50 protein-coding genes and 1 riboswitch (1 of these 51 cut by a window edge) are annotated in these 57,004 nt (G+C 69.6%); of the genes, 34 read left to right on the top strand and 16 right to left on the bottom strand.

What is annotated here, in order from left to right:
* Positions 1–827 carry the 3' portion of a hypothetical protein gene (locus H5T77_RS06060; protein ID WP_292646379.1) on the top strand. It extends 274 nt beyond the left edge of the window, so the window shows 827 of its 1,101 coding nt (coding positions 275–1,101); its start codon lies beyond the left edge, outside the window; it ends in the stop codon at positions 825–827.
* A 6-nt stretch (positions 828–833) separates the two neighbouring features.
* Here H5T77_RS06060 and H5T77_RS06055 read toward each other — a convergent pair whose 3' ends face one another.
* Complete coding sequence (locus H5T77_RS06055; protein ID WP_292646376.1) at positions 834–2,372, bottom strand: hypothetical protein; 1,539 nt, start codon at positions 2,370–2,372, stop codon at positions 834–836.
* Between the two features lie 259 nt (positions 2,373–2,631).
* On the opposite strand from H5T77_RS06055, the gene ligA reads away from it, so the two are divergent.
* The 8 genes from ligA to H5T77_RS06015 all read left to right on the top strand — a co-directional run bounded on the left by ligA (position 2,632) and on the right by H5T77_RS06015 (position 13,323).
* Positions 2,632–4,764, top strand: a complete 2,133-nt coding sequence (ligA, locus tag H5T77_RS06050) for an NAD-dependent DNA ligase LigA (protein WP_472850337.1) — start codon at positions 2,632–2,634, stop codon at positions 4,762–4,764.
* A gap of 91 nt (positions 4,765–4,855) precedes the next feature.
* Positions 4,856–7,138, top strand: a complete 2,283-nt coding sequence (locus H5T77_RS06045; RefSeq protein WP_292646371.1) for a glycosyltransferase family 2 protein — start codon at positions 4,856–4,858, stop codon at positions 7,136–7,138.
* Positions 7,139–7,321: 183 nt separating this feature from the next.
* Complete coding sequence (gatC, locus tag H5T77_RS06040; protein WP_179656872.1) at positions 7,322–7,621, top strand: Asp-tRNA(Asn)/Glu-tRNA(Gln) amidotransferase subunit GatC; 300 nt, start codon at positions 7,322–7,324, stop codon at positions 7,619–7,621.
* Between the two features lie 79 nt (positions 7,622–7,700).
* Entirely contained in the window at positions 7,701–9,197 is a 1,497-nt protein-coding gene (gene gatA, locus H5T77_RS06035; protein ID WP_292646368.1) for an Asp-tRNA(Asn)/Glu-tRNA(Gln) amidotransferase subunit GatA, read from the top strand.
* Positions 9,194–10,687, top strand: coding sequence for an Asp-tRNA(Asn)/Glu-tRNA(Gln) amidotransferase subunit GatB (gene gatB / locus H5T77_RS06030; protein ID WP_292646367.1), 1,494 nt, complete (start codon positions 9,194–9,196; stop codon positions 10,685–10,687). The genes gatA and gatB overlap by 4 nt, the downstream gene beginning before the upstream one ends.
* Positions 10,688–10,817: 130 nt before the next feature.
* Positions 10,818–11,570 (top strand): NYN domain-containing protein, encoded by a 753-nt coding sequence (locus H5T77_RS06025; RefSeq protein WP_292646365.1) that lies wholly within the window; start codon positions 10,818–10,820, stop codon positions 11,568–11,570.
* Positions 11,571–11,653: 83 nt separating this feature from the next.
* On the top strand, positions 11,654–12,169 hold the full coding sequence (locus tag H5T77_RS06020; protein WP_292646364.1) for a SigE family RNA polymerase sigma factor: 516 nt from the start codon (positions 11,654–11,656) through the stop codon (positions 12,167–12,169).
* Positions 12,166–13,323 carry a YncE family protein gene (locus H5T77_RS06015; RefSeq protein WP_292646361.1) on the top strand — a complete coding sequence of 386 codons (1,158 nt, stop codon included), beginning with the start codon at positions 12,166–12,168 and terminating at the stop codon, positions 13,321–13,323. Before H5T77_RS06020 ends, H5T77_RS06015 begins: the two co-directional genes overlap by 4 nt.
* Here the strand turns inward: H5T77_RS06015 and H5T77_RS06010 are convergent.
* Positions 13,311–14,024 carry a glycoside hydrolase family 19 protein gene (locus H5T77_RS06010; protein WP_292646358.1) on the bottom strand — a complete coding sequence of 238 codons (714 nt, stop codon included), beginning with the start codon at positions 14,022–14,024 and terminating at the stop codon, positions 13,311–13,313. The two genes, H5T77_RS06015 and H5T77_RS06010, sit on opposite strands and share 13 nt — an antisense overlap.
* An 80-nt stretch (positions 14,025–14,104) precedes the next feature.
* Positions 14,105–14,227: riboswitch (cobalamin riboswitch) on the top strand.
* Positions 14,228–14,291: 64 nt separating this feature from the next.
* Between H5T77_RS06010 and H5T77_RS06005 the strand changes: the two genes are divergently transcribed.
* The 5 genes from H5T77_RS06005 (at position 14,292) to H5T77_RS05985 (ending at position 19,614) form a co-directional block, all read left to right on the top strand.
* Positions 14,292–15,365 (top strand): prenyltransferase/squalene oxidase repeat-containing protein, encoded by a 1,074-nt coding sequence (locus H5T77_RS06005; RefSeq protein ID WP_292646356.1) that lies wholly within the window; start codon positions 14,292–14,294, stop codon positions 15,363–15,365.
* 107 nt (positions 15,366–15,472) lie between these two features.
* The gene (locus H5T77_RS06000) at positions 15,473–16,000 is read left to right on the top strand and encodes a hypothetical protein (protein WP_292646354.1); all 528 of its coding nucleotides are present in this window, start codon (positions 15,473–15,475) and stop codon (positions 15,998–16,000) included.
* 70 nt (positions 16,001–16,070) lie between these two features.
* On the top strand, positions 16,071–17,171 hold the full coding sequence (locus tag H5T77_RS05995; RefSeq protein ID WP_292646351.1) for a CbiQ family ECF transporter T component: 1,101 nt from the start codon (positions 16,071–16,073) through the stop codon (positions 17,169–17,171).
* Positions 17,168–18,823, top strand: coding sequence for an ABC transporter ATP-binding protein (locus H5T77_RS05990; protein WP_292646348.1), 1,656 nt, complete (start codon positions 17,168–17,170; stop codon positions 18,821–18,823). The genes H5T77_RS05995 and H5T77_RS05990 overlap by 4 nt, the downstream gene beginning before the upstream one ends.
* Positions 18,820–19,614, top strand: a complete 795-nt coding sequence (locus H5T77_RS05985; protein WP_292646346.1) for an ECF transporter S component — start codon at positions 18,820–18,822, stop codon at positions 19,612–19,614. Before H5T77_RS05990 ends, H5T77_RS05985 begins: the two co-directional genes overlap by 4 nt.
* 11 nt (positions 19,615–19,625) lie before the next feature.
* Here the strand turns inward: H5T77_RS05985 and H5T77_RS05980 are convergent, their stop codons facing one another.
* The 5 genes from H5T77_RS05980 to H5T77_RS05960 form a co-directional block, all read right to left on the bottom strand.
* Positions 19,626–20,549 carry an alpha/beta fold hydrolase gene (locus H5T77_RS05980; RefSeq protein WP_292646343.1) on the bottom strand — a complete coding sequence of 308 codons (924 nt, stop codon included), beginning with the start codon at positions 20,547–20,549 and terminating at the stop codon, positions 19,626–19,628.
* A gap of 22 nt (positions 20,550–20,571) precedes the next feature.
* On the bottom strand, positions 20,572–20,808 hold the full coding sequence (locus H5T77_RS05975; RefSeq protein ID WP_292646340.1) for a hypothetical protein: 237 nt from the start codon (positions 20,806–20,808) through the stop codon (positions 20,572–20,574).
* A gap of 159 nt (positions 20,809–20,967) precedes the next feature.
* Positions 20,968–21,867, bottom strand: a complete 900-nt coding sequence (locus H5T77_RS05970) for an EamA family transporter (RefSeq protein WP_292646336.1) — start codon at positions 21,865–21,867, stop codon at positions 20,968–20,970.
* 29 nt (positions 21,868–21,896) lie between these two features.
* The gene (locus H5T77_RS05965) at positions 21,897–24,524 is read right to left on the bottom strand and encodes a glycoside hydrolase family 65 protein (RefSeq protein WP_292646437.1); all 2,628 of its coding nucleotides are present in this window, start codon (positions 24,522–24,524) and stop codon (positions 21,897–21,899) included.
* A 23-nt stretch (positions 24,525–24,547) separates the two neighbouring features.
* Positions 24,548–25,315, bottom strand: coding sequence for an HAD family hydrolase (locus tag H5T77_RS05960; RefSeq protein WP_292646334.1), 768 nt, complete (start codon positions 25,313–25,315; stop codon positions 24,548–24,550).
* Positions 25,316–25,453: 138 nt separating this feature from the next.
* Between H5T77_RS05960 and H5T77_RS05955 the strand changes: the two genes are divergently transcribed.
* On the top strand, positions 25,454–26,521 hold the full coding sequence (locus tag H5T77_RS05955) for a WD40/YVTN/BNR-like repeat-containing protein (RefSeq protein WP_292646331.1): 1,068 nt from the start codon (positions 25,454–25,456) through the stop codon (positions 26,519–26,521).
* Between the two features lie 3 nt (positions 26,522–26,524).
* Here H5T77_RS05955 and H5T77_RS05950 read toward each other — a convergent pair whose 3' ends face one another.
* Positions 26,525–27,232: a hypothetical protein gene (locus H5T77_RS05950; protein ID WP_292646328.1), complete on the bottom strand. Its 708-nt coding sequence runs from the start codon at positions 27,230–27,232 to the stop codon at positions 26,525–26,527.
* Between the two features lie 210 nt (positions 27,233–27,442).
* Here H5T77_RS05950 and ilvD point away from each other — a divergent pair, with 210 nt between their 5' ends.
* The 4 genes from ilvD (at position 27,443) to H5T77_RS05930 (ending at position 32,005) form a co-directional block, all read left to right on the top strand.
* Positions 27,443–29,290 carry a dihydroxy-acid dehydratase gene (ilvD, locus tag H5T77_RS05945; protein WP_292646326.1) on the top strand — a complete coding sequence of 616 codons (1,848 nt, stop codon included), beginning with the start codon at positions 27,443–27,445 and terminating at the stop codon, positions 29,288–29,290.
* A gap of 79 nt (positions 29,291–29,369) precedes the next feature.
* On the top strand, positions 29,370–29,933 hold the full coding sequence (locus tag H5T77_RS05940; RefSeq protein ID WP_292646323.1) for a pyridoxamine 5'-phosphate oxidase family protein: 564 nt from the start codon (positions 29,370–29,372) through the stop codon (positions 29,931–29,933).
* A 91-nt stretch (positions 29,934–30,024) separates the two neighbouring features.
* Complete coding sequence (locus H5T77_RS05935; RefSeq protein ID WP_292646320.1) at positions 30,025–31,278, top strand: MFS transporter; 1,254 nt, start codon at positions 30,025–30,027, stop codon at positions 31,276–31,278.
* Positions 31,279–31,303: 25 nt separating this feature from the next.
* Positions 31,304–32,005, top strand: a complete 702-nt coding sequence (locus H5T77_RS05930; protein ID WP_292646318.1) for a GNAT family N-acetyltransferase — start codon at positions 31,304–31,306, stop codon at positions 32,003–32,005.
* 5 nt (positions 32,006–32,010) lie between these two features.
* Here H5T77_RS05930 and H5T77_RS05925 read toward each other — a convergent pair whose 3' ends face one another.
* Genes H5T77_RS05925 through H5T77_RS05910 form a run of 4 tightly spaced genes read right to left on the bottom strand, consistent with a single transcriptional unit; the run spans position 32,011 to position 36,050 of the window.
* Complete coding sequence (locus tag H5T77_RS05925) at positions 32,011–32,853, bottom strand: ABC transporter ATP-binding protein (RefSeq protein ID WP_292646313.1); 843 nt, start codon at positions 32,851–32,853, stop codon at positions 32,011–32,013.
* A complete protein-coding gene (locus H5T77_RS05920) occupies positions 32,850–33,935 on the bottom strand; it encodes a FecCD family ABC transporter permease (protein WP_292646311.1) in 1,086 nt (361 codons plus the stop codon). The genes H5T77_RS05925 and H5T77_RS05920 overlap by 4 nt, the downstream gene beginning before the upstream one ends.
* The gene (locus H5T77_RS05915) at positions 33,932–34,990 is read right to left on the bottom strand and encodes a FecCD family ABC transporter permease (RefSeq protein ID WP_292646309.1); all 1,059 of its coding nucleotides are present in this window, start codon (positions 34,988–34,990) and stop codon (positions 33,932–33,934) included. Before H5T77_RS05915 ends, H5T77_RS05920 begins: the two co-directional genes overlap by 4 nt.
* Before the next feature lie 28 nt (positions 34,991–35,018).
* Positions 35,019–36,050 (bottom strand): iron-siderophore ABC transporter substrate-binding protein, encoded by a 1,032-nt coding sequence (locus H5T77_RS05910; RefSeq protein WP_292646307.1) that lies wholly within the window; start codon positions 36,048–36,050, stop codon positions 35,019–35,021.
* Between the two features lie 154 nt (positions 36,051–36,204).
* Between H5T77_RS05910 and H5T77_RS05905 the strand changes: the two genes are divergently transcribed.
* Positions 36,205–36,522 (top strand): SHOCT domain-containing protein, encoded by a 318-nt coding sequence (locus H5T77_RS05905; protein WP_292646305.1) that lies wholly within the window; start codon positions 36,205–36,207, stop codon positions 36,520–36,522.
* Positions 36,523–36,553: 31 nt separating this feature from the next.
* Positions 36,554–36,973 carry a VOC family protein gene (locus tag H5T77_RS05900; RefSeq protein ID WP_292646302.1) on the top strand — a complete coding sequence of 140 codons (420 nt, stop codon included), beginning with the start codon at positions 36,554–36,556 and terminating at the stop codon, positions 36,971–36,973.
* A gap of 2 nt (positions 36,974–36,975) precedes the next feature.
* Here H5T77_RS05900 and H5T77_RS05895 read toward each other — a convergent pair whose 3' ends face one another.
* Entirely contained in the window at positions 36,976–38,313 is a 1,338-nt protein-coding gene (locus tag H5T77_RS05895; protein WP_292646299.1) for an ABC1 kinase family protein, read from the bottom strand.
* Between the two features lie 134 nt (positions 38,314–38,447).
* On the opposite strand from H5T77_RS05895, the gene H5T77_RS05890 reads away from it, so the two are divergent.
* The 4 genes from H5T77_RS05890 to ilvC all read left to right on the top strand — a co-directional run bounded on the left by H5T77_RS05890 (position 38,448) and on the right by ilvC (position 44,247).
* Positions 38,448–40,574 (top strand): prolyl oligopeptidase family serine peptidase, encoded by a 2,127-nt coding sequence (locus H5T77_RS05890; protein WP_292646296.1) that lies wholly within the window; start codon positions 38,448–38,450, stop codon positions 40,572–40,574.
* 262 nt (positions 40,575–40,836) lie between these two features.
* Positions 40,837–42,588 carry an acetolactate synthase large subunit gene (locus H5T77_RS05885; protein WP_292646294.1) on the top strand — a complete coding sequence of 584 codons (1,752 nt, stop codon included), beginning with the start codon at positions 40,837–40,839 and terminating at the stop codon, positions 42,586–42,588.
* Positions 42,588–43,151, top strand: a complete 564-nt coding sequence (gene ilvN, locus H5T77_RS05880) for an acetolactate synthase small subunit (protein WP_292646292.1) — start codon at positions 42,588–42,590, stop codon at positions 43,149–43,151. Before H5T77_RS05885 ends, ilvN begins: the two co-directional genes overlap by 1 nt.
* Before the next feature lie 70 nt (positions 43,152–43,221).
* The gene (gene ilvC / locus H5T77_RS05875; RefSeq protein ID WP_292646290.1) at positions 43,222–44,247 is read left to right on the top strand and encodes a ketol-acid reductoisomerase; all 1,026 of its coding nucleotides are present in this window, start codon (positions 43,222–43,224) and stop codon (positions 44,245–44,247) included.
* A gap of 91 nt (positions 44,248–44,338) precedes the next feature.
* On the opposite strand, the gene H5T77_RS05870 is transcribed toward ilvC, so the two are convergent.
* Both H5T77_RS05870 and H5T77_RS05865 read right to left on the bottom strand, forming a co-directional pair.
* Entirely contained in the window at positions 44,339–45,172 is an 834-nt protein-coding gene (locus H5T77_RS05870) for an ABC-2 transporter permease (RefSeq protein WP_292646287.1), read from the bottom strand.
* Positions 45,169–46,104 carry an ABC transporter ATP-binding protein gene (locus H5T77_RS05865; RefSeq protein WP_292646284.1) on the bottom strand — a complete coding sequence of 312 codons (936 nt, stop codon included), beginning with the start codon at positions 46,102–46,104 and terminating at the stop codon, positions 45,169–45,171. Before H5T77_RS05865 ends, H5T77_RS05870 begins: the two co-directional genes overlap by 4 nt.
* 163 nt (positions 46,105–46,267) lie before the next feature.
* Here H5T77_RS05865 and H5T77_RS05860 point away from each other — a divergent pair, with 163 nt between their 5' ends.
* Positions 46,268–46,963, top strand: a complete 696-nt coding sequence (locus tag H5T77_RS05860; protein WP_292646282.1) for a DsbA family oxidoreductase — start codon at positions 46,268–46,270, stop codon at positions 46,961–46,963.
* Positions 46,964–46,982: 19 nt separating this feature from the next.
* Here the strand turns inward: H5T77_RS05860 and H5T77_RS05855 are convergent, their stop codons facing one another.
* Positions 46,983–47,552 carry an O-methyltransferase gene (locus tag H5T77_RS05855; protein ID WP_292646280.1) on the bottom strand — a complete coding sequence of 190 codons (570 nt, stop codon included), beginning with the start codon at positions 47,550–47,552 and terminating at the stop codon, positions 46,983–46,985.
* A 266-nt stretch (positions 47,553–47,818) separates the two neighbouring features.
* Between H5T77_RS05855 and H5T77_RS05850 the strand changes: the two genes are divergently transcribed.
* The 8 genes from H5T77_RS05850 (at position 47,819) to H5T77_RS05815 (ending at position 56,897) form a co-directional block, all read left to right on the top strand.
* On the top strand, positions 47,819–47,989 hold the full coding sequence (locus tag H5T77_RS05850; RefSeq protein ID WP_292646278.1) for a hypothetical protein: 171 nt from the start codon (positions 47,819–47,821) through the stop codon (positions 47,987–47,989).
* Positions 47,990–47,999: 10 nt separating this feature from the next.
* The gene (locus tag H5T77_RS05845) at positions 48,000–49,085 is read left to right on the top strand and encodes a 3-isopropylmalate dehydrogenase (protein ID WP_292646276.1); all 1,086 of its coding nucleotides are present in this window, start codon (positions 48,000–48,002) and stop codon (positions 49,083–49,085) included.
* Positions 49,086–49,203: 118 nt separating this feature from the next.
* Entirely contained in the window at positions 49,204–50,283 is a 1,080-nt protein-coding gene (locus H5T77_RS05840) for a branched-chain amino acid aminotransferase (protein ID WP_472850336.1), read from the top strand.
* A gap of 190 nt (positions 50,284–50,473) precedes the next feature.
* The gene (locus H5T77_RS05835; RefSeq protein ID WP_292646273.1) at positions 50,474–51,991 is read left to right on the top strand and encodes a serine/threonine-protein kinase; all 1,518 of its coding nucleotides are present in this window, start codon (positions 50,474–50,476) and stop codon (positions 51,989–51,991) included.
* Between the two features lie 183 nt (positions 51,992–52,174).
* Positions 52,175–53,785 (top strand): citramalate synthase, encoded by a 1,611-nt coding sequence (gene cimA / locus H5T77_RS05830; protein WP_292646272.1) that lies wholly within the window; start codon positions 52,175–52,177, stop codon positions 53,783–53,785.
* 65 nt (positions 53,786–53,850) lie between these two features.
* Complete coding sequence (locus H5T77_RS05825) at positions 53,851–54,390, top strand: NADPH-dependent FMN reductase (RefSeq protein ID WP_292646271.1); 540 nt, start codon at positions 53,851–53,853, stop codon at positions 54,388–54,390.
* A 127-nt stretch (positions 54,391–54,517) separates the two neighbouring features.
* The gene (locus H5T77_RS05820) at positions 54,518–55,468 is read left to right on the top strand and encodes a GNAT family N-acetyltransferase (RefSeq protein ID WP_292646270.1); all 951 of its coding nucleotides are present in this window, start codon (positions 54,518–54,520) and stop codon (positions 55,466–55,468) included.
* A 22-nt stretch (positions 55,469–55,490) separates the two neighbouring features.
* On the top strand, positions 55,491–56,897 hold the full coding sequence (locus H5T77_RS05815; protein ID WP_292646268.1) for an amidase: 1,407 nt from the start codon (positions 55,491–55,493) through the stop codon (positions 56,895–56,897).
* Positions 56,898–57,004 lie beyond the last annotated feature (107 nt).

Here is a 57,004-nt window from a genome sequence, read left to right as displayed (position 1 = left end):
GAGGCGACCGCTCGCTGGAGGTCAAGGCCGGGCCGGTCGACGACGACCTGCTCTCGACCTGGTGCCGCGACGGGATGTCGGGCTGCGTCGAGGTGAAGACCGAGAACGGCGCCGCCACGGTCGGCTGGGATCTCGCCACCGACGACGGCACTTCCGGTCAGCTGATGGTCTCCCACCGAGCCGCAGGGGAGGAGCGCCGGGCCGCTTACCTCGGCGAGGAGATCACCGAGGATCCTCGCAAGCTCGACCTCGAGGTGGACGTGGACGACCTCGTTGCTCTGGTGACCGACCCGCGCCTCGGCACCAAGACGACCGTGAAGATGACGAAGGCGCAGGTCAGCGGCTTTCCTTCGGCCGGCGCCAACGGTGGCGGCGAGGTCGCGCTGACCGCCGGGGCGATCGCGGCCGGCCTCCTCGAGACCGAGGAGTACGCCGATCTCGACTCCTTCGAGAAGGCCGACGCCTCGGCCTACGGCAAGGGCGCCTTCGGCGTCGTCGGCACCCGCCCCGACGGCAGCACCGTCACCGCCGTCCACGCCCCGAACCTGTCGGCGGGTCAGCGGAAGTGCCCCAAGACGCTCACCTGCTCGAAGGGCGACACCGACGGCTATGACGGCTGGATCGAGGGATCAGCCGAGACCGTCCGCTGCCACGAGGCGGAGGGAGAGCGCGCCGCATTCTGCGCCGTCGTACGCGAGCAGGCGCCGGCGCCGTTCCCCGAGGACGATCTCGACCCGGTCCTCTCCGGCCTCGAGGCGGCGCTGGAGACGCTGTGGCCGACGGCTCCGGCCGAGAGCGTGCGCCGCGGTGAGTCGCTGGTCGGCTGACCGTCGTCAGCGCCTGGCGATCCGCTGGCCCTCGTAGGCCTGACGCTCGCTCGGCGGAGCGAACGACTCCGGCGGACGGGGCTGGCGATGAGCTGGCTGCTGCGCAGCCGCGGGTTGCGGGTCCAGATGCTGGGGAGTCGGCTGACGGCGGCTCGGCTGACGCGGACCCGGCTGGCGTGGCTCCGGTTGGCGAGGCTCCGGCGGGCGCGGTCGCTGCATACGCTGGGGCGGCTGCTGGTCCGCGGACAGTCGGCGCGGGAGCGGGGCCTCGTCTCGGTGCTGGGCCTGGTGCTGGGCCTGGTGCTGGGCCTGGGGTCGCGGCTGGCGGTGCGGGTGGACCGGGTAAGGCGCCGATGCCTGGCGGGGGTCCGGCGGATAGCGCGGAGGTGCCTGGGCAAAGCTCGGGTCGTCCCACTCCTGGTCGCGCTTGCGACGTCCGGCGAGCAGGGCGACCGCACTGGCCGTCAGGGCCAGGACGATCATGGTGGCGACGATGATCCAGGTGAGCATGCCGACACCGCCGTCGTCCCCGGTCGGAGTCGCCTTCGTGACGGCCGCTGTCGCCGGGGCGCAGCCGCTCTCGACGCACTCGCCGTCGCTGGGGGTGCCGGTCACGACGAACCTGATGCCGCGGTCGACCGAGCCCTGGAAGGTGAGGGTGTGCTCGCCGAGGCCGATGTCCTTGGGCAGCCGGCCCGACCACTTCGCGACGCCGCGGCCGTTGGCCTTGACATCGGTCGAGAGGACCAGTGGGGTCGAGTAGACGACGACCTTGATGCCGGTCTCGTTGGGTTTGAAGCCTGAGGCCTCCGCATGGATCACGTCGTCGGCGTCGACGGAGGCTTCGCCCAGGCCGGTGAGGTCCAGGCCCCTCGTCGTCGGCGGCTCCTCCGGCGCGGACCACGGCTTCTCCGACGCCTTCTTCTTCGGCTTCCGGTCCGCGTCGGCCCCGTCGGCAGGGTCGCCATCGGTAACACGCCCCGAGGACGTGCCACCGCCGGTGCCCGACCCCGAGTCGGAACCTGAGCCCGACTCCGACCCCGAGCCCGAACCGGAGCTTGACCCCGGACCTCCGGTGCTGGCCGAGGGTTCCTCGGGGGTCGGTGAGCTCTCGGGCTCGGCGAGCGCGTCGAAGTCGAACGGGACGCTCGCGTGCGCCGAGTCGGAGTTGTCGTAGCGGTCGCGACCCTCGCCGCGCATCGTCATGATCTGGTAGTTCGTGCCGGGGTCGAGCATGGCGACCTGAGCGGCGTCGAGGGTGAACCGGTAGGTCCAGTCGTCGGGGTCCTCCGGGTTGATCAGCACCGACTTGACGAACGTGTTCCGGGTGCCCGAGCCGGAGTAGCCCACCGGGTTGAGCGCGATCTCGATGCCCGGACTCCTGCCGCCGTAGTCAGTGCCGTGGACGTCGAGCACGACGCCGCTACGGGACTGCGAGACGATCGAGACCTCGACCTCGGGGTCGGAGAAGAGGCCGCCCAGGCCGAGCGCAGGGGCGGCGCCGAGAGGCGTCAGCAGGAGGGCGAGCGCTGCCAACAGCGTCACCGCGAGCCGAGAAAACACTGCAGACCTCACAAGGCGGTCTCTTGGGGGCAAGTTGTCGGCCCGCCTCAGCCGATGCGGCAGGAAGATAGCTCGCTTTACTCCGCATCGTGACCCGCGTCACCCAGGTGTTGACGGCTTGCGTCGATATTGAGGGGGTTGAGTGTCGTTTGGGCTGATGAAACGCCGAAAACGCCCCGACGGGTATGCCGTGCACATTCCGGCTCGGCAAGGTCGGAAGTTGTCGGTGGGACGAGGCAAGATGGTGCCCGTGAACGATGACGTGACCGCCGAGGCCGGGGCCGAGCAGAAGACAGAGCACCAGGAGCTCGCCGAGCAGATCGAGGACGCTCGCTACCGCTACTACGTGCTCGACGACCCGACGCTCTCCGATGCCGAGTTCGACCAGCTGTGGCGTCGGATCAACGAGCTCGAGGAGCAGTTCCCCGAGCTGCGTACGCCCGACTCGCCGACTCAGAAGGTCGGCGGCACGTTCTCGACGGAGTTCACCGCGGTCGACCACCTGCAGCGGATGGAGTCGCTCGACAACGCTTTTTCGTTCGAGGAGCTCGCCGGCTGGCACGCCCGGATCGCCAAGGACGGCGCCGCTCAGGCCGAGCTGCTGTGCGAGCTCAAGGTCGACGGGCTGGCCATCAACCTGCTCTACGAGAAGGGCCGCCTGGTCCGGGCGCTGACCCGCGGCGACGGCCGCACGGGTGAGGACGTCACCCCGAACGTACGCACCATCAGGTCGATCCCGCACCGGCTGACCGGCACCGAGGAGTTCCCGGTGCCCGATCTGGTCGAGGTGCGTGGTGAGGTCTTCCTCTCCAACGAGGCCTTCGACAAGCTCAACGCCTCCCTGGTCGACGCGGGCAAGCCGATGTTCGCCAACCCACGCAACTCCGCGGCCGGATCGCTGCGGCAGAAGGACCCGCGGGTGACCGCGACCCGCGAGCTCGGCATGGTCTGTCACGGCATCGGCGCCCGGGAGGGTTTCCAGCCGGTCGCCCAGTCGCATGCGTACGACGCGCTGAAGGCCTGGGGGCTGCCCACCTCGGATCGGGTCAAGGTGCTCAAGACCCTTGCCGAGGTCGAGGAGTTCATCAGCTACTTCGGTGAGCACCGCCACGACGTCACCGAGCACGAGATCGACGGCGTCGTGATCAAGGTCGACGCCATCTCGCTGCAGCGCCGGCTGGGCTCCACCTCCCGCGCGCCGCGCTGGGCGATCGCCTTCAAGTATCCGCCCGAGGAGGTCAACGCCAAGCTGCTCGCCATCGACGTCGGCGTCGGCCGCACCGGCCGGGTCACGCCCTTCGGCGTCATGGAGCCCACCAAGGTCGCGGGGTCGACCGTCGAGCGAGCGACGCTGCACAACGCCCACGAGGTCAAGCGTAAGGACGTACGCCCCGGCGACACGATCATCCTCCGCAAGGCCGGCGACGTCATCCCCGAGATCCTCGGACCGGTGCTGCCGCTGCGGCCCGAAGGGCTGCCCGAGTGGGTGATGCCCACCGAGTGCCCCGCGTGCGGCACCACGCTCGCCGAGCAGAAGGAGGGTGACAAGGACCTGCGCTGCCCCAACCACCGCGGCTGCCCGGCACAGGTGCGGGAGCGGGTCTTCTTCGCCTCCGGGCGAGGCGCCTTCGACATCGAGGGGATGGGCTACGAGGCGGCCGACGCGCTGCTGGCCTCCGAGGTGATCACCAACGAGGGCGACATCTTCGCGCTCGACGAGGCCAAGCTGGCGACCACCGCCTTCTTCACCCGCACGGCGAAGAAGGCCGAGAAGGAGGCCGGCGCCGGCGACCGGGTCCTCAACGCCAACGCCGTGGGCCTGCTGCGCAACCTCGAGGAGCGCAAGCAGGTCCCGCTGTGGCGGGTGCTGGTCGCGCTGTCGATCCGTCACGTCGGCCCGTCCGCGGCCCGGGCGCTGGCCACCGAGTTCGGCTCGCTCGACGCCATCTGGGCCGCCTCCCAGGAGGAGCTCGCCGCCACCGAGGGCGTCGGCGGGATCATCGCCGAGGCCATCGTCGAGTGGCGCCAGGTCGACTGGCACCAGGAGATCGTCGAGAAGTGGCGTACGGCCGGGGTCTCCCTCGCCGACGAGCGCGACGAGTCCGTCGCCCGCACCCTCGAGGGCCTGACCATCGTGGTCACCGGGTCCCTGGAGGACTTCTCGCGTGACGGCGCCAAGGAGGCGATCATCGCGCGCGGCGGCAAGGCGGCCGGCTCGGTCTCCAAGAAGACCGACTACGTCGTGGTGGGTGAGAGCGCCGGCTCCAAGGCGGCCAAGGCCGAGGAGCTGGGCCTCCCAATCCTGACAGAGGAGGCGTTCAAAGAACTCCTGGAAAACGGCCCCGCCGAGACGTCAGTTTCTGACGCCGAGTAGTCAGTTCTGGAGATCGAGACGTCAGTTGCTGACGTCGAGAGGTCGGGGTCGTCTGGACTTGGTGAGGCGATACCCCCCATAGTGTCGAGCCGTGCTCGATGCTCTTCCCCCACTTCTCACGGTCGCCGCGGTCCTGCTGGTCCCGGCGACCGTGCTGCTGTTCACGATCCGTACGCCTCGAGCGGGGTCGCTCTCCTCGGCCACGGCGATGCTCGCAGCGGCCCTCACCGCGATGGCCGCCCTCGGGGTCAGCCTGCTGCTCGGCCACAATGCCCTCTGGGCCGCGATCGGGGGCGCTGTCCTCGGCGCTTCGCTCCTGGCCTGGCTGCCCGCGGCGCGGGACTGGGACGTACGCGGCCTGGTCACCTGGGCGCTGACCATCGACGTCGGGCTTCTCTACCTCGCCTACATCGGGCTGTGGACCGTCACCGTCCACCCTGGCGTCTGGACGACGACGCTGTCGAGCATCCTGTGGCTGCTGGAGCTCTTCGTCTTCGTGATCGGTGTGGGCTACCTGTGGGAGATGGTCGACGTGCTCGCCCGGCGCCGCTGGCGCGGGTGGCCGGTGCGTGGCGAGCACCACCCGGGCTGGGGCCGGCCGTTCGTGAGCCTGCACGTTCCGACCCACAACGAGCCGCCTGAGATGGTCATCGAGACGCTTCAGCGGATGCTCGAGCTGGACTACGACGCGTACGAGATCCTGGTCATCGACAACAACACCGACGACCCCGCGATGTGGCGCCCGGTGCAGGACTTCTGCGAGCAGTACGACGGGGTCACCTTCATCCACCTGGCGAACTGGCCCGGGTTCAAGTCCGGGGCGCTCAACTACGCACTGACCCGGATGAGCCCGCGCACCGAGGTCATCGGGATCGTCGACGCCGACTACCACGTCGCCCCCGATTTCCTGTCCCACAACGCCCCGCTCTTCAGCGACGAGTCGGTGGCCTTCGTGCAGACGCCGCAGGACTACCGGGACTGGGACGTCTCGCCCTACTTCCGCCGTCTCTACCACTCCTACGGCTACTTCTTCGACGTCAGCCAGGTCTCCCGCAACGAGCGCAACGGAGCCATCTTCGGCGGCACCATGGGACTGATCCGGGCCTCCGCCCTGGTCCGTTCCGGCGGCTGGGACGAGTGGTGCATCACCGAGGACGCCGAGCTGTCGTTGCGGCTGCTGAAGATGGGCTACAACGGGATGCACGTCGACCGCTCCTACGGTCACGGGGTGATGCCGCTGACCTTCGAGACGCTCAAGAAGCAGCGGTTCAGGTGGTGCTTCGGTGGCATCCAGATCCTGCGGATGCACTGGCGTTCGCTCCTGCCGGGACGTCGCACCGAGGAGAACCAGATGACCCTGGCGCAGCGCTGGGCCTATCTCGTCGGTGGGCTGCAGTGGTTCGGTGACCTCGCCGGAGCCCTGTTCACCTTCTTTCTGGTCTCGGGCGCTCTCGATCTGATGCTGGGTGGGGGACTGGTCGTGCGCCGCCTATCGGGACTCCTCCTGTTCGCCACCGTCACGCTGGTGTTCTTCGGGGTGGCCCGCTCGATCGCGATGGTCCGCCTGCGAAGCGACGCCTCCTGGCGCGACGCGCTCGGTGCCGTCGGACTGTGGCTGGCGCTGGGAGCGACCGTCGCGCGGGCGTCCTGGCTCGGACTGGTCTCGCGGGAGGGAACGTTCCTGCGTACGCCGAAGATCAAGGGGAAGCCGCGGCTGCGTGACGTGTTGCGGGGCAACCTGGTGGAGACGGTCGCCGCGGCGGTCTGCCTGGCCATGGCGGTCCTGGTCGGGGTAGGCGGCGGCGCGACCGGCATGGCGATAGCGGCCCTGCTCGGCTTCCAGGGAGTCGGCTATGCACTGGCTCCGATCAACAGCTGGGCAGCGATACGCAGCGATCTGCCGGCCGACCTCCGCCGGCGCCGCGAGCGGATCTGGGCATGGAGCGCGGCGGCGCCCGCTGCCCGGCGTGGTGGATTGGTGCTGGCCTTCAGCTCGGTGATGCTTGCCGGGATGGTCGCCCTCGCGGCACCGGTCGGCAGCCCGGACGTACCCGAGGTCGGTGACGTGCATGGTGCGCTGGAGGAGAAGCCCCGCGTCGCGAAGGACGAACCGGATCCTCTGCCGAGCCAGGCGCCGGCGGCCACCGTAGAGCCGGCGCCGACACCTCGAAGCGTGCCGAGCCCGGCCGCCAGCACGCCCAGCGGTCGGCCGACCCGGACCGCCGATCCCACCACGTCCACCGAGCCGTCGCCGTCGACCCGTCCCACTCAGGCTGCCGACCCGACACCAGCCACGTCCGCCCGGCCCGGTGCTGGCGGCAGGCCGACGGACAAGCCGAAGGGCAAGCCGTCCAACGGCGGTGGCCAGAACTAGTGGCGCCTCCTAGAAGTTCCTGGATGCTTGGCGTCGTCAGGGTGCGTGCCATGGCGGCGTGAAGCGCCGAGGAACTTCCGGGACGCGCCAATCTCGAACAATGTCAGTCACCGACAATCCTGCTTGGCGACACCGTCGGCCACCGAGGTGAGAGTTGCGCCCGCGGACACCTAGGATGTGCGCATGCCAGAAATCACCCGCGACGAGGTCGCGCACCTGGCCGACCTCGCCCGCATCGACCTGAGCGACGCCGAGCTCGATCACCTTGCCCCGCAGCTTCAGGTGATCCTCGAGTCCGTCGCCTCGATCCAGGGGCTTGCCGGCGATGACGTGCCTGCCACCTCCCACCCGCTTCCGATGACCAACGTCTTCCGTGAGGACGTCGTGACCCCGAGCCTGACGCCGGAGCAGGCGCTCTCCGGCGCGCCGAGTGTCGAGGAGCAGCGCTTCGCGGTGCCGCGGATCCTGGGGGACGAGCAGTGAGCGAGCGTCAGCGAGCGAACCATGAGGCCGTCATCGCGCTGCCTCCGTACGCTTCACCTGTTCTCACGGAGGTAGCGCGATGAGTGACCTCATTCTGAAGTCGGCCGCAGAGCTGGCCGACTCTCTCGCTGCCGGCGAGACCACCTCGGTCGAGCTGACCCAGGTCCACCTCGACCGGATCGCCGCGGTCGACGGCGACGTCCACGCCTTCCTCCACATCGACGCCGAGGGCGCGCTGTCGCAGGCCGCCGCCTCCGACGCGCGCCGGGCCAACGGTGACGCGCTGCACGCTCTCGACGGCGTGCCGATCGCGGTCAAGGACGTGCTGACCACCATTGGCCTGCCGACGACCTGCGGCTCCAAGATGCTCGAAGGCTGGGTCCCGCCCTACGACGCGACCGTGGTCAAGAAGATCAAGGACGCCGGCCTGCCGATCCTCGGCAAGACCAACATGGACGAGTTCGCGATGGGCTCCTCCACTGAGCACTCCGCCTACGGCCCGACCAGGAACCCGTGGAAGCTCGACCGGATCCCCGGCGGCTCGGGCGGTGGCTCGGCGGCCGCCGTCGCTGCGTACGAGGCACCGCTGGCGCTCGGCACCGACACCGGTGGCTCGATCCGCCAGCCGGGCGCGGTCACCGGCACCGTCGGCGTGAAGCCGACCTACGGCTCCGTGTCGCGCTACGGCCTCGTTGCGCTGGCCAACTCGCTGGACCAGGTCGGCCCCGTGACCCGCACCGTCCTCGACAGCGCCCTGCTGCACGAGCTGATCGGCGGCCACGACCCGCTCGACTCCACGTCCACGACCACCCCGGTGACCGGGCTCGTCGACGCCGCCCGTGCCGGCGCGACCGGTGACCTCAAGGGTCTCAAGGTCGGCGTCATCAAGGAGTTGGCGGGCGAGGGCTGGGCCCCCGACGTCATGCGCAAGTTCAACGAGTCGGTCGACCTGCTCACCAAGCTGGGCGCCGACGTCGTGGAGGTCTCCACGCCGAGCTTCGAGCACGCGATGGCCGCCTACTACCTGATCCTGCCGGCGGAGTGCTCCTCCAACCTGGCGAAGTTCGACGCGATGCGCTACGGCCTGCGGGTCACCCCCGACGGGTCGCCGTCCGCCGAGGACGTGATGAAGGCGTCCCGCGACGCCGGCTTCGGCGACGAGGTCAAGCGCCGCATCATCCTCGGCACCTACGCGCTCTCGAGCGGCTACTACGACGCCTACTACGGCCAGGCGCAGAAGATCCGCACGCTGATCATCGAGGACTTCAAGGAGGCCTTCGAGCAGGTCGACGTGCTGGTCTCGCCGACGTCCCCGTCGACCGCGTTCCCCCTGGGCGCGAAGCTCGACGACCCGCTCGCGATGTACATGCAGGACCTGGCCACCATCCCGGCCAACCTCGCCGGCACACCTGGCATCTCCATCCCGGCCGGGGTCTCCGACGTGGACGGGCTGCCCGTCGGCGTACAGCTCCTCGCGCCGGTCCTGGAGGACGCCCGTCTCTACCGCGTCGGTGCTGCCCTCGAGGGCGCCATCGGTCCGGTGCTCTCGATCGACAAGCTGGAGGTGGCCCGATGACCGAGACTCTTGTCCCGTTCGACGAGGTGCTGGAGAAGTACGACCCGGCGATGGGCCTGGAGGTCCACGTCGAGCTCAACACCAACACCAAGATGTTCTGCGGCTGCCCGGCGACGTTCGGCGGCGAGCCCAACTCCCAGGTCTGCCCGACCTGCCTCGGCCTGCCCGGCTCGATGCCGGTCGTGAACGCCAAGGCAGTGGAGAGCGCGATCCGGATCGGGCTCGCGCTCAACGGCAAGATCGCGGAGTGGTGCCGGTTCGCCCGGAAGAACTACTTCTACCCGGACATGCCGAAGAACTTCCAGACCTCGCAGTACGACGAGCCGATCGTCTACGACGGCTACCTCGACGTCGAGGTGGAGGGGGAGACCTACCGGGTCGAGATCGAGCGCGCCCACATGGAGGAGGACACCGGCAAGACCACCCACATCGGTGGTGCGACCGGCCGCATCCACGGCGCCGACTACTCGCTGGTCGACTACAACCGCGCGGGCATCCCCCTGATCGAGATCGTCACGCGTCCGATCCTTGGCGCCGGCGCCAAGGCGCCGCAGGTGGCGAAGGCCTACGTCGCCGCGCTGCGAGAGATCCTGCTGGGCCTGGGCGTCTCCGACGTACGCATGGACCAGGGCTCGATGCGCTGCGACGTCAACCTGTCGCTGGCCCCGAAGGGGTCCGGGACGTTGGGAACGCGCACCGAGACGAAGAACGTCAACTCGCTGCGCTCGGTCGAGCGGGCCGTACGTTTCGAGATGTCGCGCCACGCCGGGATCCTCGACGCGGGGGAGGCGATCTTCCAGGAGACCCGCCACTTCCACGAGGACACCGGCACCACCTCGGCAGGCCGCGCGAAGTCGGACGCCGACGACTACCGCTACTTCCCCGAGCCCGACCTGGTCCCGGTCGCGCCGTCGCGTGAGTGGGTCGAGGAGCTGCGCGCGAGCCTGCCGGAGCGCACCGCCGACAAGCGGGCCCGCCTGCAGGTCGAGTGGGGATACTCCGAGCTGGAGATGCGGGACGTCTGGGCCGCCGGCGCGCTGTCGCTGATCGAGGCGACGGTCGCCGAAGGAGCCTCCGCACAGACCGCCCGTAAGTGGTGGATGGCCGAGCTCTCCCGCAGCGCCAACGACCGGGGCGTCGAGCTCGCCGAGCTCGGTGTCACCCCGGTGCAGGTCGCCGAGGTGCAGAAGCTGGTCGACGCCAAGACCTTGACCGACAAGCTTGCTCGCCAGGTCTTCGAGGGTCTTCTCGCAGGTGAGGGCACGGTCTCCGAGATCATCGACGCCCGCGGTCTCGCCGTGGTCTCCGACGACGGTGCGCTCGGTGCCGCGGTCGACGAGGCCATCGCCTCCCAGCCGGCGGTCGCCGAGAAGATCCGCGGCGGCAACCAGGCCGCGGCCGGTGCGCTCATCGGCGCGGTCATGAAGGCGACCGGTGGCAAGGCCGACGCCAAGCGTGTCCGCGAGCTGATCCTGGAGAAGCTCGCCTGATCTCAGGCCGAGTCGGCTCGTCCTGACGACAATTCCCGCCGAGTCGGCGCGTCATGACGCGCCGACTCGGCGTCGGTTTTGGTCAGGATGAGCCGACTCGGCGATGGGTGGCACTGGCAGACTGTCCTGAATGACCGAGCCCTTCCGTATTGCCCTGCTCATCGACGCGGACAATGCTCCCGCGTCCAAGATCGACGCGATCCTCAACGACCTGGCCGAGTACGGCGAGGTGACGATCCGCCGGGCCTACGGCAACTGGACCAAGTCCGAGCTCAAGAGCTGGATCGGGGAGCTGCACGACGCCGCGATCCGGCCGATGCAGCAGTTCGACCTGACCGCCCACAAGAACGCCTCCGACATGGCGCTCGCGATCGACGCGGTCGAGCTGCTCCATGCGGCGATCCCCGACGCGTTCGCCCTGGTCTCCTCCGACTCCGACTTCACCCCGCTGGTCCACTACCTGCGGGAGAAGGGCCGCGCGGTCTACGGCTACGGCCGGGAGAAGACACCGGCGCCGTTCAAGAGCGCCTGCACCCGGTTCACCGTCGTGGAGAAGCTCGGCGACACCGAGGAGGTGGCCGAGACCGAGGCCGGCGTAGCCCCTGCCCGCAAGCAGGCAGCCGCCGCGACCACGGGCCAGGTGCTGAAGCGCAACGCCAGGCTGATCCAGCTGCTGCGCAACTCCATCGCCGCGGCCGCCGACGACGACGGCTGGGCCCTGGTCGGCACCGTCGTCTCCCGCATCCGCAACCAGTCCTCCGAGGACCCGCGCAACTACGGCTACGCCACCTGGACCAAGCTGATCAAGGCGATCGACCTGTTCGAGCTCAAGGACGAGGGCACCTCGGCGATCGCGGTCAGCGACAGGCGCACCAAGCGCTGATCGGCGCCTGGCGCCGGCCGGACGAAACCTTCCGGCGCCCCAGGGCATCTGACAGGGTGACCCCACCGAAAGGGACACCGACGATGACCCGATCATCACCCACCGACGAGGACTTCGCCGCCCTCGTACATGCCTGCTGGCCCAGGCTCTACCGGACCGCCTACCTCATCCTCGGCAACGCGGCGGAGGCCGAGGACCTCGTGCAGACCGCGTTGGCGCGCACCTTCGCGAACTGGCACCGGGTGCGCAGCCTGGACGCCGCGCCCGCCTATGCCCGAACGACGATGATGAACGTCGCCGCCTCCTGGTTCCGCAAGAAGGGCTGGCGCAACGAGCGGCCGACGGCGACGCTTCCGGAGACCGTGGTCGAGGGCGAGGACCTGACCGACCGGCATCTGCTGCGCGAGGCGCTGGCCGTTCTGCCGCCCAGGCAGCGCGCGATGGTCGTGCTGCGCTACTACGAAGACCTCTCCGTCGCCGAGGTCGCGAACACGCTCGGCATCACCACCGGTGGTGTCAAGAGCCAGACCTCCGCCGCGCTGCGCCGGCTCCGCGCCGTGCTGGGCGACGACCTACTCCCGGAAAAGAGCCAGTCATGAACGACCGGATCCACGATCTCCTCGTCCGTGAGGCCGACGGCCTCGACATCCCCGCTCCGCCCACCTCGGCGATCCTCGGCGCGTACAAGACCGCCCGCCGTCGTCGGCGGATAGCCACCGGTCTCGGAGCGGTGGCGGCGGCGACGGTGCTCGGGTTCGTCGCCAACTTCGCAGCCGGTGCCGTGATGAGCGACAGCGCATCCGACCAGTTCGCGGGGACCGGCGGCGCGCGTGGCGAGGAGGTGGCGTACGCCCAGATCGCCGGCTACCTCGACACCGAAGGCAGGTTCCACGAGATCGACGTGCCGGCAGCGGGCCCCACCGGGGTCTCGTCGCTCAGCTACAGCTCCGAAGGTGTGGTGGCGACCCACGAGAACGAGGACGCGTTCGCGGCCTACTCGCTGGTCGCGCCGGACGGTTCGGTCGGCGAAGCGGCGATCGACCCGGTGACGGACGGTGCCGGCTCGGCGAGTGCCCCGGATGAGCCTTATCTGGTCGTTGTCCGGTTGATCCAAGGCAAGGTGACGGTCGTGGTGCACGATCTGGCCGCCGACAGGGAGGTGGCGCGCGTCGCGGTGGCCGACTCCGCCTATCCCGGTGAGAAGTACCACCAGTTCCAGGTCTCCTACGCCGCCGGCCGGGCCTACGTCCGCGAGCTCGGCGGCGACACCGGCACCAACGGTCCTTGGTACGTGGTCGACTGGCGTTCTGGAGAGGTACGGCAGGCTCCGGAGCTCGCCGATGCGATCTCTGTCGAGGGCGGCCGCGCCGTTCTCGCACCCGGTGGGGATGAGACCGCGCCGCGAGAGATCGTGGACCTCGCCAGCGGCGAGTCCGTCCTCGACATCCCCCGACAGTCCGCGCCGGTCGAGGTGAGGCTTGCGCCTGATGGCCGCCACGCTCTGGTCATGACCTGGCTGGACGGGGGCACCGAGGTCGAGATGCACGAACTGGCCACCGGCGAGCGTCACCGGCTCCCGGAGCTGAGCTCGCCCGCGTGGAGCGAGGGGAGCGACATCGCCTTCCAGATCGACCGCGACGGCACGCTGGTCGCCTGCGACCTGTCCGGGCAATGTGACAGGACGAAGATCGATCTGCCCAACGCGAGCTCGATCGCCGTCGAGCTTCCGGGCACGATGGGCTACGAGTTCTGAGTCGGAGCTGATGCCGGGATGCCTCGTCCGGAGCGCATCCCGGCATCAGCTGCGTCTACTCCGTTCTCGTCGCCGACCCTCTTCTTCGGGCGGGCGCAGTTGATCCCTCTGGGCACCGACCCATTCAGGTGCTTCAGCGCGGCCTTGAAGTCGCGACAGCGCTCGGCGTCCTCGGCCTTGTTGCGGGGATAGCCGATCGCCTCGTTGACCTTGCCCATGTCGAGGGCGTCGGCGAGCGGGTTGATGTCGCGGGCGACGGTCCAGTACCACCGCGAGATCGGCGCGCTGTGGTCCAGCGACCTGGCCAGCTCGGGTCGGCGGCGCAGGTCGATCCCGAAGTAGGTGCCGGCGTCGGCGTAGTTCGCCTCGCCGGTCAGCTGGATGTAGCCGCGGCCGGTGAACTTCCGCTTGTCGCCTGCCTTGGCGTCGTGGTGGAAGGAGCTCTCGTTGGCGAGCGTTGTCAGGTAGGCCGCCTGCCGATAGGCCGTGGTGATCTGGGCATCGGCCATCGCGCGGTTGAGGCTCGGTAGCCCGGTCTCCACGGTCCGCCGGTCGCCGACCTTCTCGCCGAACATGGCGACGAGATCGACGTACGTGACCGATGGCTGGGCCGGTTCGGCCCCGGCTGGGGTGGTCGGGACGAGGGCGAGAAGGGTGGCCGAGATCGATGCTGCGACAAGGCCGAGAATCCTGTGGCGCATGGGGACAGAGTGACTGCTGGACCGGCGATCCCGCAAGCAGCGCCCGCCGGGCATAGGATTGCCCCCGAATCAGCAGAGCCTCAATCAACACACGCCGTGGTGGGGGAAGCCGGTCGAACTCCGGCGCTGACCCGCAACCGTAGGCCCAGGACTCCGAGGTGTCTTGAGCGAGCCGGAGCACCCGCCGACGGACGTACTGACCTGACGCTGTCGTGGAACGCAGCGGGTCGGCCTCGTGCCTTCCCGACGAACAGCGCGGAAGGAACCATGAAGAAGACCGTCATCGGCGGGATCGCCGCCGCCCTCGCTCTCACCTCGCTCGCCGGCTGCGGCGAGAAGACCATCGAGGAGGGGGAGAAGAGCACCTACGACGCCAAGGTGTCCACCTCGGTGGCCGACTGGCTCGTCGCCCAGGCGCCGGAGGGTGTGGCACGCAACGCTCAGTACGGCACCGACGACTTCGGGCTCAGCGCCGACATCGGGATCGCGCTGGCGGAGATCGGCGGCTACGACGAGGAGATCGCGACGATCACCGACGCCGTGATGAAGAGCAAGGCTGCCTACACCTCGCCCGGCTTCGGCACCGTCACCTCGGCCGGCGCCACCGCGAAGGCGCTCGTCCTCCAGCAGAACGTCGACGTCTCCGATCCCGGCCTGCTCACGCAGCTCGAGGGCACGGTCGCCGAGAACGGCCGCATCGCCGACAAGCTCGACCCCAAGAACAAGAAGGCGGCCGACTACTCCAACACCATCGGCCAGTCGTACGCCGTGTGGGCATTGACCAACGCCGAGAGCAAGAAGGCCGCGGCCGCGGCGGAGTTCCTGGCCGGGCAGCAGTGCGAGGAGGGCTGGTTCCGGGTCACGTTCACAGCCGACCCCGCTGCCGCCGACCAGACCTGCGACGGTGACCCGAAGGCCGTCCCGGACGCTGACGCGACCGCGTTCGCGCTGATCGCCCTGTCGTCGGTGGCCAGCCCGGAGGCGGAGAAGGCCGTCCAGTCGGGCGCGGGCTGGCTGAAGGAGACGCAGGCCGAGGACGGCTCACTGAAGGCAGCCACCGGGAACGTCGCCAACTCCAACACCACCGGCCTGGCCGGGTGGGCCTTCGGGCGTGCCGGCGAGACCGCTGCCGCCGAGAAGGCGGCGGCCTGGGTCGCGGACCACGTCGTGACCTGCGGTGACGACGCCGGGGCGGTGGCCTACGACGACGCCGCGCTGACCGAGGGCAACACCAATGGGCTGACGAAGGAGTCCGAGGGGATGTACCGCCTCGCGGCCGCACAGGCGCTGCCGTCGCTGGTCTTCCTGCCCAAGGACGCGACCGCGAAGAGCTCGTGCTGATTCTGCGTTCTACAGCGGTGGCCTTGGCGATCCTCGCCGGGGCCACCGCACCCATCTCATCCCCAGCCGCGTCCTCAGCCGCGACCCCCGCGGAGCCGTGCGCGGGCGTGACCGTCGTCGTCGAGCCCAATGCCTTGGGCGGCGGCCCAGAAGTCGCCTGCGTGCAGCCGGAGGAGGGCGACACCGGTGCCGATCTCTTCGAGAAGGCGGGACATCCGCTCACGTTCGTGACCTCGATGCCGAGCGTCGTCTGCCGCGTCGCGGGCCGGCCGGAGGAGGCGGGCTGCGCCCAGATGCCGCCCGCTGACGCCTACTGGTCGCTGTGGATCACCGACGACTCGGGAGCCTGGAGCTACGCCACCAGAAATGTTACCGAAATAGGCGTGACCTCCGGGCAGGGTGTTGCGTTCACGTGGATAGACGACAATGTCGTTACCGCTCCGGCGACGGTGCTTGGGGATGCTGTGGGGGCGCCCTCAAGCCCGTCGCCGGAGTCATCTCCGGAGGACTCGACAGGCGCGACCACCGAGCCGAGCCCGAGCGCCGACCCCGAGCCGCTGCCCATCTGGGTCGCCCCGATCGGAATCCTCGGCCTCTTCGCTCTCGCCGGTGCTGTGTGGTGGCGCCGGAGATGAGTGACCTCGACGCGGTGTGCTGCCAGAGGTGCGCCATGGTGCACCTCTGGCAGCACGGGGAGGGGGTTCGATGAGCGCGCTGCTGGTCGCGCGTCTGCCGCGTGATCTGCACCCGGTCGCCTGGTGGGTGTGGGCGATCGGCTTGGCTGCGTACGCCTCCTTCACCACCAACCCGCTGTTGCTCCTGCTCCTGGTCGGGGTGGTCTCGGTCGTTGTCGCCGCGCGGCGCGGGGACCAGCCGTGGGCGCGGTCCTTCCGGCTCTACGTCGGCCTCGCGCTGTTCATCGTCGCGACCCGGGTGCTCTTCCGGGTGCTCCTGGGCGCCGTGCCGGGTCACGTGCTCATCGATCTGCCCGAGATCCCGCTGCCGGACTGGGTGCTGGGGATCAGGCTGCTCGGCCCGCTCACCCGCGAGGCGCTGCTGGCAGGCCTCTACGACGGGATGCGGCTGGGAGCGATCGTGATCTGCGTCGGCGCGGCCAACGCGCTGGCGAACCCGAAGCGACTGCTCCGTTCGCTGCCGCCGGCTCTCTACGAGGTCGGCACCGCGGTCGTGGTCGCGGTGACCGTTCTGCCGCAGCTGGCTGAGTCGGTCCAACGGGTGCGCGCCGCGCAACGGCTGCGCTCCGGCGCGACAGGCAAGGTCAGGCGGCTGCGCCGTTTCCTCGTCCCGGTGCTCGAGGACGCCCTGGAGCGGTCGATGGCGCTGGCGGCCGGGATGGACACGCGCGGTTACGGACGCACGGCCGGGATCCCGGTCGTCACCAGGCGGATCACCTCGACGCTGATGCTGGTCTCCCTCGTCGGCCTCTGCGTCGGCGTCTACGCGGTGCTGGACGGCACCACACCCGGCTGGCTGGCCGCCACCATGCTGGTGCTCGGCGCGGGAGCCGCGGCCGGAGGGCTGAGGCTCGCCGGCCGCCGGGTGACGCGGACCGTCTACCGGCCCGACCGGTGGCGCTGGCCGGAGGTGGTGGTGGCGCTGAGCGGGGTCGCGGTCGGAGCGGCGGGCTGGTGGATCGCCCGCGACCAGGTCCCGATCGCCTATCCGGGGGTGAGCACCGTCCCGGGGGTCACGCTGACCGCGTTGGCAGGCGTGCTCATCGGACTGGTCCCGGTTGTCGCCGCACCGGTTCCGGCATCAATCGTCCAGGAGGAGGCACCCGCATGATCGAGCTGCGAAGGGTCACGTTCACCCCGCCGGACTCCTCCGAGCACGTGCTCAAGGATGTCGACCTCACCATCGAGGAGGGCGAGCTGCTGCTCGTCTCCGGCCCGACCGGGTCCGGGAAGTCGACGCTGCTCGGCGTCCTCGCCGGCCTGGTCCCGCGCTTCTCCGGCGGTGCGCTGGAGGGGGATCTCCTGCTCGACGGCACCTCGATCATCCGTACGCCGCCGCGCGAGCGCGCCGGGATCATCGGCTACGTCGGCCAGGACCCGGTGGCCGGCTTCGTCACGGACACGGTCGAGGAGGAGCTCGCCTACGGGATGGAACAGCTCGGGCTCGCGCCGGCGACCATGCGGCGCCGGGTCGAGGAGACCCTCGATCTGCTCGGGATCGCGGACCTGCGGCAGCGGTCGCTGCGTACGCTCTCGGGCGGGCAGCAGCAACGCGTCGCGATCGGGTCGGTGCTGACCACCCACCCGCGGTTCGTCGTGCTCGACGAGCCGACCTCCGCCCTCGACCCGACCGCCGCCGAGGACGTGCTCGCCACCATCACCCGGCTCGTCCACGACCTCGGCACCTCCGTCGTCGTCGCCGAGCACCGCCTCGAGCGGGTCGTGCCGTTCGCCGACCGGATCGCGCTCCTCGTCGGCGACGGTTCCGTCGCTGTCGGCGACCCCGCCGACATCCTGGAGACCTCACCCATCGTGCCGCCGCTCGTCGAGCTCGGACGCGAGCTCGGCTGGTCGCCGCTGCCGCTTACCGTGCGGGACGCGAGGCGGCGGGCGCGGGGCGTGGCGCTTGCTGACCGTGTTGGTCTCACTGAACCTGATCAGGCGGGGCCTCCGCCGAGCAGCTCCGGCGGCTCGACCAGCGCTTTCGTCGGTCGAGCCGCGAGCGCTAGCGAGCGTGTCGAGACCAACACAGTCACCCTGAGCGCCCGCTCGCTCACCGTCACCCGAGGCCGTACGCCGATCCTGCACGACGTCTCGATCGAGCTGCCCGCGGGACGGGTGACGGCGCTGATGGGACGCAACGGCTCGGGCAAGTCGACGCTGCTGTGGACGCTCCAGGGCACCCAGAAGCGGCTTGCCGGATCGGTGGACGTGGCCGGCAAGGATCCGGCGACCCTGGACCCCGACACCCGACGCACCCTTGTCGGGCTGCTTCCGCAGACCGCGGCCGACCTGCTCTACCTGGAGACGGTGGCCGAGGAGTGCGACGCGGGCGGCCCACGGACCCGGGAGATCCTGGACAGCCTGGTCCCCGGCATCCCCGACGACCAGCACCCACGCGACCTCTCCGAGGGCCAGCGCCTCGCGCTCGCACTGTCGCTGATCCTGAGCGCCGACCCGCCGGTCGTGCTCCTCGACGAGCCCACCCGTGGCCTCGACTACGCCGCCAAGCACGCGCTGGCCGAGATCCTTCGCGAGCTCACCGCTGCGGGCAAGGCGGTGCTGGTGGCGACTCACGACGTGGAGTTCGTCGCCGAGGCCGCCGATGATGTGGTGGTGCTCGCCGACGGCGAGGTGGTCTCCGCCGGCGACGTACGCAGCGTGACCGCCGAGTCGCCCGCGTTCGCGCCCCAGGTGAGCAAGGTCTTCGGCCCGGGCTGGCTGCACGTGCGCGAGATCGTCGAGGCAGTGGGCGAGGGATGATCCGGTTCTCGCCCCGCACTGCCGTGCTGCTCGCGATCATCTCCGTGGCGGGCCTGATGATGTTCGCCTGGCCGCTGCTGCTCCACGGCTACGAGCGCGTCCAGCCGCCGTTCATCTTCCTCGCGCTGCTGCCGCTGATGCTGGTGGTGCTGCTGAGCGAGCTCTCCGCGGGCGGGATCGACACCCGGATGATCGCGGTCCTGGGTGTGCTCAGCGCGATCGAGGCCGTCCTGCGCGCCGTCTCCGCCGGCACCGGCGGGGTGGAGCTGGTCTTCTTCATGCTGATCCTCGGCGGCCGCGTCTTCGGCCCTGCCTTCGGGTTCGTGCTGGGCTGCACGAGCCTGTTCGTCGCCGCGCTCGTCACCGCCGGCGTCGGGCCCTGGCTGCCCTACCAGATGCTCGGCGCCGCCTGGGTGGCGATGGGGGCCGGGCTCCTGCCGCGCGCGAGCGGCCGCACCGAGATCGGGCTGCTCGCGGCGTACGGGATCTTCGCCTCGTACGCCTATGGGCTCCTCCTCAACCTGCAGGGCTGGCCGCTGCTCACCGGAGTCACGGTGCCCGGGGGAAGCGGCAACCTGTCCTACGATCCCGGCGCCGCGCTCGGCGAGAACCTGGCGACGTTCCTGCGCTACACGCTGATCACGTCGACCAGCAGCTGGGACACGATGCGGGCGATCACCACCGCCATCGCGATCGCTCTCCTCGGGCCGGCAGTACTCGCCACCTTGCGACGGGTCGCCCGCCGGGCCACGGTCACCGGGGTGGTCTCGACGACCCCGACGAAGGGGTGAGGTCGGCCAGGTCAGGCGCGCTGGTGCTCGGCGACCCGGGCGAGGAAGGCCAGCAGCAGCTGGTGGACGCGGTCGGGCTGCTCCATCTGCACGAAGTGGGTGCCGTCGAGCTCGACGAAGGTGCCGTTCTTGACGCAGGCGGCGACCCGGGACATGTGGCGTGCGCCGGCGATGAGGTCTCGGGTGCCTGCGACCAGCACGACCGGCACCTTGATCCGGCGCGGTGAGACCGAACGGCGCTGAGAGGTGCTCAGCGCGAGGTGGAAGTACCACTCGACCGGGGTGGTCAGGAACTCCGCTAGCGCCGCCGCGGCGAGCTCTGGATCGGGGACCTTGCCGATCAGTCCGGCCTTCGAGAACACCTCGATCGCCCGAGGCCCGAGGTCGAGCCGGGTCGCCACTGGGGTGATGAGGGAGCCGGTGCGGCGCAGCACCTTCGAGGCGGTGCGGGTGAGGATCGCGGCGGCCGGGGCAGGCAGTCGCAGCGGCCCCAGCATCGACTTGAAGGTGTCGCCGGGCACGCCGGCGACACCGAAGACGCCGGAGACCCGTTCGGGATGGTCCGCGGCCAGCTCGAAGGCGGTGTTGACCCCGATCGACCAGCCCATCACGACCGGCCGGGAGAGAGCGAAGGCGTCCATCACCGACAACGCGTCCTCGGCGAAGTGTCTCGACGTGGTCTGCTCCGGGTCGGTGGGGCGCGCCGAGCCGGAGGTGCCGCGGTGCTGCCAGGAGACGACGCGTACGCCGCAGGAGGTGTGCAGCAGCGCCGGCCAGTTCCACGGGCTGGTGCCGAGCCCGTTGCACAGCAGCACCGTCGGCCCGTCGATGACTCCCTCGGGGTCGTTGGTCCAGGCGCGGATCAGCGTGCCGTCGTCGGAGAGCACGTCGCGGAACGCCACCGTGGACTCGGCGATCGCCTTCGGCATGGTCATGCCGTCGTTCGCTGACACTCGCTCATGCAGACATCTTCTCCGAAGCGAGCAGCCGGAGGAAGTGCTCGACCTCCTCGCGCTCGGCACGCCGGAGCAAAAGCTCCTCCTCGGCGGCCTTGGCGTTGTGCCGGGCGGCGAGCTGGGAAGCGACCGGCCAGGCGATCAGCAGCTGGATCGGGCGAAGGAAGGGGCCCGCCATCCGGCCGGCGGTGCGGGCAGCGAAGAGCACCGCGACCTGGGCAGCGGCGGCAGTGGACACAGGGGTGGTGGTGATGGACGACAACGGGGCAACTCCAGGACAGAGAGGACCGAGCAGAGAGAGGGAGAGTTGTCACCGAATTGTAGTGACTTGAACATTCAGAGTCAGTGACGTTCCGATGTCGCTTGTGTGAAACGCGGCACCTTGCGCTCTACGAGGTCACACCGGGGTCGACTCCGCCGGCACGTGGTGCTCGGGCTTCCCGGTCGTGGTCGCTCCCGCGGAGGCGACCACGACACAGGCGATGGCCAGCCACTGCAGGACCGAGAGCCCCTCGTGCAGGATCAGGATCGCTGCAAGCGCGCCGGCGGCCGGCTCCAGCGACATCAGGATCGCGTAGAGCCCCGACTTGATCGAACGTAGGGCAACGAGATCGAGGGAGTAGGGCACAACCGAGGACATCAGGCCCACCATCAGCCCCACCAGCCACACATGCGGAGACCCGAGCCCGTCGGCGTACGCCATCGCCGCAGGCGTCAGCGCGAGCGCCGCAACGGTGGATGCCAGGGCGAGCCCGTCGAGCCCTTCCCAGCGCGCTCCGGTCGCCTTCGACAGCACGATGTACGCAGCCCAGCAGGCCCCCGCGAGCAGGGCGAACAGCACGCCCGGGATCGAGATCCGGCCGGGCTCGACACCGAGCAGCACCACCCCTGCGGCCGCCAGCGCGACCCAGATCAGGTCCCGGGCCCGCCGGGAGGTGACCAGCGCGATCGTGAGCGGGCCGATGAACTCGATGGTGACCGCGATCCCGATCGGGAGTCGCGCGAAGGCCTGGTAGATCGCCCAGTTCATCAGCCCCAACGAGGCGCCGAACGCGAGCACGACCAGCCAGTCGCGGCGCGCGAGACCGCGGACCCGGGGCCGGGTGATCGCCAGCAGGATCAGCGCGGACAGCGACAGCCGCAGCCACACCATCGCCGTCGGGGTGACCTCGTCGAAGAGCGACTTGGCGAACGTCGCGCCGACCTGAACCGACGCGATCCCGATCAGGACCAGGACGACCGGGTGGGCCAGCCTCGTGCGGAGAGAGGATCTACCGTTCGAGAAGCGCTGAACCACCCGGTCAGTCTAGGGCCCGCAAAGGCCGCCTACTGCGCCGAGTCCGCCTGCGAGATGTTGGAGAGATTGACGGCCGCGTTGGCCTCCTCCGAGAGCCGGTCGGACCCGTGCGACCCGTCGTGCGGGATCGTCGCGTGCTCGAGGCGCTCGATGTGATCCTGCTCGTAGACCTCCGGCGGGATCGGCGTCGGTACGGTGGCGGTGATCTTCGACCCGTCGGACCGGACGCCGCCGTGCGGCTCCTCGTCGAGGTGGGTGCTGATCCGCAGCCCCTGGTCTGCGAGCGGCACGATGACCGGGGAGCCCTTGGAGACCACGAACTCCTCCCCGCGGACGCTGATCGGGATGTCGAACTCCTCGCCGGGGGTGTCCATGACGGTGAAGACGATCTGGTCGGCGGTCAGCGCGACCTGCATCCGGGTCGAGTGCCACTGGACCCGGAAGACCAGCGAGCCCCACTCCGCCGGCAGCCGAGGGTCGAAGGAGAGCTTGCCGTCGTAGTCGCGCATCCCGCCGAAGCCGAACGCGAGCCCGCCCCACACGCCGCCGGTGGAGGCGATGTGCATCCCGTCGACGGTGTTGCCGTGCATGTTGTGCAGGTCGACGTACAACGCGTCGTAGAAGTAGCGCAGCGCGTCGTCCTGGTAGCCCACCTCCGCCGCCATGATCGACTGCACGACCGCCGACAGCGTCGAGTCACCGGTGGTGATCGGGTCGTAGTACTCGAAGTCGGCCCGCTTCTCCGCAGGCGTGAACCGGTTGCCCTGCTGGAAGAGGGCGAGCACCACGTCGGTCTGCTTGAGCACCTGGAACCGGTAGATGACCAGCGGGTGGTAGTGCAGCAGCAGGGGGCGTACATCGTCGGGGGTGTTGGGCAGGTCCCACACCTCGCGGTCGAGGAAGTTGTCGTCCTGGGGGTGGATCCCCAGCCCCTCGTCGTAGGGGATGTGCATCGCGGCAGCGCAGCGACCCCACTCCTCGACCTCGTCCGGGGAGATGTCGAGCCGGCCCATGACCTGCGCGTGCTCACGCGGATGCTCCTTGCGGAGCATCTCCATGGTCTCGACGGCCTTCTCCAGGTTGTAGCGGGCCATCACGTTGGTGAACAGGTTGTTGTTGACCACCGTGGTGTACTCGTCCGGCCCGGTCACGCCGTGGATGTGGAAGGACGGCTCGCCGTTGTGGCGCCAGAAGCCGAGGTCTGCCCACATCCGAGAGGTCTCGACCAGGATGTCGACGCCCTCGCGGATGAGGTAGCCGGTGTCGCCGGTCGCGTAGACGTACTTCATCAGCGCGAAGGCGATGTCGGCGTCGATGTGCACCTGCGCGGTGCCGGCGGCGTAGTAGGCCGAGGCCTCCTGCCCGTTGATGGTGCGCCACGCGAACAGCGCGCCCTTCGCCGCCATCTCCAGCGCCCGCTGCCGGGCCGCCGGAAGCATGACCGAGCGGGCGTGCATCACGTTGCGGGCGACCTCGGGCTGGGTGTAGCAGAGGAACGGGATGACGTAGCACTCCGTGTCCCAGAAGTAGTGCCCTTCGTAGCCGGAGCCGGTGACCCCCTTGGCGGGCACGCCGAGCCCGTCGGTGCGGGCGGTCGCCTGGGCGAGCGAGAAGAGGTTGAACCGGATCGCCTGCTGGGCCGCTGCGATGTCCTCGGCGTCATCCTCGTCGGCGGCGGTGATCTCGACGTCGGCGGCCGACCAGAACTCGTCGTACCAGTTCCGCTGGTCGCGCTCCAGGTGGCTCGCACCCTGGCGGGTGGCCCGGTCGAGCGTACGTTCGCAGCGATCGGCGAGCTCGCGCACCGGCACCCCGCGGGAGGTGTGGTACGCCACCGTCTTCTGCACCCGCAGCGTGCTGCCCTCGGTCGCGTCGACCCGGAAGACGGTCTTGGCCAGATCGTCCTCGGCGCGAACGACGGTCTCGACCGGGTCCGGGGTGTCGAGCTGGTGGGCTGCGCTGACCGCGATCGTCATCCCGGAGTTGGCGCACCGGTAGCCGAGGGTCATCCGCTCCTCGTCGGCTTCCGACATCTGGGGGATCAGCACACGGGTGTCGAAGGAGGTCGACTTGCGCGGGTCCATGCCCTCGCCGAGCGCGGCTGACGGGACGTGATACTCGTCCTTCCCGTCCTGGCGGTTGAGCAGCTGGGAGGAGACCACGATCGGCGCCGAGCCGCTCAGCATGGTGATCTCCAGGGTCTGGATCGTGAGGTGACGCTGGGTCATCGACACCATCCGGGTCGAGTTGATCGCGACCCGCTTGCCCGAGGGCGTACGCCACACCAGGTGTCGCCGCAGCACGCCTGCGCGGAAGTCGAGCACCCGCTCGTACTCCTCCAGGTCGGAGGTGCCGAAGGTCAGCGGCTCGTCGTCGACATAGATCTTCATGATCTTGGCGTCGGGGGCGTTGACGATGGTCTGGCCGGTCTTGGCGAAGCCGTAGGCGTTCTCGGCGTGGAGGATCGGCCAGGTCTCGTGGAAGCCGTTGATGAAGGTGCCGTGTGCGTAGGTCGGGCGCCCCTCCTCCGGGGTGCCGCGCATGCCGAGATAGCCGTTGGCGACGCTGAAGATCGTCTCGGTCAGGCCGAGATCTTCGGGGGAGTAGCTGGTCTCCACCAGTCGCCACGGGTCGATGGGATAACGGGCCCGGTCCATCGGGTTCGGGCCGGCGTTGGTCTTCACTGCTGTGCTCCTCGAGCAGGATCAGGACTGTGTCCACTGGGTACAAGTTCAGCAAGGTCGGATACGACGAGATCGGCGCCGGCGGCCGTGAGGGTGTCGTGGCCTGCGCCGCGATCCACCCCGACGACGAGCGCGAAATCGCCTGCCCTGCCGGCGCGTACCCCGGAGACGGCGTCCTCCAGGACGACGGCCTCACCCGGGGTGGCTCCCAGGACCTTACCGGCGTAGACAAAGGTGTCCGGTGCAGGCTTGCCGGGCAGCCCCTGCTCATCTGCGACGGCTCCCGACACGACCGTCTCGAACCGGTCCAGGAGGCCGGCCGCCTTCAGCACGGTCGGCGCGTTGACCGACGAGGAGACGACGCCGAGCCGGACGTCGAGCGTGGCGAGGTGGTCCAGGAGCCGTACCGACCCGGGGTAGGCCTCCACGCCGTCGCGCTCGAGGACCAGGTTGAAGGCGTTGTTCTTCCGGTTGCCGAGACCACAGACGGTCTCCAGCTCCGGCGGGTCCGCCGGGGTGCCCTCGGGAAGCCGGATGTCACGGGAGGCGAGGAAGTCACGCACCCCGTCGTAGCGCGGTTTGCCGTCGACGTAGGCGAAGTAGTCCTGGTCGGTGTAGGCGGGCGCGCCGGGGGTCTTCTCCTGCAGGTAGGCGTTGAACATCTCCTCCCATGCACGCATGTGCACGACCGCGGTCGGCGTGATCACGCCGTCGAGGTCGAAGAGGATCGCGGTGAACGTCTCCCAGGCAACAGGTCTGGTCATGACTTCAGGCTAGGGGCTGGGTGGCCCCAGGCCGAAGAGCCGGGCCGCGGCCGGCGTCGACGAGACAAGATGTTTTCCTTCCGCGTTCTTCGCTGAAATCGCCTGGTCACAGACGGCGAGCGGGTGGATGCTGGAAGCATGGGTACGCAGCTGCTGGTCGGGACCCGCAAGGGTCTGTGGATAGGGCGCTCTGACGACGCTCGGCAGGACTGGGACTTCACCGGTCCGCACCATGACATGGAGGAGATCTACTCCGCCATGATCGAGCCCGGGACCGGGCGAGTCCTTGCCGGATGCTCCTCGCTGTGGCTGGGTGCGCTGGTGCGTGCCTCGGCCGACGGCGGTGAGACCTGGACCGAGACCTCGATGTCGTTCCCCGAGGACGTCGACACGAGCCTGGCTCGGGTCTGGCAGCTCCAGCCCGGCCTCCCGGAGGGCACGATCTGGGCCGGGGTCGAGCCGGGCGCGATCTTCCGGTCGCAGGATGGCGGCGCGTCCTTCGAACTCGTCCGCGGGCTGTGGGACCACCCCCACCGCACCGAGTGGAGCGAGGGGTTCGGCGGGCAGGCTTTCCACACGATCCTGCCGCACCCCACCGATCCGGACTCGGTGACCGCGGCGATCTCGACCGGCGGCGTCTACCAGACCCGTGACGGCGGGAAGTCCTGGGAGGCGCGCAACAACGGCATCATCGCGGTCTTCCTGCCCGAGGGGCAGCAGTACCCCGAGTTCGGCCAGTGCGTCCACAAGATCGCTCGCCACCCCTCTCGCCCCGAGCGGCTCTATTTGCAGAACCACGGCGGTGTCTACCGCTCCGACGACGAGGGTGTCTCCTGGAAGTCCATCGCTGACGGCCTGCCGACCGACTTCGGCTTCGCGATGGTCGTCCATCCCAAGGAGCCCGATACGATCTTCACCTTCCCGATCGGCGCCGGCGAGTCCCGCTACCCACCGGAGGCCAAGCCGATCGTTTGGCGCTCGCGGGACGCCGGCGACCACTGGGAGGCGCTCGACTCGGGCCTGCCCGACCACTTCTACGTCGGCGTCATGCGCGACGCGATGTGCGCCGACGACCACGAGTCGGCCGGGGTCTACTTCGGCGCCCGCAACGGCTCCGTCTGGGCATCCGCCGACGCAGGCGAGACCTGGCGCGAGATCCTCCGCGACATCCCCGACGTGATGGTGGTCCGGGCCGCGAAGGTGTGAACCTCAGGGGCGATTCCCGAGTACGGCGTTGACCCGCTGCCGGGACACGAACCAGGTGGCGGCGTTCGGGTCGATGGTCTCGAGAACCTCGCGAACGCGCCGTACGTGAGCTGTCAGTGCGGTGTTCGTGGCAAGGACCGGCTCGAGATGGGCGAGGCGATTGCGGAGCGCGTAGATGGCGTGGACGTCCTCGACCAACGTCTGCACCTGGCCGTCGTGGTGTGGGAAGGCGTTGCTGATCGCGTGGATCCAGAGGTGCTGCCTGCCGGGATCGCGGTCGGGCAGGAGGAACCGCCACGTTCCGAACGACAGCTGGGCGAGGATGTCGTCGTGAGTGACCTTCCTGCCTGGTTTCGCGGAGAGCTCACGGGTCGCACGGTTGGCCGCCTTCCGGATGTCACGACCGACGAGCCGGTTGAGGAGCCGTGCCGGATCGAGCAGCCAGTCGCTGTCGTGGGTGCGCCCCGTGGCGCGATCCCGCTGGTTGCTGTTCCAGGAGCGAAGCTGTTCGTCCACGGCGTTGCGGATCATCACCTCGACCACGTGAACGGCTTCGTAGAGCGCACCCGAGAGCTCGATGTTCCAGCGATAGAGCTGGAGGGCTTCCTTCAGGTTGCCGTTGGTCAGGGTGAGATAAGGCGTCAACCGCGGTGTGCTCAGCAACGAGGCGATGCGGGCCTGCGTATCGCTCGGTTGAGGAGTCGCTGTCATGGGCCTAGACTGTAGGTGAAGGCGGAGGCAGGTCTCTCCGTTACAGATCGTGTTGTGGGCTCATGGCTTCCGCCATGGGCCCTCAGCCATTTGAAGGCTCCGCCCGGCATTTCAGGGCCCCGCTGGCTGGCTCCGGTCTGAAGCGATCGATCGCCGTCCACCGCATGGCGCGTGTTCGGAGAGCCATACCAACGGGTCTAGCCTTGCGATATGCCCACTCTTCGCTCCGCAACCTCGACCTCGGGCCGCAACATGGCGGGTGCCCGCGCGCTGTGGCGCGCGACCGGCATGACCGATGACGACTTCGGCAAGCCGATCATCGCGATCGCCAACTCGTTCACCGAGTTCGTACCCGGCCATGTCCACCTCCGTGACCTCGGCAAGATCGTCGCCGAGACGATCCAGGAGGCTGGGGGAGTAGCGAAGGAGTTCAACACGATCGCCGTCGACGACGGCATCGCGATGGGCCACGCCGGGATGCTCTACTCGCTGCCGAGCCGCGAGCTGATCGCGGACGCGGTGGAGTACATGGTCGAGGCGCACCGCGCCGACGCGATCGTGTGCATCTCCAACTGCGACAAGATCACCCCGGGCATGCTGCTGGCCAGCCTGCGCCTCAACATCCCGGTCGTCTTCGTCTCCGGCGGCCCGATGGAGGCCGGCAAGACGGTCGCCGTCGAGGGCCTCGTCCACGACAAGCTCGACCTGGTCGACGCGATGGTGCTCTCCGTCAACGAGGACGTCAGCGACGAGCTCCTCGACACGGTCGAGCGCGCCGCCTGTCCGACCTGCGGCTCGTGCTCGGGCATGTTCACCGCCAACTCGATGAACTGCCTCACCGAGGCCATCGGCCTGAGCCTGCCCGGCAACGGCTCGACCCTGGCCACCCACGCCAAGCGCCGTGCGCTGTTCGAGGAGGCGGGGCGTACGGTCGTCGAGCTCTGCCGCCGCTACTACCAGGAGGACGACGAGTCCGTCCTGCCGCGGAGCATCGCCAGCCGCAGCGCCTTCGAGAACGCCGTCGCCCTCGACGTCGCCATGGGCGGCTCGACCAACACCGTGCTGCACCTGCTCGCGGCCGCCCGCGAGGCCGAGCTCGACTTCAACGTGCACGACATCGACCAGATCTCGCGCCGGGTCCCGTGCCTGAGCAAGGTCGCCCCCAACAGCCCGAAGTACCACATGGAAGACGTCCACCGCGCCGGCGGCATCCCCGCCCTGCTCGGCGAGCTGCGCCGCGGCGGCGCGCTCAACGAGGACGTCCACACCATCCACTCCGACACCATCGACGAGTGGCTCGGCGCCTGGGACATCCGCGCCGAGAACCCCAGCCAGGAGGCGCTCGACCTCTTCCTCGCCGCGCCCGGCGGGGTGCGTACGACCGAGGCGTTCTCCACCGAGAACCTCTGGGCGAGCCTCGACACCGACGCCGCCGAGGGCTGCATCCGCGACTTCGAGCACGCCTACTCCGCCGACGGCGGTCTGGCGATCCTGTCAGGCAACATCGCTCCCGACGGCTGTGTCGTGAAGACCGCCGGCGTCCCCGACGACTGCCTCACCTTCACCGGGACGGCCATCGTCTTCGAGTCCCAGGACGCTGCGGTCGAGGGCATCCTCGGCAAGTTGGTGGAGGCCGGCCACGTGGTGGTGATCCGCTACGAGGGGCCCAAGGGTGGGCCGGGCATGCAGGAGATGCTCTACCCGACCTCCTTCCTCAAGGGCCGCGGTCTGGGCCAGAAGTGCGCGCTGATCACCGACGGCCGCTTCTCCGGCGGCACCAGCGGTCTCTCGATCGGCCACGTCTCCCCGGAGGCGGCCGGCGGCGGCCTGATCGCGCTCATCGAGGACGGCGACCAGATCTCCATCGACATCCCGAACCGCTCGATCTCCCTCGATGTCGACGACATCGTCCTCGGCCAGCGGCGCGCGGCTCAGGAGAAGCGCGAGAAGCCCTACACCCCGGCCAACCGCGACCGTAAGGTCTCCGCGGCCCTGCGGGCCTACGCCTCGATGGCCACCTCGGCCTCCGACGGCGCCTACCGCCTCGTCCCGGAGTAGTCCGCTCAGGGTTGTGAAGCTGAGAGTGACCTATAGGCCGCTCTCAGCTTCACAACCTTCGGCTGACACCATCTGCCGCATGGGAAAGGTTCATGCGCGCGTCGAGGGTCGCCTGCGGGAGTTCGTCGATCGTCAGGTCGTCTTCTTCGTAGCCACCGCGCCGCTCGCCGATGATGGCCACGTCAATGTGTCGCCGCGGGGCATGCCGGGCACCTTCGGGATGCTGGACGAGCTCACCTTCGCGTGGCTCGACGGCACCGGGAGCGGCAGCGAGACCATCGCCCACCTGCGCGAGAACGGCCGGATCACAGTGATGTTCTGCGCCTTCGACGGGGCGCCGGACATCGTCCGCTTCCACGGCAGTGGCCGGGTCGTCACCCGCTACGACGAGGAGTACGCCGCCCTGGCCGGCCGCTTCACCGACCTCCCCGGCGCCCGCGCGGTCGTCGTCGTGGACATCGAGCGGGTCTCCGACTCCTGTGGCTTCGCCGTCCCGCTGATGTCGTACGTCGGTGAGCGCGAGCTGCTCCCGGCCTACTTCGAGCGCAAGGGGGTCGACGGCTCCGCCGAGTACCGGCGCCGGAAGAACCCGGTCAGTCTCGACGGTCTCCCCGCCTTCGACTTCGACCCGGCGCCGGAGTAGTCGCCGCTCGTCGTGTCGAAGTCGATGCTCCCCGTTCGTGGGATGGGTGAGGGGCCGACACGGCGGCCCACCTGAGGCGGGAGTGGTTGCGATGTCGGATCAGAGGTCGGATCAGGGGTCGGATCGTTGGAAGCGGGACGTGCTGGTCTTCCTCGGCGGCCAGACAGTGTCGTCGTTGGGGTCGATGATCGTCGCGTACGCGGTGATGTGGCACCTCACGGTCGAGACCGGGTCGGCCGCGGTGCTGACCCTGAGCGTCGCGGCCGGGATGCTGCCGCAGGCGGTGGTGTCGGTCTTCGGCGGAGTGTGGGCCGACAGGCACTCACGCAAGCTACTGATCATCGGGGCCGACTCGACGATCGCGGCAGCCACCTTGGTGCTTGCGCTGCTGATGCTGACCGGGGCCGGTGACCTGTGGATGATCTTCGTCGCCATGGCGGTCCGCTCCGCGCTGGCCGGGATCCAGGGCCCCGCGGTCAACGCCATGCTCCCGCAGATCGTCCCGGCCGAGCACCTGATGCGCGTCAACGGCGTCCAGCAGACGATCCAGTCCGGGATGATGCTGTTCGCGCCGGCGGTGGCCGCCGGGATCTACGCGAGCACCGACATCGTCGCGGTCTTCTTCATCGACGTGGTGACGGCCGTGGCCGGCGTACTCCTGCTTCTTCTGGTTCCGGTGGCCCGGGTGGCTCGGGCGGCGGGCTCGTCAGAGCCGGTGAGCTACTTCGGCGACCTGGCCGCGGGCGTTCGCTACGTCAGGGGGAACGCGTCGGTGCGCTGGGTGATGGTGCTCGTGGCGGTCGTCATGTTCATGGCCGGCGCCCCGGCGCACCTCACGCCGTTGATGATCACGCGCAGCTTCGGCGAGGAGGTCTGGATGCTGGGCGTCAATGAGCTGTTCTGGAGCGTCGGGATGCTCGTCGGTGGTGCGATGATGGCTGCGTTCGGACCGAAGGTGAAGCGCCGGATGCGGCTGATGGTCGCCGCCTCGATCGGCGTCGGTGTGCTCGTCGTCGGGCTGGGAGTATCGACCGACTTCTGGATGTTCTCGGTCGCCGGGCTGGTGATCTGCATCCTGTTCCAGACCCTGCTGGTGCCTGCGATGACGGTCCTGCAGGAGCAGGTCGACGACTCGATGCGCGGCCGGGTGTTCGGCTTCTACGGAATCGTCATGTCCGTCGCGATGCCGGTCTCGATGATCGTGTTCGGGCCGCTCGCGGACCGGTTCGCCGTGGAGTCGGTGATGGTCCTCGCCGGTGTGCTGCTCCTGGTCTGCGTGCTCGGAATGCTCGCCGTCGGTGCGGCTCGACGTTCGCTCGCGACGGTGGATGCGGCGGCCTGCTGAGCAGCGGTCACGGAGGTCGGCGAGAATGACCACCGTGACCGACTTCTCCTATCCCGTGGGTGACCTCGTCGAGGGCTGGCAGGCGCGGCCGTGGCCGGAGCCGGTGGCTCTGGAGGGGCGCTACGTCCGGGTCGTGCCGCTCTCGTCGACGCTGTACTCGGACCTCTACACCGGGGTCTGCGGACCCGGGGACGCCGACCTGTGGACCTACCGGCCGATCCCGATGCCCACCTCGCTGCAGGAGCTGTGGATGCACCTGGCGGGTCTCGTCGATGCCGACGATGTCGTGCCGTTCGCGTTCGTCCCGAAGGAAGGGGAACGCGACGGCCGGGCGAGCGGCGTCGCGGGCTACCACGCCATCAATCCAGGGAACGGGAGCATCGAGGTCGGCGGTGTGCTCTTCGGCCCGTCGCTGGCCCGGACCCGGATGGCGACCGAGGCGATCCACCTGCTCATGCGGCATGCGTTCGACAAGCTGGGCTACCGCCGGTTCGAGTGGAAGCTCGACTCGTTCAACGAGCCGTCACGACGGGCCGCGGAGCGACTGGGGTTCACCTACGAGGGCCGGTTCCGCAACCACATGGTCGTCAAGGGCCGCAACCGGGACACCGACTGGTTCTCCGTCACCGCCGAGGAGTGGCCCGCCGTCCGGGAGCAGCACGAGCGCTGGCTCTCGCCGGAGAACTTCGACGAGCACGGACGCCAGCGCAGTCGGCTCGGGGCGTAGCCAAGCTAGAGCGCGTCCAGCGCCACGACGTGGTGACGCCCCATCGGCAGCATGAGCGGCTTGGCCGAGACCGGGTCCTGGATGACCGTGCTTCGCATCCCGAAGACGTCCTGGACGAGCTCCGGCACCAAGACCTCATGGGGTCGGCCGGCCGAATGCAGGCGGCCGTCGTGCAGGGCGATGAGGTTGTCCGCGTAACGGGCGGCGAGGTTGAGGTCGTGCAGCACCATCACGATCGTGGTGCCGGCGCTGCGGTTGAGGTCGGTCAGCAGGTCGAGCACCTCGACCTGATGGCTGATGTCGAGGAAGGTGGTGGGCTCGTCGAGGAGCAGCACCTCGGTCTCCTGCGCGAGTGCCATCGCGATCCAGACCCGTTGACGCTGGCCACCGGAGAGCTCGTCGACGGAGCGACCGATCAGCTCGACGGTGTCGGTGGCGCGAAGCGCAGCGGTCACCGCGCGGTCGTCGGCCTCCGACCAACGAGTCATGACTCGCTGGTGCGGATGCCGGCCACGGCCCACCAGTTCGCCGACGGTGATCCCCTCCGGCGCGATCGGCGACTGCGGCAGCAGACCCATCCGCCGGGCGAGCTGCTTGGCCGGCGTCGCGTGGACCTCCTTGCCGTCCAGGAGCACGCGGCCGGTCCGGGGCGGCAGCAGCCGTGTCATCGACCGAAGCAGCGTCGACTTGCCGCACGCGTTCGGACCGACGATGGCGGTGACCTCGCCCGGAGCGATGACGAGATCCAGATCGTGCACGACCTCCCGGTCGCCGTAGCCGAGAGTCAGCCTCTCGATCTCCAAGCGCGGCCGGCCGTTGGGCTGGTCAGCGGGCTGGTTGAGGGTCACAGGGTGCCTCCGACTCTGTTGACGCGGACGATGAGGTAGAGCAGGTAGGGAGCGCCGAGGATGCCGGTGACCACGCCGACCGGCATCCGGGTGCCGAAGGCGTACTGGCCCGCGAAGTCGGCGACGAGGGTGAGCAGCGCGCCGACCAGGGCCGCCGGAACCAGGAGGGAGCCCCGGGAGCCGACGATCCGGGCTGCGATGGGACCGGACAGCAGAGCGAGGAACGCGATCGGTCCGGATGCCGCCGTCGCCACGCACACCAGCCCGACCGCGGCGACGATCGTGAGCAGCCGCGTCCGTTCGATGCGTACGCCGAGGGCGGAGGCCGCATCGTCACCGAGCTGTGCGGCAGCGAGGGCACGTGTCTGGAGCAGCACGGCGCCGCCCAGCACGACGACCGCCGTGAGGACCACGAGGACGTCGCGCCACAGCGCTCCGTTCAGGCTGCCGGTGAGCCAGCGCAGAGCCTCGGCGAGCTGGAAGTTGGTGGCGCGCTCGAGCTGCCAGGAGATGACGCTCTGCATCATCGCGGCCATGCCGATGCCGATGAGGATCAGACGCGTACCGGCCGCGGTGCCGCGCCGATAGGCCAGCAGGTAGATGGTGAGCGCGACGCCCACCCCTGCCGTGACCGCGACCCAGGAGACGAGGAGGCCGCCGAGCGAGAAGCTGACGATGGCGACGGCCGCGGCAGCGCTCGCGCCCTCGGTCACGCCGATGACGTCGGGGCTCGCGAGCGGGTTGCGCAGCAGGGTCTGGAAGGTGACGCCCGCCAACCCGAAGGCGATCCCCACCACCAGCGCGAGGGTGGCTCGGGGCAACCGCAGCCGTCCGACGATGAACTCGGCACCGCCGGCACCGTCGCCCAACACGACCGAGGCCACCTCGCCGAGTCCGTAGGTGGTCGAGCCAAGCATCAGGCTGCCGAGGTAGGCGGCCGCCACGAGTGCGGTCAGGAGGGCGATCAGCTGACGACGCCTGCGCTCGCGGCCCCGGCGGGCCGCGACGACCAGGCGCAGGTCCGCGGCAGCGTCGGCAGCGTCGGCCGCCTCGGCCCCGATGGCGTAGGGGGAGACGGTCACAGCTCACGCACCTTGGCCTGGCGCACGACCGCGATGAGGACCGGCGCTCCGACGATGGCGGTGATGATCCCGACGTCCACCTCGGTCGGCGGGGCGACGACGCGTCCGAGGACGTCCGCGACCAACAGCAGCACCGCGCCGCCCATCACGCTGAAGGGAAGCAGCCAGCGGTGGTCGGTCCCGATCAGGAGGCGACCGATGTGCGGCACGACCAGCCCGACGAACGCGATCGGTCCCGTGATCGCGGTGGTCGCCCCGGCGAGGGTGACGGCACCGACGGCGGCCAGCAGCCTGGTCCGGGTCACGTGCTCGCCCAGGCCGGAGGCGAGGTCGTCGCCGAGGCCGAGCATGTTGAGTCCGCGGGCGCACCAGACGCACAGCAGAGCGCCGACGAAGAGGAACGGTGCCACCAGCCACAGCTTGTCGTCGGTGGCTCCGCCGACGCCGCCGACCTGCCAGGAGACGACGTTCTCGGAGATGTCGGGTCGGGGCAGGACGACCGCGGTGACGAAGGACGACAGCGCGGCAGCGGTGGCGGCGCCGGCGAGGGTGAGCTTGAGCGGGGTGGCGCCGCCTCGGCCCAGCGACCCGACCGTCCACACGAACGCCGATGCGAGCGCCGCGCCGAGGATGGCGACCCAGATGTAGCTGATCGGGGAGACCAGGCCGAACCAGGCGATACCGGCGACGACGGCCAGGGAGGAGCCCGTGTTGATCCCCAGGATGCCGGGGTCGGCCAGCGGGTTACGGGTGATGCCCTGCAGCACCAGTCCCGACACCGCCAGCGCGGCTCCCGCGGCGGCAGCCAGCACCGTACGTGGCACCCGCTTGGCGACCGCGGCCTGGGCGAACCCCTCCGCCTGGCCGGAGACGCCGGCCCAGATGTCGGCCCAGGACGCCTCGCGCGAGCCCAGGACGATGGAGGTGGCCGCGGCCGCCAGGACGGCGGCTGCGAGCACGAGCAGCGCCAGGCTCCGCGTCCGCCGGGTGCCGCGCAGCTGGGCTGCGGGGTCGGCGGGCGCGGATCCTGGAGGGCTGGTCAGAGACGTCGTCATCTCACGTCGATCCGTCGTCGCGCGACGGTCACTCGGTGGTGTACGCGGCTGCGTCGGCCAGCAGGCCGACATAGTCCTCCGCGAGGGCCGGCACCGACAGCGCGGTCGGGTTGGCCGCGGTGCCCATCGCCTCGGCGCCGTCGAGGGTGACGATCGCCTTGTTCTTCACTGCCGGCAGCTGGGAGAGCACCGGGTCCCCCTCGAGGGCGTCGATGAGCTCCTGGCCGCCGTAGGTGATGATGACGTCGACGTCAGCGAGCTCGTCGGCCCGCTCGGTGCTGATCGAGCCGGAGTAGTCGCCGCTGTCGCCGGTGGCCTTGATGATGCTCGGAGCGACCTCCATGCCGAGGTCGGCGAGGTACTTCGACCGCGTGTCAGCGGCGCTGTAGAAGTTGATCTCGCTCAGGTCTGCCGGGTCGACATGGGTCATGAACATGCCGGTCGTGCCCTCGAGCTCGGGTCGCGACGCCGCGGCGTCGGCGATGGTCTGCTCCAGGTCCTCGACCAGGTCCTTGCCCTCGGACTCCATGCCGAGGCCCTTGGCGTTCTGGAGGACGGAGTCGCGCCACTCGGTCGCCCACGGGTCGTCCGGGAAGGCGACCACCGGGGCGATCTCGCTGAGAGTGTTGTAGTCGTCCTCGGTCAGGCCCGAGTAGCCGGCGAGAATGACGTCGGGGTTCGTGCCGGCGACGGCCTCGAAGTCGTAGCCGTCGGTCTCGTCGAACAGCACAGGCGTCTTGGCGTCGAGCTCCTTCAGCTTGTCCTCGGTCCACTGCTGGACGCCGTCGCCGTCGTCGTCGCCCCAGGTCATCTTCGACATGCCCACAGGGACGATCCCGAGCGCTAGCGGGACCTCCTGGTTGGCGAAGTCGACGGTGGCCACCCGCTCGGGCTTCTTCTCGATGACCGTCTCGCCGTAAGCGTGCTGCACGGTGACGGGCTTCCAGCTCCCGCCCGCAGCGTTCTTCGAGGAGCCTTCGGTGTCAGAGCCACACGCCGCCAGGCCTGCCGCGGCCACGACGAGTGCGACGGGCACCGCCGCCTTCCGTGCGATGAACATCTCGTCCCGCTTTCTGTTTAGGTTAGGCGTACCTTACTCGAGGTCTTAACCTACGCGGGATTGCGTACCCCGTCCCCGCTTTTGAACCGATGTGCCGGCGGCTCGGGCGCAGCAGTCTGGAGGGCACAGAGAGCCCAGCAGATTGGACAGAACGATGAGCATCAACGAGACGATGGCAACCCTGGCCGTGACCGGCGACAGCTGGGGTCCGTGGCGCGAGAGCGGCCCGTGGCACGACGGGGGAGGGCCGCCGGCGTTCTGGCCGATCTTCCCCATCCTGTGGTTCCTCGTGATCGCGGCGATCATCACCGCGATCGTCGTCCTCGCCCGCAAGCGGGTGGCCGAGGGGCCGCGGCGCGCGGGTGAGGCGAGGCTGGCCGAGAGGTACGCCGCGGGCGAGATCGACGAGAACGAGTACCGCGCTCGCCGCGACGTCCTGCGAGAGAAGCCGGGCAGCACGAAGGACGCCTGAGCCCCGCTGGTCTGTGGCAGCCTTGGCTGCCATGGACCAGCGCATCAGCTTCATCACGCTCGCCGTCGCCGACGTCGCGGTGAGTCGGGCGTTCTACGTCGACGGACTCGGCTGGACCCCGGAGCTCGAGGCCGACGGGGTGCTCATGATCCGTGTCGGTGAGCACGTGATCCTCTCGCTGTGGGACCGGGCCGAGTTCGAGGAGGAGGTCGGTCCGATCGCCGCCGCCGACGGCGTGGCCCCGTTCACCCTCGCCCACAACGTCGCCACCCGCGAGGAGGTCGACGGCATCCTGTGGCTCGCCCGGTCGCTCGGGCGCGTGGCCTCCGCCGCCGAGGAGAGGGCGTGGGGCGGCTACACCGGCTACTTCGCCGACCCTGACGGCGTCCGCTGGGAGATCGCCTACAACCCTGGCCCGGTGGGACAGACCGTGCTGCCGGACCAGGCCTGACCTCAGCCCGCGAAACCCGGCAGGTGCTCCTCGAGGATCTCCCGGAACGGCGCCTCGGCGTTGAGCTGTGCGAGCACCCCGAGCCCACCGAGCCAGACCCGGTGGATGAGCAGGTAGGACGGCGGCAGGTTGAGCTTGAGGCCGACGGTGTAGGCAGGGTCCTTGGGATCGTTGATCCGCTTGAACTCCTCCCGCATCCACTCCCGGGTGAACCGGAAGCGCTCCTCCAGCGCTGGGGTCACGAACGGGGCCAGGTAGTCGAGCACGTGCTGCGGCTCGACCTTGATCCCGTCACGGATGAAGCCGACGTCGCGCAGACCCTCGACCAGCGCCTCGGCGTCGCCGGTCGAGGCGATCCGGATGAGTCGACCCATCGGCTCGGGGAAGCCTCGCTCCGGGAGCCGGGCGGCGAGCCCGAAGTCGAGCACCGCCATCCGGCCGTCGGGGAGGATCCGGAAGTTGCCGGGGTGCGGGTCGGCGTGCAGCATCCCGGTCAGCTCGGGCGCGGAGAACCAGAACCGGGCGAGCAACTCGCCGTAGTGGTCGCGCTCCTCGGTGGTGCCCTCGGCGATCACCTTCGCGATCGAGCCCTGCGACTCCACCCACTCGGTCACGAGCACCGACGGGCCCACTGTGACGACATCGGGGACGTCGATCAGGGGATGGTCGGCGTACGCCTCGGCGAAGACGTGCTGGGCCTCGGCCTCCTTCGGGTAGTCGAGCTCCTCGATGACCCGCTCCTGCATCTCGGCGACGAGAGCTTTGACGTCCATGCCGGGCACGACCGCGTTGCCGATCGCTCCCAGCCGGCCGATCTGGCGCAGGTCGGCGCGCAGCGCCTCCTCGGAGCCGGGATACTGCACCTTCACCGCCACCTCGCGGCCGTCGACCCACCGGCCCCGGTGGACCTGTCCGATCGAGGCCGAGGCGGCCGGCTCCTCGGAGAGCTCGACCAGCCGCTCGGACCAGTCCTTGCCGAGGTCTCGGGCCAGCAGGCCGCGTACGATCCCGGTCGGCATCGGGGGAGCGGAGTCCTGGAGCCGGGTGAGCTGGTCTCGGTAGTGGGCCGCCTGCGACTCGGGCAGGGCCGCCTCCATCACCGAGAGCATCTGGCCGAACTTCATCGCGCCGCCCTTGAGCTCACCCAGGGTGCGGAACAGCTGGTCGGCCGTACGCTGGTGGACATCGGCCAGCACGGCCTCGGCGGGCTTGCCCCCGATCCGCTTCCCGAGCCCGAGCGCCTTGCGCCCGGCGTAACCCATCGGCAGCGCGGCCAGCTTGGCCGTCCGTGTCGCCGCTCGCCGCGGTAGACCTTTCGACGACCCCTCCGCCTCATTCATGAGGCCAGTGTGCCTGTCGGCTGCAACTCGGGCCCTGCGAAGTAGCCTTCCCGCATGAGTGAGCGCCAGCGAACGACGACAAGCGTCAGGCCACCGCATCCGTACTCTTTGCCCTGCCCTACGGAGGCGGTGGCATGACCTCTGAGCTGACGATCGTGACCCCGCTCGACCCTGCCGGGGAGGATCCGTTCGGCTGGCTGGAGGAGGTCGAGGGCGCAGACGCGCTGGCCTGGGTCCGGGCCCGCAACGAGGAGGCCCATGCGAGCGTCGGGGCCGATCCCGTGTTCGCCGAGATCGAGGCGCGCATCCTCGAGGTGCTCGACTCCGACGACCGGGTGCCCGAGGTCTCGCTCCTCGGTGAGCATCTCTACAACTTCTGGCGCGACGCCGACCACGAGCGCGGCATCTGGCGGCGCACCACGCCGGAGTCCTACCGCACCGACGACCCCGAGTGGGAGCTCCTGCTCGATCTCGACGCGCTCGCCGCCGAGGAGGGCGAGAGCTGGGTGTGGCACGGCGCCTCGGTGCTCCGGCCCGAGCCCGGCGAGCCGTGGCGCAAGGTGCTCGTCGACCTCTCGCCGGGTGGCTCGGACGCCGACGTGACCAGGGAGTTCGACCTGGTCGAGAAGGCGTTCGTAGCGCCCGCGGACGGTGGGTTCACCCGTGCCGTGGGGCAGGGCGGCGCCAAGGGTGGGCTCTCCTGGTGCGGCCCCGACGCGGTCTACGTCTTCACCGACTTCGGACCGGGCTCGCTGACCCCGAGCGGCTACCCGCGCATCGTGAAGCTGTGGCGCCGCGGCACCCCGTTCGAGGACGCGGCGGTGGTCTACGAGGGCACCGACGAGGACATGTACATCTCCGCCCGCCACATCCACACCCCCGGCTTCGAACGCGACCTGGTCAGCCGCTCGATCGCGTTCTACCGGTCCGAGACGTACGTCGTCACCGACCCCGGCACCCCCGAGCAGACCCTCACCAAGCTCGACATCCCCGACTCGGCCGAGGCCGGGTTCCACCGCGAGTGGCTGGTCGTCGAGCTCCGCGACGAGTGGGCGCCGAAGGAGAGGACGTACGCCGCCGGCTCGCTGCTCGCGATCGAGGCTGACCGGTTCCTGGCTGGCGAGCGCGACCTCACCGTGCTCTTCGAGCCCACCCCGAGCACCTCGCTCGCCGGTGCGACCTGGACCCGCAACCACCTGGTCCTCAACGTCTTCGAGGACGTCAAGAACCGCCTGCACACATTGACGCCGCCGGCGTCGGGCAACGCGGAATGGACGCGCTCCGACTTCCCGGCGACCGACCCCGTGGCCGCGGTCGGCACGCGCGCGGTCGACGCGGTCGAGTCCGACGAGGTCTGGGTCGTCACCAGCGGCTACCTGACCCCGGCGACGTACGGACTGACCGAGATTGGCGCGGAGACGATCGAGCCGCTGAAGTCGGCGCCGGCCTGGTTCGACACCGAGGGGCTGCGCGCCGAGCAGCGCTTCGCCACGTCGAAGGACGGCACCCGCGTGCCGTACTTCATCGTCGGCCCCGAGGCGGCGCTCGACGGCGCAGGCCCGGCCCCGACGCTGCTCTACGGCTACGGCGGCTTCGAGATCCCGATGACGCCGGGTTACTCCGCGGGGGTCGGCCGGAGCTGGCTCAGCGAGGGTGGGGTCTACGCCGTCGCCAACATCCGTGGAGGAGGGGAGTACGGCCCGGCCTGGCACCAGGCAGCGCTGAAGGAGAACCGGCACAAGGCCTACGAGGACTTCGCCGCCGTCGCCCGCCACCTCGCCGAGACCGGGGTGAGCGACGCGAGCCACCTCGGGATCCAGGGCGGATCCAACGGCGGCCTGCTGACCGGAAACATGCTGACGCTCTACCCGGAGCTGTTTGGCGCAGTCGTGATCCAGGTGCCGCTGCTGGACATGAGGCGCTACTCCCATCTCCTCGCCGGGGCGTCGTGGATGGCCGAGTACGGCGACCCCGACGTGCCGGAGGAGTGGGAGTACATCAAGACCTTCTCGCCCTATCACCTGCTCGACGGGGCGAGGACCTACCCGCCCGTCCTGCTCACCACCTCCACCAAGGACGACCGCGTCCACCCCGGCCACGCCCGCAAGATGGCCGCGCTGCTGGCCGCCACCGGCAAGGACGTCACCTACTACGAGAACATCGAGGGAGGTCACGGCGGGGCGGCCAACAACGCCCAGTCCGCCCACCTGTCCGCCTTCGCCTGGACCTTCCTGCGTGAGCGGCTCGGACTGATCGAGTGACAGATACTGGGACGGTGATCTCAGATCATGGGACGACCGATAGGGTGTGGTGACACGGCGCGACACCTGGGGTTAACGTGTGAGCATGCTGAACAGCATCATCGTACTTATCAGGCGCGTCGCCTAGGAGCCATTGGCCCCAGACGACGCGTCTCCCTCCGTTGCCCGCCGGGCCGGAGGGTTTTTTGTTGCACGAGCAGCCCAAGCCAGACAACCGAGCACAGCCCATGAGTAGAAGCTCCGAATGAGTAGGACGGCGGACATGAGCGAGCAGATGACAGGCGCACAGAGCCTGATCAAATCGCTGGAAGCAGCGGGGGCCGAGAACATCTTCGGCATTCCGGGAGGCGCGATCCTTCCGGCGTACGACCCGCTGATGGACTCGAAGATCCGCCACATTCTTGTACGCCACGAGCAGGGCGCCGGCCACGCAGCCCAGGGCTACGCCGCCGCGACCGGCAAGGTCGGCGTCTGCATGGCCACCTCCGGTCCGGGCGCGACCAACCTGGTCACCCCGCTCGCCGACGCCAACATGGACTCCGTGCCGATGGTGGCCATCACCGGCCAGGTCGGCGCGGCGATGATCGGCACCGACGCCTTCCAGGAGGCCGACATCCGCGGCATCACGATGCCGGTCACCAAGCACAGCTTCCTCATCACCGACCCGGCGGAGATCCCGCTTCGGGTCGCTGAGGCCTTCCACCTCGCCTCCTCCGGGAGGCCGGGTCCGGTCCTCGTCGACGTCACCAAGTCGGCGTTGCAGGCCACCACCACCTACCGGTGGCCGACCGAGCTCCACCTGCCGGGCTACCGCCCGGTGACCAGGCCGCACGCCAAGCAGATCCGCGAGGCGGCGCGCCTGATGCTGGAGGCCAAGAAGCCGGTCCTGTACGTCGGCGGCGGCACGATCCGCTCCCGCGCTCACCGCGAGCTCTTCCAGCTGGCCACGCTCACCGGGATCCCGGTGGTGACCACGCTGATGGCCCGCGGCGCCTTCCCCGACTCCCACCCGCAGCACCTCGGTATGCCGGGCATGCACGGCACCGTCCCCGCGGTCGCCGGCCTGCAGAAGTCCGACCTGATCATCAGCCTCGGCGCCCGGTTCGACGACCGCGTCACCGGCAACCTGGACTCCTTCGCCCCCAACGCCAAGGTGATCCACGCCGACATCGACCCGGCCGAGATCGGCAAGAACCGCTACGCCGACGTTCCGATCGTGGGCGACGTGCGCGAGGTCCTCACCGACCTGATCACGGTGCTCACCGCGGAGAAGGAAGCCGGCAAGGAGGGCGACTACGAGGGCTGGATCTCGTTCATGGCCGGGATCAAGAAGGCGTACCCGCTCGGCTATGACCTCCCGGCCGACGGCCTCTCCCCGCAGTACGTCATCGAGCGGCTCGGCGCGATCTCCGGCGACGAGACGATCTTCACCGCCGGCGTCGGCCAGCACCAGATGTGGGCGGCGCAGTTCATCGGCTACGAGCACCCGAACACCTGGATCAACTCCGGAGGCCTCGGCACGATGGGTTACTCCGTCCCGGCCGCGATGGGCGCGAAGGTCGGCTGCCCGGACGCCACGGTCTGGTCGATCGACGGCGACGGCTGCTTCCAGATGACCAACCAGGAGCTCGCCACCTGCGCGATCGAGAACATCCCGATCAAGGTCGCGATCATCAACAACGACAACCTCGGCATGGTGCGCCAGTGGCAGACGCTCTTCTACGGCGAGCGCTACTCCAACACCAACCTGCAGTCCCACGGCCAGACCAAGCGCATCCCTGACTTCCCCAAGCTGGCCGAGGCCATGGGCTGCGTCGGCCTGGCCTGCGACTCCGCCGACGACGTCGACGCCACCATCGCGAAGGCCATGGAGATCAACGACGCCCCTGTCGTCGTCGACTTCCGGGTCAACAAGGACGCCATGGTGTGGCCGATGGTCGCCGCCGGCTCCTCCAACGACGAGATCCAGTACGCGCGCGACCTCGCGCCCGAGTTCGACGAGGACGACCTCTGATGAGCATCCAGCCCGCGAAGACCGGCGGCAAGCACACGCTGAGCGTCCTGGTCGAGAACAAGCCCGGTGTCCTGGCCCGCGTGGCCGCGCTCTTCTCGCGCCGTGGCTTCAACATCGAGTCCCTCGCGGTCGGGCCGACCGAGCACGACGAGGTCTCCCGCATGACGGTCGTGGTCAATCTCGAGAACACCCCTCTCGAGCAGGTCACCAAGCAGCTCAACAAGCTGGTCGAGGTGATCAAGATCGTCGAGCTCGAGCCCGAGTCGCGCGTCCAGCGCGCCCTCATGCTGGTCAAGATCACCGCCACCACGGAGACCCGCAGCCAGGTGCTCGACACCATCCAGCTCTTCCGGGCCAAGGTCGTCGACGTGTCCACCGACACCGTCGTCGTCCAGCTCGCCGGCAACACCGGCAAGCTCAACGACTTCCTGCGAGTCATCGAGCCCTTCGGCATCCGTGAGCTCTCCCAGTCCGGAATGGTCGGCATGGGCCGCGGCTCCCGGTCGATCTCCGAGCGCAGCCTGCGATCCGTGGCTGTGCCCGCTCCGCCTCCCGCGGTCTGAACCAAACCACATCAATCACTACAGGTGGGTCTCGACAAGCTCGACCACCGAACGAAAAGGAGAAGCCCTCGTGGCTGAGATTTTCTACGACGACGACGCCGACCTCTCGCTGATCCAGGCGAAGAAGGTCGCGGTCATCGGCTACGGCAGCCAGGGCCATGCCCATGCGCTCAACCTGCGTGACTCCGGTGTGGACGTCCGCGTCGGCCTTCAGCCCGGCTCGAAGTCGACCGCCAAGGCCGAGGAGGAGGGCCTCAAGGTCCTCACGCCGGCCGAGGCCGCCGCTGAGGCGGACGTGATCGTCATCCTCGCCCCGGACCAGCACCAGCGCGGTCTCTACAACGACGAGCTCGCGCCCCACGTGACCGCCGGCAAGACCCTCGTCTTCGGCCACGGCTTCAACGTGCGCTTCGGCTACATCAAGGCTCCCGAGGGTGTCGACGTGATCCTGGTGGCCCCGAAGGCCCCGGGCCACACCGTCCGTCGTGAGTACGTCGCCGGCCGCGGCATCCCGGACATCATCGCCGTCGAGCAGGACGCCTCCGGCTCCGCCTGGGACATCGCCAAGGCGTACGCCAAGGGCATCGGCGGCACCCGCGCCGGGGTCATCAAGACGACCTTCACCGAGGAGACCGAGACCGACCTCTTCGGCGAGCAGGCCGTGCTCTGCGGTGGTGTGTCGCACCTGGTCCAGGCCGGTTTCGAGACGCTGACCGAAGCCGGTTACCAGCCCGAGATCGCCTACTTCGAGGTGCTCCACGAGCTGAAGCTCATCGTGGACCTGATGTGGGAGGGCGGCATCGCCAAGCAGCGCTGGTCGATCTCCGACACCGCTGAGTACGGCGACTACGTCTCCGGCCCGCGCGTCGTCGGCCCGCAGGTCAAGGAGACCATGCAGCAGGTGCTCGCCGAGATCCAGGACGGCTCCTTCGCCGCCCGGTTCATCGCCGACCAGGACAACGGTGCGGCCGAGTTCCAGAAGCTGCGCGAGGAGGAGGCCGGTCACCCGATCGAGGCCACCGGCAAGGCCCTGCGCGCCCACTTCTCGTGGAGCCAGGCCGACGACGACTACACCGAGGGTTCAGCCGCCCGCTGATCCCGCTGTTCGTCAAACCCCAAGCCGAGTCGGCGCGTTCTAACGCGCCGACTCGGCTGGATTTGTGGTCAGCTTGCGCCGACTCGGCGGGTTACTTGACCTCGGACTTGAGGACCAGCCGGAGGCCTACCAACATCGGGACCACGAGCCAGATCAGGCTCGCCACGCCAAGCTGAGCCCACGCCTTGTCGGTCATCTCGGAGTAGAGGTTCATGGTCGCCCAGTTGAGGTCGAACCAGGTGGCGTTCTCGGCCCACCAGGTGTTGGTGGAGGCGAGCGCCGAGGAGACGGTCGGCAGCACGAGGGCGTAGACGAAGTAGGCCACGATGGCCGCGGGAGAGCTGCGGAAGAGCATCCCCAGCATGAAGCCCATGAACATCCCGATCTCACTGGCCAGGGTGACCCGGGCGAGCTCGGCGAAGGAGAGGTTCCAGACCGGGTCGAGGTCCATGACCGTCGCCACGCCGAGGTAGCCCAGGGCTCCGACGAGCGCCGCGACGACGATGGCGGCTACCCCCACCAAGGCGGTGACGACGGCTTTCGCGGCGATCACGCTACCGCGTCCGGGCACCAGGGTGAAGGTGGTCAGGGCGCTGCGCGCGCTCCACTCGCTCGTGACCGCGAGCACGGCGATCATCGGCAGGATCACCGACATCGGGATGCCCCAGGCGCTGGCGAACCCCTCGTAGTCGAGGTTGTCGGCGTCGACGAAGATGATCGTCGCCGCTGAGGCCGCGAGAGAGAGCACGACCAGGCTGGCCATCAGCCAGAACCCGGAGCGGGTGTCGAACATCTTGCGCAGCTCGATGCCGGCGATGCGGCCGAAGGGGATAGGGGAGGGGACGGCCCGCGTGCGGCGGTGAGCCGCCTCCTGCTGGTGCCCGGCCGGGCTGGCCGGCTCAGGGGCGATGGTCGTGGTGGTCATGCTGCCTTCCCTTTCGATGAATCCAGCCCTTCCGGGGACTCGAGGTGGTCGCGCTGGGTGGAGGCGGTGAGCTGGAGGAACATCTCCTCCAGGCCGGCGCCGTCGGCGGCGCGGAGCTCGGTGAGCGCCAGCCCGGCGTCGAAGGCGATCTGGCCGACGGCGGCGAGTTCGGCGTTGCTGAGGACGGCGCCCTCGGAGGTGATCTCGGCGGTGTGGCCCGCCCGCTGGAGCGCCCGCCCCAGGGCGGTGAGATCGCTGGTACGGGCGTACGTCCCGCCGCCGGCGAGCAGCTCCTGCTTGGTGCCCTGCGCGACGATCCGGCCGTTGCCGATCACCACGATGTCGTCGGCGATGACCTCGATCTCGTGCAGCAGGTGGGAGGAGAGGAGCACGGTGCCGCCGTCGTCGGCGAAGCCGCGCAGCAGGTCCCGCATCCAGCGGATGCCTGCGGGGTCGAGCCCGTTGGCCGGCTCGTCGAGGATCAGCACCTCCGGGTCCCCGATCAGGGCCGTCGCGATCCCGAGCCGCTGCCGCATCCCGAGGGAGTAGTTGCGTACGCGCCGCCCGGCCTCCTCCTCGGTCAGGCTGACCCGCTCGAGCGTCTCGGCCACGCGGGTCTTCGGCAGACCCATCGTGCGGGCGGCCAGGGTGAGGATCTCGCGGCCGGTGCGGCCGCCGTGCTGTGCGGAGGCGTCGAGGAGGACACCGACCTCGAGGCCGGGGTTGGGCAGCTGGGAGAAGTGCCGGCCGAGGAGATGCGCGCTGCCGGAGGACGGATCGGTGAGGCCGACCAGGATGCGCATGGTCGTGGACTTGCCGGCGCCGTTGGGGCCGAGGAAGCCGGTCACCCGGCCGGGCTCGGCATTGAAGGTCACGTTGTCGACGGCCGTGAACCCGCCGTACCTCTTGGAGAGGGCATCGATCTGGATCATGCATCGAGCCTCGCGCCAAGCGACCCTCGGCCGCGTCCGGCAGATCCCTGGCGGGCTCCCGGACCTTCCCCTGGTCACCCCTGAGACCGGCTCAGGGGCCCTGCCCATCAGGCGCAGCAGTCTGCCGCGGAATGTTTCGTACCGGACGAAACGTTCCCGTCACATGCGTATTGATGTCTGGTCTGACGTCGTCTGTCCTTGGTGCTACATCGGCAAGCGCCATCTCGAGGAGGCCCTGGAAGGCTTCGAGCACAGCGACGACGTCGAGATCGTCTACCACTCCTTCGAGCTCGACCCGACCGCGCCGCAGGTGCCGGTCGAGACCACGGTCGAGGCGCTGTCGAAGAAGTTCGGTGCCTCCGTCGAGCAGACCCGCGAGATGATGAAGCAGGTCAGCGTCCCGGCCGCCGCTGCCGGTCTCGAGTTCGACTACGAGGACACCCCGCACGCGCGCACCATCGACGCCCACCGGCTGATCCACCTGGCCAAGGCCGAGGGCAGGCAGGCCGAGCTCAAGGAGGAGCTGCTCGCTGCGTACTTCACCCGGGGCGAGTCGATGGGCGACCACGCCGTCCTGCGGCAGGCCGCCGTCAGCGTCGGTCTCGACGCTGCCCGCGTCGACGAGGTGCTCGCGAGCGACGAGTTCGCGACCGACGTACAGGCCGATGTCGACCAGGCCCGCGCCTACGGCGCGACCGGGGTGCCGTTCTATGTCGTCGAGGAGAAGTACGGCGTCTCCGGCGCGCAGCCCACGAAGGTGTTCAGCCAGCTGTTGGAGCGGGTGCACGCCGAGACCAAGCCGGCGCTGACGATCGTCGGCGACGGCGATGCCTGCGGTCCCGACGGCTGCGCGATCTGACCGTCGGGCCGGAGTCCAGCTAGCGTTTGGTGGCGATCAGGACGCTGGTGTCGGGGGCGACCATGACCTCGACGGTGGTGAAGCGCTCGTCGGTGAGCCAGGACTCGCGCAGGCTGTCGACCCGGCCGTAGACGATCGGCGGCCACAGGTCGGTGGGGATGAGGTCGTCGATGACGACGATGCCGCCCTCCTCGACCAGCTCGGCGAGCTGGTCGGGGGAGACCCCGCCGGGGGTCTCGGCGTCCAGGAAGAGCAGCGCGAACGGGCCGCGGTCGCGCAGGATGCCCCAGTCGGCGGCGATCACCTCGACCTGCCGGTCGTCGGCGAAGATCTCGGCGGCCTCCTTGGCGAGGTGCTCGTCGAGTTCGGCGGAGACGATGTGGGCCGCGTCGCCGCGTACGCCGCTTCGCAGCCAGGCGGTGCCGATACCGCATCCGGTCCCGAACTCCGCCATGGTGCCGCTCCGGGTGGCCGCGAGGGTCGCCAGAAGTCGTCCGGTCTCGTTGCGGCAGAACGAGACGTACCCCGCCCGACGGGAGACGTCGAAGGCGCGGGTCACGATGTCCGGAAGCTCTGGGGGTGCACTCACATGGCCAGTCTTCCGGATGAGGGGTGTGATCGTGCGCACGGGCGTCTCGGATGGCGGACCATTCGTCCAGATCCGTTCTTTCAAGGCGTCTGCCGGGTTAACGTCAGAACACCATGCGGAGCATTTTTCTCGTACTCGAGTGCCGCGACGGGGCCCGGCGGTAACGACCGCAGGAGAAGCCACCTCGTCGCGGTGGCTTCCGTCTTCCAAAGACCCCGGCTTCTCTCCCACACCCTCTGATTCCCTGACGTGTGAAGGAAGAAGCCATGTACGCGATGTACCCCGAGAGCCCCGCCGATTACGACAAGTGGGGCCGCGAGTGGGGCCCGGCGAGCCACGACCCGGACAACCCGCACAGCGTCGAGAACACCATCGCCGCGGTCCAGCAGGCGCTCGACCTGCGGGACAACGGCGGCCAGCTGCCCGACGACAACTAGTCTCGCCGTCATGTCTACGACCAACCTCGCAGTGATCCCCGGCGACGGCATCGGACCGGAGGTGACCGCCGAGGCGCTGAAGGTGCTCGAGGTCGCTGCAAACATCGCCTCGGGATCCGGCTCGGCCGGACCGGTGAAGTTCGAGCAGACCCGCTACGACCTCGGCGCCGAGCGCTATCTCGCCACCGGCGAGGTCCTGCCCGAGTCTGTCCTCGCCGAGATCAAGGAGCAGGACGCCATCCTGCTCGGAGCGGTCGGCGGCAAGCCCAACGACCCGAACCTGCCCCCGGGCATCCTGGAGCGCGGGCTGCTGCTCAAGCTCCGCTTCGAGCTCGACCACTACGTCAACCTGCGCCCGTCGCGACTCTTCCCGGGGGCGACCTCCCCGCTGTCGCCGGCAGTGCTGGACAAGGGCGAGATCGACTTCGTCGTGGTCCGTGAGGGCACCGAGGGCCTCTACACCGGCAACGGTGGCGCGATGCGGGTCGGAACCCCACACGAGGTCGCCACCGAGACCTCGGTCAACACCGCCTACGGCGTGGAGCGGGTCGTCCGCGACGCCTTCGCCCGTGCCCAGGCACGCCCGCGCAAGCAGCTGACCCTGGTCCACAAGACCAACGTGCTCGTCAACGCCGGCTCGCTGTGGTGGCGGATCACCCAGCAGGTCGCCGAGGAGTTCCCCGACGTCACCGTGGACTATCTCCACATCGACGCGGTGATGATCTTCCTCGCGACCGACCCGGCGCGCTTCGACGTGATCGTCACCGACAACATCTTCGGCGACATCATCACCGACCTCGCCGCTGCCATCACCGGCGGCATCGGCCTGGCCGCCTCCGGCAACATCAACTCCTCCCGCGAGTTCCCCTCGATGTTCGAGCCTGTCCACGGCTCCGCCCCCGACATCGCCGGCCAGCAGAAGGCGGACCCCACTGCGGCGATCCTGTCCGGGGCCCTTCTGCTCGAGCACCTCGGTCGCCCCGAGGCTGCCGCTGCCATCGACGCCGCCGTGCTCGCCGACCTCTCCGAGCGCGGTTCGCAGCCTCGTACGACCTCCGAGGTCGGCGACGCGATCGCCGCGCGAGTAGTCGGCTAGCCGCTCACCCTCGAAGGGCCGGGCGCAGATTCTCCTGCGCCCGGCCCTTGCTCTGTCCTCATCACTTACCCCGCCCGCGATAGCACAGCCCTCGCAGAACAGGACTAATCTCATGGTCATGGAGATCAGCACCACATTGTCGACCCAACCGGCCACCGACAAGCAGCGCGCGGAGGTCCTGGCGAACCCAGGCTTCGGCAACCATTTCACCGACCACATGCTCACCGTCGAGTGGACGCCCGAACAGGGCTGGCACAACGGTCGCATCGAGGCGTACGCGCCGATCAGCCTGGACCCGTCAGCAGCCGTGCTGCACTACGCCCAGGAGATCTTCGAGGGCATGAAGGCCTACCGGCACGAGGACGGCTCGATCTGGTCGTTCCGGCCCGAGGCCAACGCCGCTCGGATGGCTCGCTCCAGCGAGCGCCTGGCTCTGCCCGTCCTCGAGATCGAGGACTTCGTGCAGACCGTCTTCGACCTGGTCAAGGTCGACCACCGCTGGGTCCCCGAGGCATCCGAGAGCGACGAGAAGAGCCTCTACCTGCGGCCCTTCATGTTCGCCTCGGAGTCGTTCCTCGGTGTTCGCCCGGCCCAGCACGTGACCTACATGGTCATCGCCTCGCCCGCCGGCTCCTACTTCAAGGGCGGCGTGAAGCCGGTCCGGATCTGGCTCAGCGAGAACTACACCCGCGCCGGCCGCGGCGGCATGGGCGCGGCCAAGACCGGCGGCAACTACGCCTCCTCCCTGGTCGCCCAGGCCGAGGCCACGGCCAACGGCTGCGACCAGGTGGTCTTCCTGGACGCGCAGGAGGGGAAGTACGTCGAGGAGCTCGGCGGCATGAACCTCTACTTCGTCCACGCCGACGGCCGGATCGTCACCCCCGAGACCGGCACCATCCTCGAGGGGATCACCCGGGCCTCGATCATCGAGCTCGCGGGCAAGCTCGGCTACACCGTCGAGGAGCGCAAGTTCACCATCGACGAGTGGAAGGCCGGCGTGGAGTCCGGCGAGATCACCGAGGTCTTCGCCTGCGGCACCGCAGCTGTGGTCACCCCGGTCGGCGAGCTCGTCCACGAGGGCGGCTCCATCGCCTCGGCCGGTGACGGTGAGGTCTGGCGGACCATCCGCAAGCAGCTCGTCGACATCCAGTTCGGCCGCGCCGAGGACACCTTCGGCTGGATGCGCCAGATCGTCTGACGCCGAGCGAGGGAGTAACCGCGCGAAGCGCGGAGACGTCACTCGCGCCGGCCGAGACGTCACGTACGCAGGCCGAAGCGTCACTCCCGCGAACCGAGACGGCAGAGGATGCCCACTCGGCCGACCGGGGTGACGCTTCGGCGTTTCGTGGTCTCCGCCGGTGTCGGTTGCGGCGGTTAAGGTTTGTCCCGTGACGACAGCCCCACGCCTACCCCAGGCGAACCGACGAGAGAGCGTCGGTGACTACGACCTGCTCTCCCTGCTGGGGCAGGGCGGGATGGGCCGGGTCCACCTGGCCAGCCACCGCGTGAGCGGTGAGCGGGTGGCGCTGAAGGTGCTGCGCACCCAGTTCGTCGGGGACGAGGAGGGGCGCCAGCGGCTGGCGCGCGAGGTCTCCTCGCTGCAGCGGGTGCGGAGCAGGTGGGTCGCAGGTGTCGTCGCGGCCGACCCGTGGGGCGAGGTGCCGTGGCTGGCGACCCGCTACGTCCCGGGTCCGACGCTGCACGACAAGATCGTCAACGAGGGCGTGCTCTCGAGCGACGAGGTCGAGCAGCTGGCCAGCGACCTGGCCGAGGGCATCGCCGACTGCCACGCCGTCGGCGTCCTCCACCGCGACGTCAAGCCCGCCAACATCATCGTCGAAGGGCGGACCCCGATCCTGATCGACTTCGGGCTCGCCCGCGTGGCCGACGATCCGAAGATCACCGTGACCGGCCTGCTGATCGGCACACCCGGTTACCTGCCGCCCGAGATCGCCGTCGGCGACCCGGCCACCCCGGCCTCGGACGTGCACTCGTGGGCCGCCGTCGTGGCGTACGCGGCGACCGGCCGCCCGCCCTTCGGCGAAGGCAACTCGATGAAGCTGATGGACCGGGCCCGGCGCGGTGAGCACGACCTGGAGGGCGTGCCGCAGCCGCTGCGTGGGTTGCTCGGGCAGGCGCTCTCGCCCGATCCCGCCGACCGCCCGACGCTGGACGAGGTGCGCGAGTGGCTGCGTACGCCGCGTCGGCCGTTCGTGCACAAGCCGGTCGAGCAGCTCTCGCTCAGCGACCGGACCGAGCGGGAGAAGGCCACCACCCCGGCCGCGCCGTTCCCGCCGCTCGGCAAGCTCGGCCGGCGCCCGGACAGTCGCCGTGATGCCCGTCTGGAGAAGCTGCGCCGCGGGGCGATCTGGCTCGGTCTGCTCGCCTTCACCGTCGGTGTGATGGCCGCGTTCCCGAGCGTGGGCTTCCTGGCTGTGCTCGGCGCGGCCTGGCTGATCCGCTCCGCGACGCTGGCCGCCGGTGACCTGCGCAGGTGGCGTTGGTATCGCGGTCGCAAGTGGCACGATGCGCCCCGCCTCCTGATCGGCGCCCCCTGGCGGCTGGTCCGCTCGCTCCCGAAGACGTTCGTGGTGGGGATGTGGGGATACGGGTTCGTGGTGGCGGCGGTGCTGATCGGCTTCGCCCTGCAGCTCTCCCTGCCGGCCGCTCTGGGCCTCGCAGGCCTGGCGTTCGTGGTCGCGCTGTGGACCGGCTCCGGACGCGACCGGCTGCGCGACCCGGTGACCAAGGTGGTCCGGCGGGTCTCGGAGCGATGGGTGCCCTGGATCCTCGGTTTCGCGGTGGTCCTCACCCTGGCTCTCTTCCCGATCCAGACCCTTGCCGAGGAGGGCCCACAGTTCTCCGGCGGCGACGAGTCGTGGTGGGTCGAGCTCCTCGGCTGGTGAGACGCCCGTCCCACTGAGGGAGATTTCGTGGCAGGATCAGGGCCATGACGACGTCTGTCATCATCATTCGCTAGCGCGCCGAGCTCCGCTCGACGCGCCACCCTCTCGTACCCGAGAGGGTTTTTTCTTGCCCAGCCACAGCCCCTGACCGCAGATCCAGCCCAGCCCGAGGACAGAAGAGCCATGGAATTCCACGTCTACGACACCACTCTGCGCGACGGTGCGCAGCAGGAGGGCCTCAACCTCAGCGTCGCCGACAAGCTCGCGATCGCTCGGCATCTCGACGGCTTGGGCGTCGGGTTCATCGAGGGCGGCTGGCCCGGGGCGAACCCGAAGGACACCGAGTTCTTCAAACGAGCCGTCTCCGAGCTCGACCTCGAGCACGCGCGCCTGGCTGCCTTCGGGTCGACCCGCAGGGCCGGGGTGAGGGCGGCCGACGACCCCCAGGTCGCCGCGCTCCGTGACTCCGGGGCCTCGGTCGTCACCCTGGTGGCGAAGTCCCACGACCGCCACGTCGAGCTCGCGCTGCGCACCACCCTCGAGGAGAACCTCGCGATGATCCGCGACACCGTCTCCCACCTGCGCGAGGAGGGTCAGCAGGTCTTCCTCGACGCCGAGCACTTCTTCGACGGCTACCGGGCCAACCGCGACTACGCGATGGAGGTCCTGAGGACGGCCTACGAGGCCGGTGCCGAGGTCGTCGCGCTGTGCGACACCAACGGCGGGATGCTGCCGGGCTGGGTCTCCGACGTCGTCCACGACGTCCGCGAGACCACCCAGGGCGCTGTCGGGATCCACTGCCACAACGACACCGGGTGCGCGGTCGCCAACTCGCTGGCCGCAGTGGAGGCTGGCGCGATGCACGTCCAGGGCTGCATCAACGGCTACGGGGAGCGTACGGGCAACGCCGATCTGGTCTCCGTGGTCGCCAACCTGCAGCTCAAGCTCGGCCGAGAGGTGCTCCCGACCGGTCTGCTGGGCGAGGCGACCCGCGTCGCCCACGCGGTCGCCGAGGTGACCAACGTGCCGCCCGCGGGGCGGCAGCCCTACGTGGGCGCCTCCGCCTTCACCCACAAGGCCGGCCTGCACGCCTCCGCGATCAAGGTCGACCCCGACCTCTACCAGCACATGGACCCGGCAGGCGTCGGCAACGACATGCGGCTGCTGGTCTCGGACATGGCCGGCCGGGCCTCGATCGAGCTCAAGGGACGCGAGCTCGGCTACGACCTCTCCGACGACCGCGACCTGGTGACCCGGGTGACCGAGCGGGTCAAGGAGGCCGAGCAGCGCGGCTACACCTTCGAGGCGGCCGACGCCTCCTTCGAGCTGCTCCTGATCGAGGAGGTCGAGGACGCGCGCCCCGCCTACTTCGAGGTCGAGTCCTGGCGGGTCATCTCCGAGGCTCGCGGTGGTGGCTCGGAGACGGCGTCGACCACCGAGGCGATCGTGAAGATCCACGCCGACGGCGTACGTCACGTCGAGACCGGCGAGGGCAACGGCCCGGTCAACGCGCTCGACCAGGCGCTGCGGGCCGCGATCACACGCGCCTTCCCGGTGGTCGCCGACTTCGACCTGATCGACTTCAAGGTGCGGATCTTTGACCAGGGCCACGGCACCGACGCGAAGACCCGGGTGCTGATCGAGACCTCTGACGGGGTGACCTCGTGGACGACCGTGGGCGTCGGGTCCAACGTGATCGAGGCGTCCTGGGAGGCGCTGGTCGACGGGCTCACCTTCGGGCTACGACGTCATGTGAGCGAGGCCACATCTGCGGGTGCCGTCGTCGCGGAATGAATCTCCGGCGGGAGGGTGTTCAACAGTTCAACATTGAACTTTCCCGCGTCACTCGAGGAGAACCCGTGTCCGACACCCGCATCGCCGTACTCGTTGGCAGCCTGCGCGCTGAGTCCACCAACCGCAAGCTTGCCGAGAAGCTCGCCGCCGGGGCGCCCGACGGCGTCTCCCTGGAGATCGTCGAGGGCCTGGGCGAGCTGCCGTTCTTCAACGAGGACCTCGAGGCCGACCCGGGCGAGGCCGTGACCCAGCTCCGCAAGACGGTCACCGAGGCCGACCGCGTGCTGATCGTGACCCCGGAGTACAACGCCACCATCCCGGGCGTGCTCAAGAACGCGATCGACTGGCTCTCCCGTCCGTACGCTGCCGGTGCCATCAAGGGCAAGGTCGTCTCCGTCGTCGGCGTGACCCCGACCCCTTACGGCGGCAAGTGGGCGCACGCCGACGCCGCTCGCTCGGTCGGCATCGCCGGCGGGATCGTCGTCGAGGACGCGATCGTCTCGCAGCCGGCCCACGAGATCGACGTGTTCGCCGACGTCGAGGTCCAGGCTCGCTTCGCGGCTGCCGTAGAGAAGCTCGCGGGCTTCGCGCCCGCGGCCGTCTGATTCCCAAGCCAGGCGGCACCACGAGGTCAGGTCTCTCCGGGGGGAGACCTGACCTTCGTCATTTGTCGCGTGCGCGCTCTACCGATTATCGCGTGCGCGAAGGGCCCTGAGGCCGTACGTTGCCGCCATGAGCGGACCCGTGAGACAGCTTCGTGTGGTGGTCGAGGCGAAGGACTACGAAGAAGCGGTGGCGTTCTACCGCGACACCCTCGGGCTGCCCGAGCAGGCCGCCATCTCCGGCCCCGACGGCGCTGAGGTGATCATCCTCGACGCCGGCCGGGCCACGCTCGAGCTCGCGAACCCGACTCAGCACGCGTACATCGACGAGGTCGAGGTCGGGCGCCCGGTGGCCGGGCACGTACGCGTGGCGTTCGAGGTCGACGACTCCGCCGCGGTCACCGACCAGCTCGTCGAAGGCGGCGCGGCGCTCGTGGCCTCACCCACCCGCACCCCGTGGGAGTCGCTCAACGCGCGTCTCGACGGACCCGCCGACCTGCACCTGAGCCTCTTCCAGGAGCTCGCCGAGCCCGCCCTGGCGCCGGAGTACCCGGTCAGGACCGAGCGGTTGACGCTGCGCCCGGTAGACGTCGAGCGTGACCTCGAGGACCTGCATGCCTATCTCTCGCTCGAGGACGTGTGCCGCTACATCCCGCCGGTGCCGCGTGACCGAGACCAGCTGCGGAAGGCGTACGCGCCCGAGAGGCGTCCTTCCGTCCTGCGCCGCGAAGGTGAGGTGCTCTGTCTCGCCGTCGAGCACGAGGGCCGGCTGATCGGTGACGCCGTGCTCTTCTGGCACAGCAAGGAGCAGCGGTCGGGGGAGATCGGGTATGCCTTCAACCCCGAGTTCCAGGGGCGCGGATTCGCCACCGAGACGGCTCGGGCGCTGCTCGGGCTGGCGTTCGACGGGCTCGGTCTGCACCGGGTGATCGCCAGGGTCGACGAGCGCAACGTCGCTTCGGCGCGGGTGGTCGAGCGGCTCGGGATGCGCAAGGAGGCGGTCGAGCGTGACGTGAAATGGACCAAGGGTGAGTGGGCGACACTGGTGAGCTACGCGATGCTCGAGGACGAGTGGCGCTAGGGATGTGATCTAGCCTACAGGGGTGGCCGAACTTCATGATCTGACCGCCCTGGAACAGGGAGAGCTGCTGCATCGATGCGAGATCTCTCCGGGAGAGCTCGCGGAGCACTATCTCGACAGGATCGCGCGGCTCGACGATGTCGGCGCCTTCGTCACCGTGGCCGAGGAGCGGATCTCGACCTGCGCTCGTGAGCTCGTGGTCAAACCGGTCGGCGCCTCACCGCTGTGGGGAGTGCCGACGGCGATCAAGGACCTCAATCTGACCCGCGGGGTCCGCACGACCTTCGGGTCGGCGGTCTACTCCGACTTCGTCCCCGACGTCTCCGACAACGTCACCTTGTCGATCGAGGCGGCCGGGATGATCTCGCTCGGGAAGACCAACACCCCCGAGTTCGGTTCGCCCTGTTACACCGAGCCTGATGTGGCCCCGCCCGCCGTCACCCCCTGGGACCGTACGCGGATCGCCGGTGGCTCCTCCGGAGGCGCTGCCGCGGCGGTGGCCGCCGGACTGGTGCCGGTCGCGCAGGGCTCCGACGGCGGCGGCTCGATCCGGATCCCGGCCTCCTGCTGCGGCCTGGTCGGCCTGAAGCCGACCCGCGGGCGGATCTCCCCGTCGCCGATGTACGGCGACGCGGCCGGGCTCGCCACCGCCGGCCCGATCGCTCGGTCGGTGCGGGACGCGGCGGCCTTCCTCGATGTGCTCGCGGGGCGGCGTACGGGCGATCCCTTCTGGGCGCCCGAGGAGCAGCTCCCGTTCCTGGACGCGTGCGAGCGGCCGCCGGGAAGGCTGCGCATCGCCCGGTTCATCGAGCCGCTGATCGCGGAGACCGCCGTCGATGCCGAGTGTGTCGCCGCGTGGGAGAACGCCTCGACGCTGCTGGCGTGGCTGGGCCACGAGATCATCGACATCCCTCGTCCGCTGCCGGTCGAGGCGGTCGCCGTCTTCGAGACGGTCTGGGCCGTCGGCACCGCGATGTCGGTGGTCAACCTCGCCCCGGACCAGCGATCCCAGATCCGGCCGCTGACTCGCTGGCTCACCGAGCGGGGAGAGGCGGTCAGCGGGCCAGAGTTCGGGCTTGCGCTCGCCGAGCTGCGCCGGTACGCCGCCGCGACCCTGGAGGCGCTGGCCCCCTACGACGCCGTCCTCACCCCGACCCTGGCCACGCCGCCGCCCCTCGTCGGCGCGATCCGGAATGACGCCGACCCCGCGGCCGACTTCCAGGCGCAGAAGGAGTTCACCCCCTGGACCTCGGCCTGGAACGTCACCGGCATGCCCGCCATCTCCCTGCCCCTCCACTGGACCCCCTCCGGCCTCCCCGTCGGCGTCATGCTCGCCGCCCGCCCCGCCCAGGAGTCCCTGCTGCTCTCCCTCTCCGCCCAGATCGAGGCCGCCGCCCTCTGGGACCACCGCCTTCCGCCCGGCTGGTAACACCACTCGCCGAGACGTCACCCCGGTCGGCCGAGACGTCAACTCTGTCGGCCGAGAAGGCACGCAGATGCCGTCTCGGCCGACGGGAGTGACGCTTCGGCCGACCG

The sequence above is a fragment of the Nocardioides sp. genome, from assembly GCF_014360585.1.
Taxonomy (GTDB): Bacteria; Actinomycetota; Actinomycetes; order Propionibacteriales; family Nocardioidaceae; genus Nocardioides.
This window is presented reverse-complemented; position numbering and strand designations above follow the sequence as displayed.

Coding starts and splice junctions, on each gene's coding strand:
- H5T77_RS05950 (WP_292646328.1), bottom strand. CDS start 27,232: ATGACAGCGACTCCTCAACCGAGCGATACGCAGGCCCGCATCGCCTCG.
- H5T77_RS05895 (WP_292646299.1), bottom strand. CDS start 38,313: ATGAATGAGGCGGAGGGGTCGTCGAAAGGTCTACCGCGGCGAGCGGCG.
- H5T77_RS06015 (WP_292646361.1), top strand. CDS start 12,166: ATGAACGACCGGATCCACGATCTCCTCGTCCGTGAGGCCGACGGCCTC.
- H5T77_RS05865 (WP_292646284.1), bottom strand. CDS start 46,104: ATGATCCAGATCGATGCCCTCTCCAAGAGGTACGGCGGGTTCACGGCC.
- H5T77_RS05845 (WP_292646276.1), top strand. CDS start 48,000: ATGTCTACGACCAACCTCGCAGTGATCCCCGGCGACGGCATCGGACCG.
- gatB (WP_292646367.1), top strand. CDS start 9,194: ATGACCGAGACTCTTGTCCCGTTCGACGAGGTGCTGGAGAAGTACGAC.
- H5T77_RS05955 (WP_292646331.1), top strand. CDS start 25,454: ATGGGTACGCAGCTGCTGGTCGGGACCCGCAAGGGTCTGTGGATAGGG.
- H5T77_RS05885 (WP_292646294.1), top strand. CDS start 40,837: ATGAGCGAGCAGATGACAGGCGCACAGAGCCTGATCAAATCGCTGGAA.
- H5T77_RS05930 (WP_292646318.1), top strand. CDS start 31,304: ATGACCACCGTGACCGACTTCTCCTATCCCGTGGGTGACCTCGTCGAG.
- H5T77_RS06020 (WP_292646364.1), top strand. CDS start 11,654: ATGACCCGATCATCACCCACCGACGAGGACTTCGCCGCCCTCGTACAT.
- H5T77_RS05935 (WP_292646320.1), top strand. CDS start 30,025: ATGTCGGATCAGAGGTCGGATCAGGGGTCGGATCGTTGGAAGCGGGAC.
- gatA (WP_292646368.1), top strand. CDS start 7,701: ATGAGTGACCTCATTCTGAAGTCGGCCGCAGAGCTGGCCGACTCTCTC.
- H5T77_RS05980 (WP_292646343.1), bottom strand. CDS start 20,549: ATGACCATGCCGAAGGCGATCGCCGAGTCCACGGTGGCGTTCCGCGAC.
- H5T77_RS06025 (WP_292646365.1), top strand. CDS start 10,818: ATGACCGAGCCCTTCCGTATTGCCCTGCTCATCGACGCGGACAATGCT.
- cimA (WP_292646272.1), top strand. CDS start 52,175: ATGGAATTCCACGTCTACGACACCACTCTGCGCGACGGTGCGCAGCAG.
- H5T77_RS05860 (WP_292646282.1), top strand. CDS start 46,268: ATGCGTATTGATGTCTGGTCTGACGTCGTCTGTCCTTGGTGCTACATC.
- H5T77_RS05985 (WP_292646346.1), top strand. CDS start 18,820: ATGATCCGGTTCTCGCCCCGCACTGCCGTGCTGCTCGCGATCATCTCC.
- ligA (WP_472850337.1), top strand. CDS start 2,632: ATGGTGCCCGTGAACGATGACGTGACCGCCGAGGCCGGGGCCGAGCAG.
- H5T77_RS05995 (WP_292646351.1), top strand. CDS start 16,071: ATGAGCGCGCTGCTGGTCGCGCGTCTGCCGCGTGATCTGCACCCGGTC.
- H5T77_RS05900 (WP_292646302.1), top strand. CDS start 36,554: ATGGACCAGCGCATCAGCTTCATCACGCTCGCCGTCGCCGACGTCGCG.
- H5T77_RS05940 (WP_292646323.1), top strand. CDS start 29,370: ATGGGAAAGGTTCATGCGCGCGTCGAGGGTCGCCTGCGGGAGTTCGTC.
- H5T77_RS05905 (WP_292646305.1), top strand. CDS start 36,205: ATGAGCATCAACGAGACGATGGCAACCCTGGCCGTGACCGGCGACAGC.
- ilvN (WP_292646292.1), top strand. CDS start 42,588: ATGAGCATCCAGCCCGCGAAGACCGGCGGCAAGCACACGCTGAGCGTC.
- H5T77_RS05965 (WP_292646437.1), bottom strand. CDS start 24,524: ATGGACCGGGCCCGTTATCCCATCGACCCGTGGCGACTGGTGGAGACC.
- gatC (WP_179656872.1), top strand. CDS start 7,322: ATGCCAGAAATCACCCGCGACGAGGTCGCGCACCTGGCCGACCTCGCC.
- H5T77_RS05910 (WP_292646307.1), bottom strand. CDS start 36,050: ATGTTCATCGCACGGAAGGCGGCGGTGCCCGTCGCACTCGTCGTGGCC.
- ilvD (WP_292646326.1), top strand. CDS start 27,443: ATGCCCACTCTTCGCTCCGCAACCTCGACCTCGGGCCGCAACATGGCG.
- H5T77_RS05890 (WP_292646296.1), top strand. CDS start 38,448: ATGACCTCTGAGCTGACGATCGTGACCCCGCTCGACCCTGCCGGGGAG.
- H5T77_RS05990 (WP_292646348.1), top strand. CDS start 17,168: ATGATCGAGCTGCGAAGGGTCACGTTCACCCCGCCGGACTCCTCCGAG.
- H5T77_RS05915 (WP_292646309.1), bottom strand. CDS start 34,990: ATGACGACGTCTCTGACCAGCCCTCCAGGATCCGCGCCCGCCGACCCC.
- H5T77_RS06010 (WP_292646358.1), bottom strand. CDS start 14,024: ATGCGCCACAGGATTCTCGGCCTTGTCGCAGCATCGATCTCGGCCACC.
- H5T77_RS05820 (WP_292646270.1), top strand. CDS start 54,518: ATGAGCGGACCCGTGAGACAGCTTCGTGTGGTGGTCGAGGCGAAGGAC.
- H5T77_RS06005 (WP_292646356.1), top strand. CDS start 14,292: ATGAAGAAGACCGTCATCGGCGGGATCGCCGCCGCCCTCGCTCTCACC.
- H5T77_RS05870 (WP_292646287.1), bottom strand. CDS start 45,172: ATGACCACCACGACCATCGCCCCTGAGCCGGCCAGCCCGGCCGGGCAC.
- H5T77_RS05840 (WP_472850336.1), top strand. CDS start 49,204: ATGGAGATCAGCACCACATTGTCGACCCAACCGGCCACCGACAAGCAG.
- H5T77_RS05850 (WP_292646278.1), top strand. CDS start 47,819: ATGTACGCGATGTACCCCGAGAGCCCCGCCGATTACGACAAGTGGGGC.
- H5T77_RS05960 (WP_292646334.1), bottom strand. CDS start 25,315: ATGACCAGACCTGTTGCCTGGGAGACGTTCACCGCGATCCTCTTCGAC.